This window comes from Granulicella sp. L46 (genome assembly GCF_009765785.1).
Classification (GTDB): Bacteria; Acidobacteriota; Terriglobia; order Terriglobales; family Acidobacteriaceae; genus Granulicella.
In genome coordinates this window covers 505077-562747 of the sequence record NZ_LMUT01000009.1, presented here as the reverse complement: position 1 = coordinate 562747, position 57671 = coordinate 505077, and the positions used below count along the sequence as shown (strand labels likewise).

Genomic DNA, 57671 nt, shown 5'->3' with positions numbered 1-57671 from the left:
CGCTCGGTGACTTCAACGGCGATAGCAAACCAGACATCGGTGGCTTTCTCGCGGTTTATCAACCAACCAACGTCAACCAGAACGTCTACGCCCTCATCAACAACGGCGATGGCACCTTCGCGTCCGTCACCGCCAGCGACAGTCAGATTCCCACGAATGGAGTCGCCGGCGATTTCAACGGTGACGGCCTCTCCGATCTTGCAGTCGCCGGAGAGTACGGCGGCGTCTCGATCTACCTCACGACCGTGACCGGCCTTCCCGCCACCACCACTACCCTCACCTGCAATCCCACCACCCTATCCGTCGACACCAACTCGCTCTTCACCGCCACAGTGTCCTCGGCCAGCGGCACCCCCACCGGCTCCATCCTCTTCACCGACAATGGCACCGCACTCAGTCAGCCGACCCTCTCCAGCGGCATCGCGTCCTACACCTTAACCGCTCGGCAGAGCGGTACCCGTACGATCGTCGCGACCTATGTCCCCACCGGCTCCTTCGCCGCCAGCTCAGCCTCCTGCGTGCTGACGGTGAGCGGCTTCACGACCATTGCCACGCTCTCCGTTGCTCCCACCGTCGCGAGCCAGGGAGACCCCGTCACTCTTACCGCGAATGTTTCGGGAGGCCCTCCCGGCTTCCGCGGCAGCCCCGCCGGCACATTCACCTTCTACAACGGCTCCACAGTTATTGATGCCGGCGCTCATATCACTTCGGGCACCGCCAGCTTCACCACTACCACCCTTCCTCCTGGCACCGACTATCTCACCTGCACCTATGCCGGCAATGCCACCTTTGCGCCTAGTACCTGCAACACCGTGCCCGTCACCATTACGCAAACCTCGTCCGTCATCACCCTCACCTCGAGCCTCAATCCCGCGCTTGCTCTTACTCCCATCACCTTCACCGCACAGGTCGCTCCCGGTTCCAGCGGCACAATCATCTTCAACGTCAACGGACAAAACATCACCACCACGCCCAACGCCGCGGGCACATCCACCTACACCACCAGCTCCCTCACCCGAGGTTCGTACCTCATCACCGCCTCCTATTTCGCCACGGCCAATTCGCTCACCGGTCAGGCATCGCTGATCCAGGACGTCAACGTCCCTGTCAACCCTCCCGACTTTTCGCTCACCGGCACCGACATCACCGTTCAGATCAATCACGCGGGAACCGGCAAACTCTTGCTGGCCTCTGTGGGCAGCTTCTCAGGCTCCGTTGCGCTCACCTGCAACCCGCCTTATCCGCCGGGCTACACCTGTAAACTCCAGACCTCCAACGTCTCTCTACCGAATGGTTTCAGCACCTACGTTACCTACACCCTCTCACCTGACTATTCCGCGAGCAGCCAACCCATCGCTCGCTCCACACGCCTCGCCCTTGCCGCATTGTTTCCCCTCAGCTTCTTCGGCCTCATGGGTCTCGCACGCAAAAGCCGCACAACGGTTCGCACTCTTCTTTGCCTGGTCGTACTCACCACACTAGCTAGCATGACCACCGCCTGTGGCCCCGACCACTTCATCCCCATCACCACTGGCACCTACCCCATCACCTTCACAGGAGTGGGCACCAGCCAGGGCACCTCCACCGCCATCACTCACGCCGTCACCATCAACGCCACCATCACGCCCTAATTAGAACGTGAATCGCGCCGCCAGCTGCATCAGTCGCGGGCTCGACGAGCTCTGCACCTGCCCAAAGTTCGTGCTCGAAATATTTCCGCTCACCGCCGCAGGCCCAAAGAACTGTCCGTGGTTGAACACATTGAACGCCTCCGCGCGCAAATCTAGCGACATGCCCTTGCGCAGCTGAGTCGTCTTCTCCAGCGCGAGGTCGGTGTTCTCCGCGCCCGGGCCATAGAAGAACCGCCGTCGCGCATTGCCCAGCGTCCCCAGTGCCGGCAGCGAAAACAAATTCGTATTGAACGCGTACCCGCCGGTCCCCGGCCGATGATTTACTTGCATATCACCCACCGCAACCTCCGGCTCATCGATGCCATTGTTGTTGATGCCGTTCGGCTGCGTCCCCAGCAACGACGTGTCATTGTTATTCAGCAGCGTCACCGGAAATCCCGTGCTGAACCGCGTCAGCCCCGACACATTCCAACCCTCCGTCAACCGAGCATGCCCCTTCCACATGCTCCCCAGCGGCAGCGTGTACCGATACGTCGCCACAAAGTTCTGCGTCAGATCAAACGCCGAAAGCGCGCGACTCATCCCCGCATTGCTCAGTCCAGGCACATTCGGGTACACCGCCTCCGCCAAACTCGACGACTGATCAATCGACTTGCTCCACGTATATCCCACCTGCAAAAACAGCGTGCGCGTCGAGTGCTTCACACTTACCTCCAGCGCATTGTCGTGCGAGTTCGCAATCGTTCGCTGCAGATTTACGCTGCCGAACGCCGGCCCGAAATCCGTGCGCGTCCCCTGTACCACCTTCCCCGCCGCCGTCGTATACGTGCTGCTCTCGCCGAACGGCCCGCACGTAGCCGACCCCGACGCCACGCTGGCCGGCGTACTCAGCGCCAAACACGCCGCCGGATCACCCGGGTTCACTTCTTGAATAACTAAAAGATGATGCGCCTGCGTCCCCACATACCCCGCGCTGACCACCGTATGCGCGCCGACCTCGCGCTCCACCGACACGCTGTAGTTCTCCGCATACGGCGTCACGTTGTTCATCGCAAACGCGGGAATGCCGTCGAGCGGCTCGAAGTTCGCCCAGTTCACGCTCGTGTTTGGATGCGTCTGCGAGGCTCCATACGCCACGGTCTGCAACGGAAACCGCTGCCCCACACTGACGCCCGTCGCCGCCGTCACAAACGGCTCGTTGAACAGCGTCGGCGCCGCACTCGTGTCGGTGAAACCATACGGCGGATTGCCGCTCATGATGCCAGCCGACAAACCTTCGAACGCGCTGTAGTACACCCCATAGCCTGCCTTCACCAGCGTAGCTCCCGGAGCTCCCAGCATCCATGCAAGCGCACCCGGCCTCGCCTTCGGTGCCCACGAAGCTGCGACCCGCGGCGCGACATTTCCGTATCGCGTTGGCGAGAGAGTGGTCGGCACTCCCGGATCACCCGGAAACAAAATCCCCTTCGGCGCATTCGGAAACACCAGCGACTGCTCGTCCGGATTCAGCGTCTGCAATTGGTTGAATTTCTCCGACCATGGCGGCAGCACATCCCAGCGCAGCCCATAGTTCAGCGTCAACTGCGGACTCACCCTCCAGCTATCCTGCCCATACAAGCCAAGGTAGTGATTCCGGTTATAAAACTTTTGCCCTTGACCCTGCGTGTAACTTGAATCGATCCCCAGCAGAAAGTCCGCGAAATCCGAACCCGTCTCGCTCCCCGTAAACGAAAAGCTTCCGTTGTCATAGACCGTCGGATGCGTGTTGATCTGGTCGGCATGAAAGTCAGCGCCAAATGAAATCACATGCTGACCTATAGTTCGGCTCATGTCGTCGCCAACCTCAAACGTGTTCTCCGCCTGGTACAAACTCGTGACATCCACACCCATCGTGTAGCCGTTGAAGATCACATTCGCCACGCCCTCAATATCCGGCAGCAGCGGCACAATCCCCGACGTGCCCTCGCCCGTAACAAATCCCTGTGACGCCAGCGACACACCCACACCGCCGCGCGGCTGTCCCGCCGCCGCAGCGTTCCGCATATAACTCACATGCGCCAGATTGGTTCCCGTCGCACCCATCACGGTTTGGAGATTCACCGCCACCAACTGCGCACGCCCATTCGTCTGCGCATTAAATCCCGGCACCGTCGCTCCCCCCTGTCCGGTCGGATACGGATTCAGCAGCGAGTAATCGTCGAGAAAGTAGTACCCCATCAACGCACCCCACCGCGTCTCCCGATCGACCCGCACCGAGCCCTTATCGTCCCGCACCGTCTGCGCATACGTAGACGTCGAGAACGTTCCACTTCCCGCATTCGGCTGCGGAATGTACTGCAGCAAATGCTGCGCCGGTGCTGAAAACACACTCTGCGGAATCACCCCGCCCGGAAACACGCACTGCGCATTTGCCGCCGTACAACTCGCCGAGTAATACGGCTCACCCTGCGCAACCGCATACCCCAGCTTGCTACTCAGCAACTGCGCAAAGTAAGGCCCGCTGACCGACCCAGTCAGCGCCGCGCTCTGGTCGGACAAATTCCCCGCGCGGTCCGCCACCGTCGGCACCGCAATCAACCCGGTATCCACGCCCTGCGTCTGCCGAGTCCCCTGGTAGTCGCCAAAGAAAAACAGGTTCTTCGCCCGCGGCACCGGCCCTCCAATCGTCCCACCAAACATCTGCTGATGAAATGGCGCACGCGTCAGCGAAAAGTAATTCCGCGCATCCAGCGCCGTGTTCCGAAAATAGTCATACACACTCCCATGCAGGCGGTCGCCCCCACTGCGCGTCGTCACCGAAATCTGTCCACCACTCTGGTTTCCCAGCTTCGCGTCGAACTCGCTCGTCAGCACCTCCAAATCAGAAATCGAGTCCAGCGTCGGCACCACTGCCACGCCCATGTTCTCGTCTTCCTGCACATTCGCGGCGTTCACCCGAAACGCATTCTGCGTCTCGCGCTGCCCACTCACGCTCAGCGCGCCAATATCCAAATCACCCGACGGCGGCGTGCTCGCCACGCCACTCATCACCACCGCGTTCGGTTGCGTCGAGCTCTGCGGAACCACCCCCGGCGTCAGCGCCAGCAAATCCGTAAAGCTTCGCCCATTCAGCGGCACGCTCGCCATCTGCTGCCGGTTCAGCACCGACCCCAGTTGCGTCTCGTTCGGCTCAACATCCCCACCCGCCGCGTCGCCCTCCACCTCCACTTGCTCCGACGCTCTCGCCACCCCCAACTGAATCGTCAGTGCCCGCCCCTCCGCTCCGCAGGCTACCGGCGTGGTGCTGGGCTCAAATCCCGCCGCCGTCACCACCAGCGAACACGCTCCCTCCGCGCCCGACGCGATCCCCTCCGGCAGCGGCACCTCGAACCGCCCCGCCGCACTCGCCTTGGCCTCCGCAACCTCCGCGCCCCCACGCTCCAACACCAACTCCGACTGCCCAATGCCCGCACCCGAAGCGTCCACCACCACACCCGACACCCACACCCGGTCCGGCTTTGCAATCTCAGTTACCTCGACATTCTGCCCACGAATTCCCACAACCGAACACAATCCCAAAATCAACCCAACACTCTTCGCGACCCTGCACATTGCTCTAAAACCTTCCTCACCAATCGGTCAGCGTTTGGTGCCGCAACCCGCTAAACAAGCGCCATTGCGATATACGACCACCGTAGTCCCATATAACTCAGACCGTATGTGTCGGATATCACAGCGCCGTTCGGCGATTAACGCCCAACGCTCAAATTCCCCACCCACGCCCGCAAGCATCCCCAAACGCAAAAAGGACGCAGCCGAAGCCGCGCCCTTGGGTCTTTCCCTATCCTCTACACTCTATCCCCTATCCCCTGCCTTACACCCACTCCGCTCCCACGCTCATCTCCCGCTCCAGCCTGTTTACCCCCGGGAACGCGAGGCTGAGCGGAGCAGAAAGCCCGCGCACCCCACCCAGTCGCACCACCTGGATTGCTCCGCGGAGCAACCGCGGCGCGTGCCCTCGGGGCCACAGCTCCGAAAACGACCGCATCACGCCATCCTTATCCGGATGAAACGCACGCTCATCCCACCGCTGCCAGCCCGGCATGAACTCAGGAAAGTCGGTGACCGCATTCAGCGTCGAGCGGAAGATTCTCTGCTCCCAACGCTCCTGATACTGCGGCATGAAGTGCACATGGCTCACGCGATCCACCCGAATCTCTTCCACGAACTCCGTAAAGCTCGCAGCCGACGTGAGGTTGATATTCGCGTTCGGCTCCAGCCCATGCCGGTCGCCGCCCGAGATCACCAGGTGTCCCGTCTCCTTCGCCAGTTGCGCCGCATCGCGATTCTCGCGCACATGCCGCAGCCCGTTCAGTTCGATCGCATGAATCGTCCGCCCCGCCTCGCGCAGAAACCGCAGCACCTCGGCCTGATGCATCGGCCCAACCTTGTGCAGATCCCACAGCGGATGGTTGAACACGATCAGCACCTGCGGACTCTCGTGCAACTCGCGCAGCATGCTCAACAGCCGCGCATCCATCTCGGCCGTTCCCTGCTGCGGGGTGGCCAGCCGTGCCTCAGCAGCGGCCGTGTACTCCTCGAACCGCCGCATCCACTCCATGCCATCGCGGCTCGGGATGTTATGAATCCCCAGGTGAAAGATTGTCCGGCCAAACGGCGCCGACCATTCCACGCTCACCGGAATATGCCGCGACGATGGCACCGTCCGCAGCAGCATCGGCGCTTCGATCGTGTCATGGTCCGTGATCGACACAAGCGAGTTCATCCCCAGCCGCTGAATCTGCTTCGACTCGAGGTCATACGCCATCTTGGGTTGCAGTGGCGGCCGCCAGTTGGCACGCGCATAATCCAGCGTCACGCCATACCGCGCGCTACGGTCCGCGTAGAAGTCAAAAACCCGCTTCAACCCGGGCATCACCACAAACATTGCGTGGATGAACCCGAGCGTCTCTTCCGACACGCTCGTGTGGCTGTGCAGCGAGACCCCGGTCGTAAACTCTTGGGTCGCGAGTGGCTGCTTCCATTGGCTCGTAACCTTCGATTGCATTTGCATGCGTTCCCCCGCAGATGTCCTAACCTGCCTAAAGCATGCTCGTGCAACGCAAATGCACAATAACCGCTACAACAATAGAAGCTGAATTTTTTCCACCGGGTTCCTCAGGCGATACGTCCCCACACTGGCCCTCGACCTGCTCGATGCAGCCCCATCAGCCTGCGTGATACGGAGAAAGATAGCGCGACTCAAACAGATTCCCCGGCAGCGGTTTGCTCAGATAAAACCCCTGCATCTCGTTGCAACCCAGCATCTTCAACAGCCGCGCCTGCTCCGCCGTCTCCACTCCTTCAGCCACCACCTTCAGGTTTAGCGAGTGCGCCAAATTAATGATCGTGGACACCTGCGCCAACCCCTCCGGCGCCTCCGTCAGGTCCGACACAAACGTGCGATCAATCTTCAGCGTATCCAGCGGCAGCTTCGAAAGATAACTGAGCGAGCTAAATCCCGTGCCGAAGTCATCAATCGCAATGCTCACACCCATCGCGCGGATCGCACGCAGCGTCGCGATGCTATAGTCCACGTCCTCCATGATGAGGCCTTCGGTGATCTCGAGCTCCAGGCTGGCCGCCGCATCGCGATCACTGCCAATCGCCCGTTCGATGTCCCCGATGAAGTGACGATTGCGCAACTGTAGCGGCGAAACATTCACCGCGATGCGCACCGCCGGCAGCCCGGACCGCCGCCAGCGCAGGTAATCCTCGATCGCCTGTCCCAGCGCCCAGCGCCCCACCTCGTAGATCAGCCCAGTCTCTTCCAGCATCGGCGTAAAGCGGCCCGGCGGCACCAACCCTGTGCGCGGATCGTTCCACCGAATCAACGCCTCCGCGCCCGTCAGCTTACCGCTCGCCATGTTCATCTTGGGCTGATAGTGCAGCATGAACTCGTGCTTATCCAACGCCTGGCGCAGCTGATTCTCCAGCACAAACTTGCCCGCCATCATCTCCGTCATCTTCGGCGTGTGGAACAGGTATCGATTGCGGCTGGCCTTCGCCTGCTTCAGCGCTACCTCCGCGTGCTTGAATAGCGTATCCGCGTTCGACCCATCCTCCGGATACATCGAAATCCCGACCTTCCCGCTGATCCGGAACGTCGCCGTCTTCACCCCAAACGGATGATCGCGCAGCGCCTTCATCCATCCCTCCACCAGCAGCGCCACGTCATCTTCCTGCCCAATCTCAGGAATCACCACCGCAAAGTGATCGGCATCCAGCCGCGCCAGCAGATTCGCGTCGCCTACTTCGCGCGTCAGCCACTTGGCTACCTGCCTGAGCAATTTATCGCCTGCCAACTGCCCAAGGCTGTCGTTAATATTCTTGAACCGATCAAGATCAATCAGGAACACGGCAAGCTTCTTGCGTCCGCTCACCGCGCTGCGCAGGTAATGCGTCACGCGATTAAGAAACAGCGTGCGATTCGCCAGCCCGGTCAGCACATCGTAGTAGGCCAGGTAGTTGAGCTTGCGCTCCTTCTCGATATGGTCGATCGCGAACGAAAGATTCGCCGCCAGCTCCATCAGCTGCCGCTCTTCCTCTTCGTCGAATGCGCCAATCTCGCCCGCATACAGTACCAGCGCGCCGATCGGCACACCCGCTCGATGCAGGGGCAACGTTGCCATCGAACTCCAGCCAAAACCCTTCCCATGTCGGTGCCATGGGGTGTCGAGTTCTTGGTCCTCCGGGTTTTGTATCCACACCGGCCGGTTCTCGGTGATTGCAGTCCCTGCAGGCCCTGCCGAAAGCGGTACCTCGGCCTCAATATCTGTCAGGTACTCCTTCGCGCGCGCGCCATGACTCGCAACCACCTGTATCTGCGAAGTCTCTGGATCCACCAGCCCGATCCAGGCCATGGTGAACGCGCCCGCCTCCACCGCAATGCGGCACGCCTCACGAAACAGCTCTTCGCGGTCATGCACACGCACAATCAACGCATGCATCCGGCTCTGCATCGCCAGGATCCGGTTCAGATGGCGAATCCTGATCTCCGTCGCCCTGCGCTCCTTGATCGCCCGCACCGACGCCAGCGTGTAGACCGCGTCCTTCTCCCCGTACGGATTCAAACTCACTTCCACCGGAAATTCAGATCCATCTTTGTGGAGCCCGGTCAGCTCCATCCCAATCCCCATCTCACGCACGTGCGGTGCCTGAAAATACGTCGTCAGCAACTTCAGATGCGATTCCCGAAAGCGTTCCGGAATGAGATCCGCTACCGCCTTCCCCGTCAGCGCGCCCTCGTCATACCCAAACAGATTGCACACGCGCTCATTCGCAAGCACCACGATGCCTTGCGTGTTTACCAGGACCATCGGATTCGGTACGACAGAAAAAAAGTTAGCTATTCCATCCATCTTGAGCTTGCCTTAAGAATCCGCATCACTCAATCAAGCTGGCTGGGAAGTCCCATACCTGTTGAGGTCGTATTTTTCGGTCGGCCCTTGCACTCAGGCGGCACCCTCTACCGTGATGCCTCTCCTGTTCTGCTTGAACGAATCCCCGGTATCAATAACAACGAACTTCCGCTACCCGCAGCGTCCAGGGATACATCATTGTCCGTGTTTGGTTATACCAGAGCCGATCTGCCATGGTCTCAATCGCCGTCAAGCGTTTGAAAACAGCAGCTTTGGGTGTCTATTGATTCACTAGACTGTACGTCATTTCATACAAAATAGTTCATTCGCACATTCAGAAAGGCGCTCATCGGATCCCAGTTTGCAAACGCCCTCTGCATCCCTCAAGCTTCCAATCCTCCCCACCGTACACACCTTGGGGGGTTTGCTAGCTCGCCTCTGGCTTCTTGAAGTCCAGCACCGTCGTCTTCTCCCCTGAATACGCTGCCCGATTTCTGCCCGCACGCTTGGCCCGATACATCGCCTCATCCGACAGCCGGCGCAACGTCGTCGAATCGACCGCGTCGTCCGGATACACCGCCACACCCACACTCACCGTCACACCCAGCGCCCCAAACGGCAACTCCACCGGCGCCTCAAACACCCGCATCAGGCTCGCCGCCACCTTCTCCGCATCCGAGGCCTTATTCAACCCGCTCACCACGGCCGTAAACTCCTCGCCCCCCGTCCGCGCAATCGTGTCCACCTTGCGAATCTTGCTCTTCAACCGCGCCGCCACTTCCTTCAGGCATTCGTCGCCCACCAAATGTCCATAGGTGTCGTTGATCAGCTTGAAGTGGTCCACGTCAATCGTCAGCACTGCGGCCCGCCGCTCTTCCACACGGCAGGATTGCAGGCACTGCTCCAAACGCTCCTCCAGCAGTTGCCGGTTGGGCAGTCCCGTCAGAACATCATGCTGCGCGCGGAAAGAGAGTTCGCGATCCAGCTTCAACCGCTCCGTAATATTGCGCGCAATCACCAGCCGCGCCTCCTGCCCCAGGTACACGATCTCCCGCTCCACCATGTTCACCCACACCACGCGGCCGTCCTTGTGCTGATGCCGCACACGCACGCCCTCGGCCGGCTCGCCCAGCACGCTGTCCACCTCTTCGGCCTCCGGGTCGTGAGGCAGTTCCAGCTCGGACATCGTCATCCCCTGAAACTCCGCGATGCTGTACCCATACTCCTTGGTGGCCGCCTCATTCGCCGTCAGAAACCGTCCTCTCGACTCATTGCAGATCCACATCGGATGCGGATGCGTGTCATACAACAGCCGGAAGTCCTCATACAGATCGCGGAACGTCTCCGCCATCCGCGCCTTGTCGTCAGCGGTCTCTTCAAACACCTTGAGGATCATCGAGAAGCCGACAAAGTACTTCGGAAAATTCCAGAACTCGGCCAGCCCGATCTTCAGCCACGCCGGATTCCCCGGATGCATCTTCAGCAGGTAGAATCCTGCCCACGCCGCAAACCCCACTGTCCCTGCCCACCCCGAAACACCACGCCTGCCCGCCGAACCCGCATACATCACCGCCGCGCACAGCAGCACCTCCACCACCACGCATTGATCAAGGTTCGTCGCGGGCGTCAGCCACGCATACGCCGTCAACGCCGATCCATACACCACGCAGATCGCCAGAACCCCGTAGCGCCTGCGCGGCCACCGCTTGGGGATCAGCATGAACGCGATAGAAAACCCGATAACCTCGGCCAGCAGAACTCCAGATGCCAGCACCAGCGGCGGAATCGCCATGAACTCTCGCGTATCGACAATCACCATCGAGGCCGCGGCCAGGGCCAACCCGCACAGGATAATCTTGCGCGTCCCATGCTCCTTCGCCAGCAGCGACATCAGGAACGTCAGCACGCCCAGCAACAGAAAGTCGAAGCACTCCGCATTCTGCAGCGGCTGGAAGTTCGTTTCCCTCGCCTGTATAAACCATGCCACGTAGCTCAAGAAGACAAAGATCCAGCCCACAAACCAGAACCGAAAGTAGACCTGCGGACGACGCCGCTGCTGCAATCCGAAGAACAGGATCAGCAGCAACAACAGTACGAGATCGACGATCGGACCCTGCATCGTGCCTTACCTCAACTCAAAAGCGCCTACTCAGCCTTAATTGCTGCTGCACGTTGAATGCCGTTCTAGCTCTCCTGCTGTCCTTTCCGCAGATAAATCCAGACAGCGTCTCAATCGGCGCCTTCGTTTGCTGCCACTGCATCCATCCATTGCATTTGTCCCGATGCGGTGCGGCCTACATGCCTCGCGAAAACCCCATCGAAATCCCGGGCCCGTTTCCCAAGCCCGTATTCGTACCGCAAAGCACTCCGCGATAAACCACACGCGTGACATCGCACATTTCCTGACGCCCCCTTTTGGCTGGAGGTGCTTCGTCTGCGCTATGTCATCTGCTTCGGATGCTTTGTTTCCTTCTGGAGCGCCCGTTCCATCCACTCTTCCGGATGACCGATCCACTCAGCCCACGCTCACTCTTGCCGTAGACACCCGCTCAGTACTTCAGAACAGGCGCACGGTCCGACGTCAGTACCGAGCGCCCGAAAACGTCCAATCTCGCTTCGGCCGACGTCCAACATACCAGCGTCATGCAAGTTCAATTAACCGAATCTTACCTGAAGCTTTTGGCTGCTATCCCTCAAGCTTTCCACAGTTTGCGCGCATTCGTAATACCACACAGGTAACCCGTTACCTACCCAAAGGTCGTAGCGGAAGCCCCTGTCCCTAGAAGCTGTATCGCACCCCTGCCTCGATACGCCGCCCATTATCCGCCGCATACGGCACCCCAAAATCCGGCGACCCCAACACCCCTCCCACCTGCGTCACGTTCGTGTGATTCAACACGTTCGACGACCGCACATTCACCAGCAGCGCCTGCGGATGATTTGCCTTCGTATTTTTCGTCAATGAGAAATTCCGTTCCACATTTGCGTCCAGATAAATGCTCCACGGCAACGCACCCTTGTTGCGCGGAAATACCCCTGTCCCTCCCGAAGCCACCAACTCCCCCCACGGCGTCGCGTACGAGCACGGCGATGCGTTCGGCTCGGCCGCGCAGCTCGGCGTTCCCGGCAACGCATACACTGGCCGATCGTTGAAGTTGCCATCCCCGTTGTTGTCGTAGCCCGTCGTGATGTTGTAGTGGCTCCCTCCATGCGCGTTGAAATCTGTACTCACGACAATCTTCGCCGGCAGCTTCAACGTTCCATTGCCAAACACATTCCACACCGGCTGCCCCGTCCGATGCGCAAATTCACCCGCATTCGTCTGCGAGCTCTGCGGCGTAAACAACTCGCTATCATCCGTGTCGTCGATCAGGTTCACCCGCACGCCGCCAACAAAAAACTGCACGCGCTTGAACTTGTGGTTCTCCACTCCGGCGAAGACCACGTCCACCCGACCCTGCCCGCTGTTCTGCATCTGCAGAATGTTCAAATTCGCTGGACCCGGCCGCGGCCCCGTCGGCTCATCATTCAGCGGTGAGTTGATATTGTTCGACCGCGTATAGTTCCAGATCCGCCCCACGTAATAGTCCAGCGACAAATTGAACCCCGCCGGCAGCACCCGCGTGCCGCCAACGTTCTCCGCCGCCCACGTCAGGTTGGTGATACCCGGCGCATACGCACGCATGCTGTGGATCGGCGTCGCCTGTGTAAACGGATTGCACGTCGCCGGATTAAACGCAGTGCCCGTCCCTCCGCACACCGGGCTGTAGATCGTGCTGGTCACCCGCTGCGTTCCGTCTTCGCGCTGAACTTCCGCATTCGTCGACTCCCCAAAGCGTCCCGAGAACATGCCCGCGTGCGCATGCAGCGTCCACGTCCCCTTTTTATTTGGCGACCACAAGATCCCCAACCGCGGCACGGCGCTGTCCAAAATCGTCGGATCGGTTTGCACGAAATACCGCACGCCATACGCCACGTGCAGCCCATGCCCAGCCTCCCAGTCATCCTGGAAGAACAATGCATTCTGCACCATGTTGAAGTTCACCACCGGCGTCCCCGCGACATTGCTAAATGCCGTCGCACTCCCGCCCGCGAGCCCCAGCACCGCTCTCTGATACTGCTGCACCCCAGTGATCGTCGTCGTCTCTCCCGGGATCGGCTGGTTATTCGCATCCAGCACTGGAGCCGGGCCGCCGCCAAACGTGTACGTCCCATTGAAGTTCGTGGTCAGCTGCTGACGCTCGTCATACAGCATGAACTGCGTACCGAACTTCATCGTGTGATGCTTGGTGGTCAACACCGCATCATCGTCCGCCTCCAGGTTGAACTCGCGCAGCCGCTGCTGCCCAATCGTCGCGCCGCCACCCACAAACGCACCTGCCACATTCACCTGCGCAGCCGTCGAGTTCGGCACATCCGTCTCGCCATCAAACCGAAAGCTCACACGCGCCTCATGCATCAAGTGTGTCGACACCGTCGTCACGTCACTCACCCGAAACATATGCTCATACGTCCCACTGTTGTACCCCGTCTCCGCCAGCGACTCCCCACCCACGCCAACATTCTGCAGAGAATTTACATTCGCGCTATAGCTAGCGATGAATGTGTTCTTCGCGCCCAGCTGCCAATCCAGTCGCGCCGTCCCCAGCCACAACTGCTGCGGCGCCGCGACATTCGCGTTCGTCGCCACCAGGTTGCCCGAAGCGTCCACTGTAATCGCATTCACCACCGCATAGTTCTCAATGCTGCGATGCTCCAACGCCAAAGAAAAATCGCTGCCCGTCTTCCGCACCGGCCCCGTCAACTCAAACCCATACCGCTGTTTCCCAATCGGCGCCGAACTCACCGAGAACGGATCGCGCGCGTTCTCCCACGGACTTCCATTCGTCGCAAACACCGCCCCGTGATACGTCTTCTGCCCCGGCTTCGTATAGATCTCAACCCGCGCACCATCGAACGGCGGCTCACGATACTGAGCCGAAAATTGGTCGGGATTCACCTCGATATACGCAATCGAACTCTTCGGCGGCAGCGCACTCGCGCCCTGGAACCCATCCACCGAAATCGTCGTGTTCGCAGGACTTCCGCCACCCACGGCCGCCAACTGCTGCAACTCGCGCTTCAGATCATCCGGATCATCCGCCAGCGTCTGCAGCCTATCTCCCGCAATCGTCTGCGTCGGCCCGGACGCCGATGCATTCGTAGCCACCCCACTCGCGCCCGACACATCCACCTGCGTCTGCACATCCTGCAGCTTCAGCACCAGCCGGATCTCGCTCGCATGCGGCGCCACCACCGCTTCTTCCAGCGGCGCAAACCCCAGCTCGCTCGCTCGCAGCCGATGCTTCCCATCACCTACGCACGCAAATTGAAATCCGCCATCCGATCGGCTCACCACCTGCCGCCGCCCATCCAGCATCACTGTCGCTCCCGGCACCAACGCTTGCGTCGTGTCACGCACCGTTCCGCCTAACGTCGATCCCGTGCAAGCCGTCTGCGCCGACGCATAGGGGAGCGCAAGCGCCGCAACCGCTGCGGCGGCAATAAAAAATTCCTTCATGAACCCTCACCTCTGCGGAAGCCACGTGCACGCCTCCCAAGCGCCTCACCATGCCGTCTTGCGAGCACAGCGTGCCAGGAGAGATTCCGCAAAGTTCTCTCTTCATCCCATACGCACGCCCCAGCATCGAGGTTCCGTCGTTCCACGAAACCGGACCTTTGCTCTTGCCTTTGCCCTACCCTCGCACGCTCTCGCTCTCGCCTTTGTTTTGCCTTTGCTTTTGCTTTTGCCTTTGCCTTTGCCTTTGCCTTTGCCTTTCTGTCTGTCATTCCGACCCTGAGCGAAGCCGAAGGGGAGGAACCTGCTTCACGCTTGCGAAGCAAGCGCCCGTTCTTGCTTCGCGAAATCGAAAGAGATTCCCCACCCTCAACGTCGCTACACTAGCGAGAGAAAATTATGCGCCACCGCCTGAATATTCTCCTCTTCCTCGCGCTCGCCTCACCCGCCTTCGCCCAAACAGACGCGCCCTACCGCCTCAACGTCTCCGTCGACGAAGTCATCCTCACCTTCCACGCAGCCGACGCGCACGGCCTCCCGGTCAACGACCTCAAGCTCTCCGACCTCACCCTCCTCGATAACGGCATCCCTCCCGCAAAAATCCTCGACTTCCAACTCCAGCAAAACTTTCCCATTCGCGCCGGCATCCTCATCGACACCAGCACCTCGATGTCATCGCATCGTTTTCGCGACCAATCCATCGCCACGCAATACGCGCAGCAACTCCTGCGCCAGCAGACCGATCAGGCCTTCGTCACCCACTTCGATCGCACATCGCACGCCATCCAATCGTGGACGAACAGCCCCACCGCGCTCACCGCCGCCATCCACACCACCACCCACGGAGACCCCATCGGCGGCACCGCGCTCTTCGACACCCTCTACGCCGCCTGCCGCTATCAGTTCGGCGAAATCGATCACCGCAGCAGCGGCAACTTCATCCTTCTCTTCTCCGACGGCGAAGACAACGCCAGCTTTCTCGATCTCGAAACAGCCGTCGACATGTGCCAGCGCACCAACACCGCCATCTACGCCTTCAGCCCCGACCCCAGCTCACCCGGCATCCCCACCCTCGCGCAACTCGCCGCGCAAACCGGCGGCGCGCTCTTCCACGACGACGCATCCGCAGCCGACATCTTCACCGACCTGCGCACCATCGAATCCAACCTGCGTAACCAGTACCGACTAGTCTTCCGTCCCGCCGCCCTCGCGCACGACGGCGCCTTCCACCCCATCGTCCTCGCCACCCCCGACCGCGTAGCCACCCTCACCATCCGCGCCGGCTACTACGCCCCAAAACCCAAACGACCCACTAAGCCCGCGCCGCCTTCACCCGATCGCTGATCATCTGCACCGCCCGCAGCGAGCTCAACGCCGCGCCCTCCTGCCATCCCACAAGGTGGCTCACATGATCGCCCACAAAATAAACTGGCCCATCCGCCTCGATCAACAACTCGTATCCTGGCTTCGGCCCGTTCGACACCTGCAACCCACGCCGTGCGATCTGATCCGGCCCATACGCTTCAATCCACGCGCCCTCGTTCCACGGAATCATCCCCCACCCGATATACAGCGGCTTCTCCAGTTCCTTGCCGTGCCCCGGGTGCAGCCGCTCCACCGACGCGCGCGACGCCTCAAACTTGCCCTTCATATCGAGCGCAGCAAACTCCGGCCGCATTCTCCACTCGTACCCACTGACCAGCACGCCGCGCTCCGAAAACATTCCCGCCGACGGTAGCCACACCGGACTGCATCCCTGCTTCACAAACTCCAGCCCGCCATAAATGTTGTAGTCCTGCTCCCAGAACCGTCGACTCTCCCAAGCAATCTTGAAGGTCGGCGAGTACGTGCACTGCTCGATCACCTGCTGGTAGGGCGCACTCAAATCATTCGGCATCTTCTTCATCATGGTCAGCGGCAGCGCGCACACACAATAGTCCGCCTCGATCATCTTGTGCTGCTCCGCATGCGTATACCCCACGCGCACGCCCTTCGCCGTCTTGCGAAGCTCCGTCACCGGCGCGTTATAAATCACCGTCTCACCCAACGCCTTCGCAAACGCATACGCAATCCTGTCCATCCCGCCCACCGGCTGAAACATCGTTGCCTGCATATCAAACGCTTCCTCAAACAAAATCCCATCCCAGAAGTCCGCATTGAGCAGCGTATGCATGTCGACCGGCTGACTCAACACGCCAGCATCGTCACCAGCGCCCGGCGTCGACGAGTACCCCGCCGAATCCGATCCCGCATACTTACCCGCGTCATCCAGTGACCCGTACCTGCGCAAAAACGTCAGCATCCGATCGCGATCGTCCTTCGACATCTCCTGATCCAGCCCACCCTGGCTCACGCACTTCGCCAACAGCTCACTCACATGCCCACGCGTATCGGCCTCGACCTCCCGCTGCACCAGCGCCTTGCCGCCATTCACCGCATCGTTCTGCAGCAGGCTGCTCCGGCTGGTGTTCACCTCCACCTGCATCTCAATCCCGAACTTACGGCAGTACCCCAGCATCGTCTTATGGATCGAGGGCAACCGAGCCGGCCCCACATTCTGATAGTTCCCTGCATCCCACGTGCACTGTTGCTTCGTGCCATCCGTAAACGCGACCGTATCCCCTCCGCGCACCGTCCAGTTCCGACCGCCGGGACGCTCGCGCGCCTCCAGCACCGTACACTCGTACCCCAGCGCCTTCATCTCGAACGCCGCCACCAGCCCGGCGACTCCGCCGCCCAACACCACCACCTTCACACCCTTGCCCGTCCCAGGAGCCACGCTCAACGGCACCGCGGCCTCTGCCATCACCGGCGCCAAACCCATCGACTGCATGGCAACAAACGCAGCGCTATATCCCCCCACCTGCCCCACCCGCATCAAAAAATCACGCCGTGAAAATCCCATCGAAGAAATACCTCGCTACCAAAATGACGAACCGTTTTGCAGCCAGCAATAAAGTATTCTCCCCAGGATCGGGGAACTTCACCGACACACGAGAAGAAGAAAGAGTGGGAGTTTTCAGTGTATCCGTGACCCCGCCCGCGCGCCAACGGAATGTGCCAACGCCCCCTCCCGCTCCATAGAAGGAACCTCTTCATAAGCGCTGTCCGAAAGAACCACTTCACCAGCATTCGAACGAAAGAATCTCTTCACAAGCATTGGTTCGAAGGGGCACGACTTCAGTCGTGCCAAAAAAGGCCAAGAACCATCTGGGCTTTAGCCCTTGAGGGGATGCCAGGCACCGGTCTCTGGCTTCCTAGGCTTGTGAAGTCACCGCCGCCGCAGCCCCCGCAGACCGCAGCGCCGCCAGCGCCGAGTTCGGCTCCACCGCAAATTGATTTCGGTGGTCCGCCAAATATCGATGCACATCCGAGATCACCACCGAGCCTTCACCCACCGCCGACGCAACCCGTTTCACCGAGTTCGACCGCACATCCCCCACCGCAAACATCCCCGGCACGCTCGTAGCGTACGGCGTACTCTCAAACCCCTCCTCGCCGCCCGTAAGAATGAAGCCCTTCTTATCCAGCTTCACCGTGCCGAACAGCCACCCCGAATTCGGCTCCGCGCCAATCATCACGAACACGCTGCCAATCGGCTTATCCGTCCGCTCGCCCGTCGCGCGATCCACCCACGCCACGCGCTCCAACGCCGTCGCCCCCTCCAACATCTCAATCTCCGAGTTCGGATACAGCGTGATGTGCGAAGAGTTCTCAATCCGCGAGATCAAATACTGCGACATGCTGCTCGCGAGCGACGGACCGCGCACAATGTGGTGCACATGCTTCGCAACCCCCGACAGAAACACCGCCGCCTGTCCCGCCGAATTCCCGCCCCCCACCACAATCACCTCATTCTCGCGACACAGCAACGACTCCATCGCAGTCGCCGCATAATAAATTCCGCGGTTCTCATACTGCGCGTAGTTCTCCACCGACAGCTTGCGATACTGCGCACCCGACGCCACCACCACCGCCCGCGCGCACAGCGTAATTCCACCCGCAAGCGTCAGCTTATGAATCCCATCCACCTGCTCCGCCGTAATCGTCTCGCGCGAAATCGCGAAGCGCACGCCAAACTTTAGCGCCTGCAACTGCGCTCGACTCGCGAGCCGCTGCCCTGAAATCCCCGTCGGAAACCCAAGATAATTTTCGATCTTCGAGCTCGTCCCGGCCTGCCCCCCGGGAGCCGTTCCCTCAATCACAATCGTGCACAGTCCCTCCGACGCCGCATACACCGCAGCCGCCAGCCCCGACGGCCCCGCACCCACCACCGCCACGTCATAAATGATCGATGGGTCTGGCAGCTCCGTAATCCCAAGCTCATCCGCAAGCTCCGTGATCGTCGGTCGATGCAGTACACGCCCATCCGAAAGAGTCACTGCCGGCAGAGCCGATTCATTCTCCGCCAAAGGATCATCCGTCGCACCTGCCTCTTCCGCCGCCGCCTCCACCATCCGATGCGGATAGCTGTTGCGCAGCAGGAACCGGTGTACCTCCATCGTCTCCGCATCGCCCGCGTGCCCCATCACCACCACACCGCCTGTCTCATCGCCGATGATCCCGATCCGCCGCCAGATCGTTGCCGACGTAATCACGTTCGCGATATCTCCCTGCGCGCGCATCAGTCGCTGCAACCCATCGCGCGGTATGCGCAGCACCAGGGTCTCCTCCACCGTCCGCGCCTCCACCAGCGATCCCTGCGAGTTCAGCAAGTTCAACTCGCCCGTGAAATCAAACCGCCGATGATTTGCAATGACCTTGCACCCGCCGTTCTCCGTTGGGATCGAGATCTCAATCTCCCCCAACAGCACGACGTACATATCCACCTGCCGGTCCCCCTGCTTGAACAGTTTCACGTCCGCCGCAAACGTCTCCTCCCGCCCATACCCGCGCAGCCGCTCGACCATGTCGTCGGTAAGTTTCGGGAACGCAAGGTCCGGCCGAAATTCCGGCGTGTTCCATCCATTGCTATTGTTCGCTGTCTCGTCGCTCATGGGAGTTGAGCCTCCTGCCCGCAAAACTCCATTCTAGGGCCCCAAAAGAAATTATCGTTTATCAATAAATTTCTCTTGACGCCGCACACATCCTTATTTATTGTTTATCGATAAGGAGCAGCCATGCTACCCACCGCCCACTTAACCAACAAAGACCGCCTCATCAAAGGTTCACGCCTATTCGTTCGCATCGCCCTCATCGTCAACCGGGCCTTCTTCTTCGGCGTCATTGCCATGCTCGTCGTCTCCATCATCCTCTCGACCCGCTTCGTCCCGCTGCTCATCCCAACCACCTCGGCCGCAGATCTGCCCTCTGCCCTCACCGGCCTCCGCCTCCTAATGCTCGTCGGTCTCGCCATGGCCGTCGCCACCGAAATCGTTCTCCGAACCCTCGCGCAGATCATCACCAGCGCCGGCGCCGGCGATCCCTTCATCGCCGCCAACGCGCGCCGACTACAAACCATCGGCTGGGCGCTGCTCGGCCTCCAACTGCTCGCCATCCCCTGCGCGCTCCTCGACAAATTCTGTCCCGCCCTCGGTTCCGCCGCGCCCGGTGCTTCCTTCTCTCCCGGCGGCTGGCTCGCCGTCCTCATGGTCTTCGTCCTCAGCCGCGTCTTCGCCGCCGGCTCCACCATGCGCGACGAGCTGGAAGGAACCGTGTAGCCCATGCCCATCGCCATCAAGCTCGACGAAGTCCTCGACCGCCGCCGCATGTCCCTCACCGAACTCTCCGAAGCCGTCGACATCACGCTAGCCAACCTCTCCATCCTCAAGACCGGAAAAGCCCGCGCCATCCGCTTCTCCACCCTCGAAGCCATCTGCACCACACTCCATTGCCAACCCGGCGACATCCTCGTCCTTGCCGAAGAAGTCGAAGACTAGCGCTCCGTTGTTGCCGTCGCCTTTCTTCGACAATTTCTAAAAGAAATTGTCATTCCGAGCGCAGCGAGGAACCTGCTTTCTCCGGTTCTTACTCTTGCCCGTCTCGCTCTTGATTTTCTTTCTGTCATTACCTCAGGGACTCTGCCTCTCGGCTACCCAGGCCACGGATTCCTGTTTTTTGTTTTCGCTTCAGATGCACCCATCCAACGCCCACCGCGACACAGGCCCCATGCGCCCATAGGAGACTCACATGCCCATCGACCCTCTATACCCGTTCCGCCCCTCCACCAAGTACGAAGGCGTCCGCCCCATCAACATCTACCTTCTCCGCCTCCTCTACATCCTGATGTTCTTCGTCCTCGGCCAGATGACGTGGACGCACATCCTCACGCACAAAGGCCCATGGGATCCAACCAACGCCGTAGCCTGGTGCGTCTGGACAGCCTTCGCCACCCTAGCCGGCCTCGGCATTCTCCACCCCCTGAAGTTCCTCCCCATCATTCTCCTGGAGATCTTCTACAAGGTGCTGTGGCTCGTAGTCGTCGCCTATCCCCTCTGGTCTCGCGGAACGTTAGCAGCCTCGCCCGCCGCAGACATCACCGCGCAATTTCTCTGGGTAATTCTCCCGATCGTCGCCATGCCATGGGGATACGCGTTCGTAACCTACGTCTACAATCCGAAGCGCGGCACTCGCCCACAACCCCAACAACACAGCATCGCCGCGAGCTAAACGAACTGCGGGCGGCCAGCAAATTCCTGGCCGCCCGCAACCCTCTCACGCTCTTACCCCTTGAGAAACTTCAGCAACGCCGCATTGACCGTGTCCGCATGCGTCGTCGGCATGCCATGCGGAAAGTCCTTATACGTAATCAGCGTTCCATTCTTCAGCAGCTTCGCGGCCAGTGGACCCGCCGCCTGGTACGGAACAATCTGGTCATCCTCGCTATGCATCACCAGCACCGGCACGTCGATCCTTTTCAAATCGTCGCTAAGGTCAGTCTGCGAGAACGCGACAATCCCGTCGTAGTGCGCCTTCGTTCCGCCCATCATGCCTTGCCGCCACCAGTTCTGAACCACCGGCGTCAGCGTCTTCACGCCCGGCCGATTGAACCCATAGAACGGCCCAGCCGGCAGGTCCCAATAGAACTGCGCGCGGCTGGCAAACAACTGCGCCTGCAAATCATCGAACACAGACTTCGGCAGGCCCAGCGGATTCGAATCAGTCTTCAGCATGAACGGCGTGATCGCGCTGATCAGCGCAGCCTTCGCGACGCGACCCTGGCCATACCGCGCCACGTAAGCCGTCACCTCGCCACCGCCCGTTGAGTGGCCAATATGAATCGCATCCTTCAAACCCAGATGGTCGACCAACGCCGACAGGTCCGATGCATAATGCTCGATGTCATGCCCATCGCTCACCTGCGCCGATCGCCCATGCCCGCGCCGGTCATGCGCAATCACACGATACCCCTGCTGCAGAAAAAACAGCATCTGGTTATCCCAGTCGTCGGCCGAGAGCGGCCACCCATGGCTGAACACAATTGGCTGGCCCGTTCCCCAGTCCTTGTAAAAAATCTCAACGCCATCTTTCGTTTTAATCGTCGGCATAAGAAGCTCCTTTGTTGGCAGGTGGTTCAAAGAAGCCCTCATTACACCACATCTGTATGAACGCTCACTGCTTCAAACAGATCTCTTTAGAAACGAAGCAGATAGCTCGCCTTGATAAAAAACTGCCGCCCATCATTCAGATATCCCGGCCCGCGCGGAAGAATCGGCTGCATCGGATCACAGGTACCCTCCGCCGGCTCCACGGTGCAGAGGTGGTGATTGTAGTTCTGTGTATCGCCGTTATATCCGATATACAGCACCGTCCCCGGATGCGGCAGCCACGTCAACAGCGCCTGCGTCTGGATCTGCTTGGTCCGCGCCAGCGACGTCTCCAGCGGATTCGCCAGCGTCGTGTCATACTCCACAATCACCCGCGCCGAGATCGCCCTCGTGAACTGATAGTTCAGCTTCGTCCGAAACGTCTGCGTCTCGTACACCAACTGCCCGCCGTGCGCCGCGTGGTCGCGATCCAGCAGGTACGTATTGTCGTCCGTCAGATGTCTTATCGGGTTAATCGAGATCAACGCCTGCACCGTCTCCTGGTGCAGCAGGAACGGCACCTGCCCCGTCGGCGGGTTGTAGTTCACATTGCCGCTCTTCAGAGCCTGAATGTTAAAGCTCAACTGCGAAAACGGCTGCCCGCGCGCCACAAACCCACCAAAATTCTCCGTAAAATTCACACTCGACGGCATCGGATACCCATCCTGCGGCCCCACCGTATCCGAATTCTGCCCAACCAGCGGCGCCAGCACAATGTTGTTCGGCAATAGCACAAACGGATCGAACGTGGTGTAGTGATACACGCGGTTATGCGCGTGATCGAACGCTATATTCTGATTCGTCTCCACTCCGTAGCTTTGAACCTTCTTGTGCTTTGGAAACCACTGGTACGTCGCATGCAAATGATCGCTGCGAATATTCGACGTCTGCAAAAATCCCACCAGCGTCGTGAAGCCGCTGCTGATGTCCTGGTACTCATCGAACATGTTGAACGAGTGCCCGCTGCGCTGCACCTGCACATCTGCCGCCGGACCCGCGTGGTATCCCGCCGGAAACACCGCCGCCGTGCTCTGCGGATTGCTTTGCATCGTCGAGCTCTCCACCATCTGCCCCAGCGTCGTCCAGTGACTATTCATCCTCCAGGTAAAATCCGCGCCGCCAATGCGATTCCACCCGCCGCCGAACTCCTCGTCCGTATACATCAGCCCAACATTCGAACCCTTGCCCAGATCCTGCGACACGCGCCCCACAAAAAACCCTGCCTTGTGTCCATACAGCGGATCGTTCGGCAGCACGGTCTGGCCCGGCTCGCGATCATTGATCGCCAGAACTCCAATATTCGTATGCCCAATCTTTCCCGTAACGCGCCCGCCAATCTCCGGCCGAATAATATTGCGCGTATAGAGCAGCGTCAGCGGCGTAGCAAAGTAGCTCGCATTCTCCAGAAAGAACGGCCGCAGCTCCGGAAAATAAACCGGATACCGCTGGTTCACCGTGAACTGCGGCTGGTCGCTCTCCACATCCGAGAAGTCCGGATTCACCGTCGCGTCCAGCACAATCGAATCCTTCAGCACGGCCTTGACCTCGCCGCCCGCCGTCGCCTCCGCATTGCGCGTCGAAAAATATGGGTCGGTAGGATCCAGCGTCTCCAGCGTGTGCTCATTCTGTCCCAGCACATACGGGACAATCTGAATATTGTGCGACCCGGCAGTTCCCGTTAGACCATCCAGATGAAGCGTCCCCTCCTGGCTGAGCTCCCCCGTCACATTCGCCGAAACCCGCGGCCAGAAATCATTCTCACTGTTGCGCGGAAAGTTTCTCCAGAACACCGCGCCCCAAACCGTACTCTTCGGCGGAAACCGTATGCTCCGAAACGGAATCGCGATCAACGCCATCCATCCCTTGTTCGTAATCTTTGCGTCCGAATCCCACACCTGGTCGTAGCTGTAATCCGCGCCCCCCGTCTCCGTCCACGAAGCATCCGCCTGCACACCCGCCGGGTTCACCTGGAACTGCACGCCGCGCTGCCGATCCTGAAATGGATCCAGATTCACCGTCACATAGTCATCGTTCAGAATGTTCTCTCGCCGCGCCAGGTGCGAGCGAATCAAATCAGGGTGCCCATCGAAACACAGGAAGACAATATAAAGTGTCGTCTTGGTTCGCCCCAGGTACACCTCCGTGCGCTCCGTCGCCGCCGCTCCATCCACCGGCGTGTTCTGGATGAACTGAGTCGCGTACCCAAGCTGTTCCTTCAGCCCCGCCCTCGGCTCCATGTCCGGAAAGTCTCTCAGTGATATCGGCCCCGCCAGCAACGGCACCTTCGCATCCGGCAGCGGCTGCGACTTCGGCTTGGCCTCGCTCGAAACCGTCGGCTTTCCAGTAGTCCCCTGGTTCACCTGCGCCTGCGCGCCCCCCGCATGCAATAATCCAACCGCCGCAACGCCCAACAAGAATCCGATCTTCCTGGCCCGATACCTCACCAGCCCCACTCCCTACGCCGTCCTCGCCCAAAACCACTCACAGAAATAGTCATCCTTCCCAATACGCTCAATCAGATACGCTCAATGCGACCGAGTAGTTCCCTACGCTGGAACGCACAGCAACTTGCCCTATTAATTAAGGTGATCTCCTATAAGACGTTCGGCCCTCGAAACAGAGAGCCGCGCCGCGCACCGATCGGCACCCACCACGCCCCCCCGTCGCCGAGACGCTAACCCAGCGCTTCACCCCTGAAGACATCCGCAGAGTCGACGGCGGAAACGTCTGCCGCGTCTTCGCCCACGCCACCGCCCCACCGCGCCTGACGCCCGCACCCCTGCGGCAGAAGACCAGCCGCAAGGGTGTTTCTCACATTCCAAGCTAAAGCCGCCACCAACTCAGTTCGATGGCCGAGCAGCAGGTCTGGGCCTCGGTGCCGGCCTGGGAGCGGGACGCGGCTGTCCTCCCGGACGCGGCGCAGGACGAGTACTCGGTTGATTTCCTCCGCCAGGCGGTCTCGTACCCGTCCCCGGCCGCACCGGCAACGTGCCCGGCCGGTTTCCGTTTGCAGGCGGACGATTGCCGTTGCCAGGCGGACGATTGCCCGCATTGGGAGGCCGCGTGCTCCCCGGTGGGCGATATCCCGGGGTTCCGTTCGAAGGCGGACGATAATTTGGCGGACGATAAGCCGGCGGCCTGCCCGGATACGGTGGCCGGTAATGCGGCGGATGATATCCCCAGTTCCCGCCATACCCCGGATAGCCCCGATAATACGGCGGCCGCGGATGATACCAATACACCGGCGGCCGATACCCACCCACCCAAATGCCGCCCCACGGTCCGCGGTTGTAATAAATCACGCCGCCGCGTCCCCAACCCCATCCCCAGCCAGCCCAACCCCATGGTTGATTGCTATAGACCAGCGCCGAAATCCCGATCCCGATCCCAAATGTGATCAGCGCAGTAGTCGTACTCGGCGCCGCAACGTACACCACCGTGGGGTTATAGACCGGCACATACGCCACCAACGGATTGGCGGGCTGAATCACATAAATCGGCTGGCTCGACGCCTGCTGCACCTCAACCTTCTGCTGTTCATTGCTGCGCAGACTTCCAGCCTCATACGCCTGTGCCCGCAGACGTTGGATCGAAGCCGATACATCCGCCTGGTTTGCCTTCACAGCTAGCCCGATCGCGGCATAGTCATCAATATGGTCAGCCATCATCTGCAGTACTTTCGGAAACGTGACCAGGGCAAGAAACGCCGGGTCGTATCCCTGCTTCTCCGCGGCCGCCGTCAGCGCAGGTCCGCTCAGGCTGGGATTCTTCGCTAGCCAATTCGTAACGTCGAGAATCTCCTGAGGATTGGTCGAGGCCGTCGTCATCTGCGCCAGCAGCGCATCCGGATACAGCGCAATCGGCGCCATCAGCTGATCCAATTCCTGTGCCGTCGGAGGAGGAGGGCTCTTCTGCTCAGTGGCGGGAGCTGGAGCCTGCGCCTCTAGAAGAGGAGCCGCGCTTGAAAAGACAAACAATCCAATGAGAACGGATGACACGAAAGACATACAGGGCGTGCGTCGCATTATCGAACCTCGTCAATCAAGCTTGCGTCCGTAGGCCCCAACCGGCGGAGCGCTTTGCAATCATCGTCTTTTCGACCAACGGAAACAACTAATATTTTTACTGGCCTCAGCCATTGAGGACGGTAGGGACAACCCTCCTCGCGTAGAATGCGACCAGCCTGCCTCCAGTCATTTTGATCCTCAAGGGAATCGCAATCGACGAGCCAACAGGCGACCGAATGATTTTTCATCCGGTCAATCATCCAGGGTCCCCGTATTCGTCGCACGACAAGGACTGCCGCGCAAGACTGCTCCAGCCTCAGACAGCGAATCTCGTGCCGTGCTAAAGTTGGCGGTAAGTTGCTCACAGCATGATCGAACCGTTGTCTAGGGAGAACTATGCTGGACCCATCCTTGCCTCGAAAACTTGGACGCCGGTTCTATTCGGAGTTGGCTGTAGGAGTAGCTCTTCTGGCGGCCCAGGCGATCCTGACGCTCACGCTTAGGCAAGGTCCGGCCCTGGTCGCCTACTGCGAAATCAGCTATCTCGTTTTGCTCCTCCTGGCGAGTGGAGTTGCCATCCGCAATGCCGTACGGAGCAGCCAATCGGCCCGGTTATTCTGGTCGCTCCTTGCTGCGGCGCTTGGGGTGTGGGCGCTCGTTCCTTTCAGTTGGTTCAACAGCGTGGTCCTGCACGGCAGGATTCCCGCATTCCTCTTCGACAATCCTCCACTATTTCTGCACATCGTCCTGATGATCGCAGCGGTGGCTTCCCGTCCTCACTTGAAGTTGCCGAGCCGGAGACCCTATCGAGCGACGGTCAACTTTCTCATCCTGCTGTTTGTCTGGGTTTTCGCCTATGCCTTCTACCTTTTCCCGTATCAATACGGAACCGAGGGAACGGCAATGATCTTGCGTTTTGAAACGATCTACTTTATCGAGAATGCCGTTCTTCTTGCCATTCTCGGCAGGTTGATTTTCCGGGCGCAATCTCCGTGGAAGCGTATCTACCAGCACATGTTTGGCGCCTCGGCCCTGTATACCTGTGGCTCCCTGGCCACGAACGTTCTTTGGGCCTTGAAGGACCCTTCCGGCGATCTGACCGGCCCGAATTATGCGGTCGTAAGAGGTCTTACCGGGATGATGTTCACTGCCTCCATCTATTGGTTTTTCTGGATCGGACTTGAAGGAAGCAGGCTGCAATCAAAACTTAAACACGCCGTGCTATTGGACACCACAGATCCCAAGTACAGTTCTGCCTTGGCGACGCTCGCCGTACTCGCTGTCCCCGTCGTTGGCGTGTGGGAACTGTTCCGAACGGGCGAACCCATCGGAACCCATGAAATGCGTCTCATCATGGTCATGGTGGCAGGACTGATTCTCGCTGTCGGCGCCTCTGCCGAGAATTATCTTGCCAATCGCGAGTTCACTTCTGATGTCGCCGTCGCCCACGACAGGCTTCGCCTGGCCATGAAATCGGGTAAATCCATGGGATGGGACCAGGACCTTGCTAACGGACAGAGCATCTGGTTTGGTGACCTGGAGCCGACGTTTGGGATTCGCGGGGATCCTTACCTCGCCCGCGAGCACGAATTCATGGAGCGCCTTCACCCGGACGACCGCGAGCGGGTCGCGAACGTATTCACCGATGCACTGCAAGGTCGAAGTGAGTATGAAGCGGAATATCGCGTCGTCCGTACCGATGGCGTCATACGATGGCTTTCTGATAGCGGGAAATTCTATTTTCCAGCCAATAGCGATCTGCCCCGTGCTCTCGGGATTGCGGTGGACATCACTGAACGCAAACAAGCGGAGTTTGCCCTGCGAGAAAGCGAGGAACGCTTCCGCTTAATGTCGAACACGACGCCGGTGCTGATCTGGATGGCTGGCACCGACAAGCTCTGCACCTATTTCAATAAGACTTGGCTCGACTTCACTGGACGGCCACTATCGGCCGAACTTGGAAACGGCTGGGCGGACGGTGTGCACCCGGAAGACTTGCACCAGTGTGTCGAAACCTATTGCCGGGCATTTGATCAGCGGAAGCCATTCAGAATGGAGTATCGGCTCAGGGCGAGCACTGGAGAATATCGTTGGCTTCTCGATATAGGGGCGCCCAGATTTAATCCCGACGACTCATTCGCCGGTTACATCGGATCTTGCATCGATGTGACGGAGCGCAAGCTTGCAGACGAGGCGCTTTACAGCGTTAGCAGAAGATTGATTGAGGCGCAGGAGCAGGAGCGCACCCGCATTGCCCGGGAGCTTCACGACGACTTCAGTCAACGAATGGCATTACTCGCCATCGAACTCGACCTGCTCAAGAAGGACCTTCCCACCTTGAACGGCGATGCCCTCCACCGCGTGGACAGACTGCGCGAGCAGGCCCGGGAGATGGGCTCCGATATCCAGGCTTTGTCTCACGAGCTTCATTCTGCGGCGTTGGATCATCTGGGCATTGTCGTGGCCATGAGAGGCTTCTGCCATGAGTTCGGAGAAAAACAGAAATTCAAAATTGAGTTTCATTGCGGAGACTTGCCGAACCCCGTATCGCCCGACGTTGCCCTCTGCCTGTACCGCGTCTTGCAGGAAGCACTGCACAATGCAGCGAAACATAGTCGAGCTTCGCAGGTCAACGTAGACTTCCTGGAAATGCCCGGAGAGATTCGACTCACCGTTAGCGATGACGGGGTCGGTTTCGATGTCGAATCGGTCAACAAGGGACGGGGGCTCGGTCTCATCAGCATGCGCGAGCGAGCCAAGCTGGTGAACGGAACATTCTCGATTTTCTCGAGATTGAATGGTGGCACTGAGATCAACGTTCGCATTCCAATGAGCGCAACGCCGCATGTCGGTTGAACCATCGTTCTCTCGTCGAAGATGAAAGTGTGACAAGCGAGATTGCCGCACAACCCAAGCACGCGTTACTGCACCGTCTTCCTTCTTTTCTCAAACGCAGTGACCGCATCGCGAAGGTTGAAGAACATGCGATCAGTCCCCAGAGCCTCGCCCAGCGATGAGCGCTTGACCACGTTGAGCGCCTCCGGGTTCAGTGTCGTCAGCCATAACTCAACCCCACTCTCCCGAAGCCTCTCTTCTGCCTCGATAAGCGCTTGCAGTGCCGTGTACTCGAAGTCTGGAATAGCGCTGCATTCCAGGATCACCACCTCAGGGTGAGCCTCCGTCACCAGCGCCCGAAGCCGCTGCCGCACCCCCGGTGCGTTCGCAAAGGTCATTCGTCCTTCCGTGCGCACGATCAGAAGACCTGGAATCGTCTCATCCTCCGGATGATTCCCGGACTCCGGTCGAAACACATCAGTCCCCGGCTTCCGCCCAACAGAGTAAACCTCCGGATTGCTGGCCTGGTAGATCAGCGTCAGGACCGAGATGGCGACCGCGACCAGGATGCCACGCAAAGTCCCAAGGACTGCAACGCCTGCGCAGGCCGCCACTGCCCACAGGAATTCCGTGCGCCGCACCTCAAGGATCGAACGAAATCCCTTCAGACTCAAAAGCGGAATCGTAGTCACCACAACGATGGCGGCCAGCGTAGCCTGTGGCAGCAGGCTGATCAGTGGCGATAGAAACAGAAGCGTTGCCAGCACCACTCCCACCGTCACCAACTCCGCTACTTGGGTGCGTGCACCGGCGCGTGCGTTCACCGCCGTCTGCGAAGTTCCTCCACCCGCCGGAAAGCATTGGAAGAAACTCCCCGCAATATTCGCTGCCCCCAGCGCAATCAACTCCCGGCCCGGCGCCACAGGAGGATCGTTGTGTGCGGCAAAGCTACGGCCGGCGGCGATGGACTCCGTAAAGGACATCAGCGCGATTCCCAACGCACCCGGCCACAGCTTCATCACCAGCGACAGGTTCGGAATCGAGGGAGTTGGAATCCCCGCCGGAATAGGACCAGTCAGCGCAATACCGAAATTACCCAACCCAAAAAATCGAGCGGCAGCCACCCCCAGCAACACAGCCACAATGGGAGCCGGAATCTTTGGAAAGAATCGCTCCATGCCAAACAAAATCGCAAGCATTGCCGCAGCCAGTATCAGTGTCGCGCGGTTCGCCTCCGGCACATGCTGCAGCGTGGAAATCACATTGTGGAAGAAATTGCCGCTTTCAAAATGTACCCCCAGCAGTTTGGGCACCTGGTCCACCACGATCACCAGCCCGATTCCAGCTTTGAACCCGGTAAGGATCGGATCCGAGATGAAGTTAGCAATAGCCCCCAGGCGCAGCACGCCCGCCAGGATCAGCATCCCACCCACCAGCAGTGCCAGCGTGGACGCCGCCGCCATCAGTTGATCTGGGTTTCCGCCAGGCACAGCAATCGCCAACTCGGTTGCCGTCAGGATCGCGATAGTGCTGGTGCTGCTTACACTCAGCGGACGCGACGTCCCCAGCAAGGCGTAGACAAACATCGGCACGAGCGCCACATAAAGGCCCGCCTCCACCGGCAAACCAGCGATGCTCGCAAAGGCCATTGACTTCGGAATTACGACTGCCGCAGTTGTCAGCCCCGCGACCACATCAAACCGGAGCCACTCCTTTTGATAGTTCAACAGTCGGCCTGCCATGGCGAATCCTCACTGTCTCGTTTATCTACGGCTCAAGCGTCTACCCTGAGTCTACGGACTTGCGGCTGCTCTGTGCGTTCCGTCACTCGCCAATAAATTGCATGTCTTCATTTCGCAATGTCGACCCAAATCCAAGTCCGACAGGCGCCCCAGCGTCTGGATCACGGCAATCTGGAAGTCGCTGTCGGTTGACGATAACAGCCCAAGCGCATTTCGAGAATCAACGTCTTCGAAATAGACCTCAGCGCTGGGGCTCAGATGATCCTGTGAAGCCGGGCCAATGAACCCAGGCATCGTGATTTACTATTGGCGCTAACAGGAAAGAGCCGATTTCCTAAACTCCGCTTCTCGATCTGGGGTCCAATGTATTCGAGGAAATTGCTTGTATCGCTGATTTTGATCTGCTTCCACGGCGGTGGATCGAGTAAGCTTTGGTTTCCTTCGACTGGCCTTTTCCTGCCGAATGCATCTGCGGACGCCGCTGCTTCCTCCGCAATCGCGGCTGAATTGCGTGGGATGGCAGCGAAAGGACAGTTGGGAAATAACCTTAGCTCGGCCGGATATCTGGAGCAAATCAAGAGACTTTACGAAGCCGTGAACTTTGCGCCACTGTGGATTAAAGACGATCAGCCGACACCGCAAGCGACCTATTTGATTGAGGCTCTGCGCGCAAGCCGCCTAAAAGGACTGAACCCCAGCGACTATGGGGCGGAAGGCCTGGCAACGCAATCGAGGTCGCTCAAAAATGCGTCAGCTGCCGCTCAGGCTTCGTTCGATGCATCTCTCACGTTAGCGACGATGCGTTACATCTCGGATCTGCGGATTGGTCGAATTAATCCCGAACATTTAAAGTTCGGCATCGACGTGAAGTCAAAAAAATATAATCTTCCAGAATTTATTGCGCAACAGGTTGTGAACGCGGGAAACGTTCAATCCGTTCTTGATCAGATTGAACCCCCGTATGCCGGCTATCGTCGTATTGAAGCTACCTTGAAGCAATACGTCGATCTGGCCGCCAAAGGCGACGGCGCACAAGTGCCAGCGGGGACCAAAACTGTCGCTCCCGGCGATAGCTATACCGGAACCGCTCAGCTGGCAGCGCGATTGCGGTTGCTTGGAGACCTTCCACAGAGTGGAAGTTTCGATTCCTATAGCGGAGGCCTTGTAGAAGGGGTCAAACATTTTCAGGCAAGACATGGCCTCGCGACGGACGGCAAATTAGATGCGGCGACTTTACGAGAGTTGAACACTCCGCTCAGCGTGCGCGTTCAGCAAATCGATGACGCCATAGAACGGTGGCGATGGATGCCGACCGAGTTTCAGCAGCCTCCCGTTCTGGTCAACCTCCCCGAGTTTCGTCTAAGGGCCTACTCAGACGATCATCAACTCGCACTCAGCATGAATGTCGTTGTGGGCAAGGCCGCGCCGACCCAGACACCGGTTTTTACCGACGACATCCGTTACATCGTGTTTCGGCCTTATTGGAATGTTCCCCCTGGAATTCTGCGTCGGACAGTCATTCCCGGCATCATGAAGAGCAGCGGATATCTTGCTCGTGAGAAATTCGAGGTAACCGACTCCCGCGGCAAAGTAGTGTCTCCGAACGGCGATCTAGTCGCCGGGCTACGCTCGGGCAAATACTTCATACGTCAGAAACCCGGTCCAAACAATTCGCTTGGGCTGATCAAGTTTATGTTTCCCAACTCGCATTCCGTCTACCTCCACAGCACTCCATCGACCGAGTTGTTTGCCAAGTCGCGGCGTGACTTCAGCTCAGGTTGTATTCGAGTGGAGAAGCCAGCCGAGTTAGCTGCCTTTTTGCTACGCAATCAAACGGATGGACAGCAACCCTGGACTGTAGCGCGGGCACAGACAGCGATGGACTCCGGCAAAGACAATCGGCAGGTAAACCTGACAGTGAAGGTTCCGGTCCTTATTCTCTACGTGACCGCGGTCGCGGAGGAAGACGGTACAGTGCACTTCTTCGCCGACATCTACGGGCACGATAAGCGTCTTACCGCCCTACTGACCAAGGGGCCTCCTTATCCATAGTTAGTGGAACAACTTCCGAACCATAGTTTCCGAACGCCGTTTTCATGCTGCTGGCCGTTTGGCGTTGTAGACCGCACGCGGTGCAAACATCGGCGCCGACGCCAGCACCTAAATTAGCCCCACAATTACACTGGGAACATAACGATTTCTGGAGGCGCCCGTGCGAAAGATCTATCTGGTTCTGATGTTGTTGTTTCTCAGCGGCGTGGCCGTGGCCGATGCCGGCGCGCCCATCTACAAGTTCAAACTGAGCACCATCGATGGCGACCCCACCACGTTGGGTGCATACAAGGGCAAGGTGCTGCTGGTGGTCAACGTCGCCAGCGCCTGCGGATTTACGCCGCAGTACACCGCGCTCGAGGCCGTCTACGAAAAGTACAAGGACAAGGGCCTGGTGATCGTCGGCGTGCCGGCCAACAACTTCGCCAACCAGGAGTCCGGCACCAATGCAACGATCAAGGAGTTCTGCAGCTCCAAGTTCCACGTCAAGTTTCCGATGATGGCGAAGGTCTCCGTAAAGGGCGACGATAAAACGCCGCTCTACCAGTACCTCACTGCTGCGCCCAACGTGAGCGGCGAGATTAAGTGGAACTTCACCAAGTTCCTCATCGCGCGCAACGGACAGCCAATCGCTCGTTTTGAGCCGGCCGTGACGCCGGATTCGCCAGAGGTCATCGCGGCAATCGAGTCTGCGCTGAAGCAGTAGTTCGCTGCCCTGTCTGCAACAACGTTCCCGAAACGTCGGATTTTCGGCGACTTCGGGTTGGCAACCGTTGAGTTCAACCCCTGATGGAAACTCTCTCGGTGTCATTCTCAGAACTATTTCCAGGGTTTGGCATTTGCCCATAGCGATTGCAGGTTTGGAGTCAATCCGACGCAGTGATAGATGGGAAGGTTTTCATCCGGACGGACGTATGGATTGTCAGGGCGCGCAACCAGTTTTAAGGATTTGCAATGCCCTTCGTACTTTTCCGGAGAACCCTCGTCCATCAAAATCAGGCTTTCGCCGGTATACTCGCGCGGTCCCCAGATCCGATAATTACTGGCGGTACTGATTGCCTTTGGCAGACCGTACTTCGATCCAAAGAGATCCACTGCCCCGGCATCGCCGTAATTAGAAGCTCCGATGGCTGTTATTTTTTGTTCATCCGGCGGCAGGGAGTGCACGTAGTCCGCCACAATTTTCACTCGCTCCTCCCAGCCGACCATGTCGGCAAAAATCTGAGGGAGTTGGCTCTGCGGCTGGTTCTCGAATTTCTGCTGCTGGATTCCCAGCTTCTTTGTATAGGCGATGTATTCCTCTATCGAGAGCAGAGGAATCGCCGTAGGCGCCACCAGCGCGCCCACCAACAGCATTGTCAGCGCATAAACGGGGCGGAACCACTTCAGCGCCGATCCCGCAGTCAGGCGTTCCAGGCAGACCGCTCCCGGCGCGAAGACGATCGGATAAATCGGTGCGACGTAGTAGAACTTGCCCTTCAATATGAGCATGCAGCCCAGCACGCTGATAAAGCCCCAAAACAAAAATGCGTACCGCCTGCCCTGCGGAGAGATAAAGAACCACAGAGCCAGGATGACCAGAAGCGATGACACAAATCCGATCATCTCTGCTTGCTGGGCCAGATACGGCAGAGGCGCCAGCATGACATCGCGTCCATTCTTTCGAACGGTGTTTACCAATACAACGAAGGGAAAATTCCGGTGAAGCTGCCAAAGAAAATTCGGCAGCGAAATCAGAGTGGCAAGGACGCATCCTGTCCAAAACCAGGGCCGAACAAAACTGCGGCGTAGCTGCGAAAACGCGGCGCCGGCGATAAGGCCGGGAAGAAGAAACAGCACACCATATTTATTCAGCAGCGTAAGACCGGTTAAGACTCCGATCCATAGCCAGTTTCTTTCCTTGCCGGTTTGGACAAGATCGACAAGAAGCCATGCAATCCATATCCACAGGAGCGGATCGAACGCATTCATGGTGAATAGCTGGGAAAGCGTCAGGGAGATCGGTGCTACGAGCACGGCAAGCGACGACAGCAGCATTGCCCAGAAACCGCCACCCAGCTTGCGGGCCAGCAGAGCGGTCATTACGATGCAGCCCACGTCCGCCAGCATCGGTAGGAGCCGCATCGCGTAAAGCGAAACTCCAATCGTATGCTCCAACAGCCAGGCCATCCACGCAATCATAGGAGGCTGGTCTATATACCCCCACGCTGGATGCTCACCACAAGCGAGGTAATACAGCTCATCCCGGAAATATCCGTAGTTCGGAGCAGCCACGAGGTAGATCACAACACGAGCAAGCACAATGCAACTGACAGCGGCCATACTCGGTGTCAGGCGACGCAAGAACGGATTAGAGTGCGAGATTGCCGCGTCTTTGATCTGTGGCCTCCCGACTACAACTATTTGGATTGCTCTCCATGCTTTGATTGAAACGAATCGTGCGAGGTTTGCAATCTCGGGAGATCAACAATCTCCGAGCCGTTCTCAATCTGGGTACGCAAGTTGAATGTAAGTTGTTCTGCGGAATAGAGAAATTTCGAAATCCCAGCCTCCAAGGCACCAGCAAGGGATCTCGCTCACTGCTTGACGCTAAATCCCCACCGCGCTCATCGAGCTTCACACAAGCTCAACACTTTCAAGTCACGCCCAAGCGTCAAGAAACTCGGAAGCTCCGAAGTGCCGCTAAAGTCGGGTTATCGGCAACTTCGATTCTCAGTCCACCAAAGCAATTCCCACTGAAAACTGACAACTGAGAACTGACAACCAACACCCTCACCCAAAATCAAAGAATCCCCAACAAATACGCACCTCCCAAGGCCCTCCCCCCACCCTGTTTTTCGCCCCTTTTAGAGGCTATAATGGAGGGTAGACATGGCTGACGAAACCCTCTTCCCCGACGACAAGAATCCTCCCTCTCCCCAGGATGCCAATTCCAATAATCCGCCGCCTACCGGCGAACCCGGAGCCCCCGGCGCGCCCGGTGCCCCCACCGGCCCCGGCGCCCTCTCCATGCTCTCCATCAATATTGAAGAGGAGATGCGGCGCAGCTATCTCGACTACTCCATGTCGGTCATCATCGGCCGCGCCCTCCCCGACGTCCGCGACGGCCTCAAGCCCGTCCACCGCCGCATCCTCTACGGCATGCAGGAGATGGGCCTCCAGTTCAACAAAAAGTACACCAAGTCCGCCAAGGTCGTCGGCCACGTCATGGGTAACTACCATCCCCACGGCGACAGTGCCATCTACGACACCATGGTCCGCCTCGCCCAGCCCTTCAGCCTGCGCTATCCCCTCATCGACGGCCAGGGTAACTTCGGCTCCGTCGACGGCGATCCACCCGCCGCCATGCGTTACACCGAGTCGCGCCTCACCCGCATCGCCTCCGAGATGCTCGCCGACATCGACAACGACACCGTAGACTTCGTTCCCAACTACGACGAGTCCACCTCCGAGCCCTCCGTCCTCCCCGCCCGCATCCCCAACCTCATCATTAACGGCGGCACCGGCATCGCGGTAGGCATGGCCACCAACATCCCGCCACACAACCTCACCGAAACCCTCAACGCCACCATCGCCATCCTGCAAAAGGACAAGGCCGAAACCCGCTCCGACCTCGAAATGGTCCTCGAGCACGTCAAGGGTCCCGACTTCCCCACCGGCGGCTTCATCTACGGTCGCGCCAACATCGCGCAAACCTACAAGACCGGCCGCGGCCGCTTCATGATGCGCGCCAAGTGCGGCCTCGAGCAGATCACCGGCGGACGTCAGGCCATCATCGTCACCGAGATCCCCTACCAGGTCAACAAATCCAACCTCATCAAGCGCATCGCCGAGCTAGTCAACGAAAAGGTAATCGACGACATCTCCGACGTCCGCGATGAGTCCGACCGCGACGGCATGCGCATCGTCATCGAACTCAAGCGCGGCGCGCAAAACGAAATCGTCCTCAACCAGCTCTACAAGCACACCCAGATGCAGGAAAGCTTCTCCATGATCTTCCTGGCCGTCCACAACGGCCAGCCCAAGGAGCTTCCCCTCGACAAGGCCATCCACGCCTTCATCGACCACCGCATCGACGTAGTCCGCCGCCGCACCGCCTTCCTCCTCAACAAGGCTCGCGAGCGCGAACACGTCTTGCTCGGCTACCAGATCGCCCTCGACCACCTGGACACGGTCATCAAGATCATTCGCCAGTCGGCCTCCCGCGTAGCCGCCCGCGAAAACCTCTTCAACTACTTCAGCAACCGCCGCATCAACCTCAACGGCACCGAGCTAGCCGGCGTCACCCTCGACCCCACCAAGTACAACATCGACCTCCTAGGTGGCAGCGTCTCCGCGCAGCTAGCCAACAACTCTGCCGGCACGCTGATCCTAAGCTACCGCCAGATCGACGCCATCCTCGAACTCCAGCTCTACCGCCTCACCCAGCTCTCCATCGACGAGCTCCTCAACGAACTCCGCACGATCCGCGACAACATCGCCGAGTACGAGTCGATCCTAGCGTCGGAAAAGAAGCTCCGCAAAGTCATCATCAAGGAGCTAGAAGACATCCGCGACAAGTACGGTGACGCCCGCCGCACAGTCATCCTCGACGAGTCCACCGAGCTAACCCTCGAAGACCTAATCGCCGACGAGCAAGTAGCCGTCACCGTCTCCAACACCGGCTACCTCAAGCGCACGCCCATCACCATCTACCGCCAGCAGAAGCGCGGAGGCACGGGCCGCCTCGGCATGAAGACGCGCGAGGAAGACTTCGTCTCGCAACTCATCATTGATTCAACCCACGCGTACCTCCTCTGCTTCACGAACTCCGGCCGCATCTACTGGCTCAAGGTCTACGAAATCCCCGACGTCGGCGCCGCCGGCAAGGGCAAAGCCATGGCCTCGCTCGTCGACCTCCAGCCCGGCGAAAAAGTCGTCACCATCCTCCCCGTCCGCGACCTCAACGAAGACAGCAAGTACGTCCTCTTCGCCACCCGCAACGGCACCGTCAAGAAGACCGCCCTCAAGGACTTCTCCAACGTCATGGCTCGCGGCATCATCGCCATCGGCATCGACAAGGACGACGAGCTCATCACCGCCAAGATCACCGACGGCGAGCAAGTCATCTTCCTCGCCACCCACGACGGCATGGCCATCCGCTTCAACGAGCAGGATCTCCGCCCCATGGGTCGCCCCGCCTTCGGCAACCGCGGCATCTCCCTCAAGAAGGACGACTACGTCATCGGCGCCGCCGTCACTCCCTCCAACGAAGCCCGCAACAAGCAGCGCCTCGAACTAGCCGCCGCCAAGGGCCTCAAGGATCAGGTAGAAAAAGTCCTCGACGAAGCCACCGACTCCGCCGCCACCCAACCCCTCGAGCTCGCCGAGCCAGGCGAACTAGCCGCCCCCGAGCTCTCCCCCGAAGCCGCCGCCAAGCTCCAGAAGCTCGACGAAAAACTCGGCCTCACCCCCTGCCTCATCCTCTCCGTCTCCGACAACGGCTACGGCAAGCGCACCGACGTCGACGCCTACCGCCTCCAGTCCCGCGGCGGCAAAGGCGTCATCAACATGAAGACGACCTCCAAGATCGGCAAAGTCACCGCCATCAACCTGGTCGACGACACCACCGAGATGATGGTCATCAGCCAATTCGGCAAGATCATCCGCATCGACACCAAGAGCGTCCGCGCCGCCGGCCGCAGCACCTCCGGCGTCAAGCTCCTCGACCTCGACACCGACGACAAGGTAGCCAGCGCGACGGTCATCCCCCCCGAAGACCCCAAAGTCAACGGCGGAGACGGCACCCTCCTGCAATAGCCAACCGTCTTCCCAACAACACAAAGGGCGCCGACTAACCTCGGCGCCCTTTTCTATTCCCCCACTACACTCGTCATCCTTTCCCGTCTCCCCACAAAACTCGTCATCCTAGAGCGAAGCGAAGGACCCCTGTATTTGCCCTTGCCGTTGCTCTTGCATTTCTTTCTGTCATTCCCTTTGGGAATCTGCTTCACGCCCTTGCCGTTGCCCCTGCTTTATTGGTTGTCATCCCGCAGGGATCTACTTCTGGCCCTTGCCCTTGCACCTGAGATAGGTCCGGGATTTATCCCGGACAATCAACCCCACCAATAAATAAACAAACGGCGCGGACCGTAAGTCCGCGGCGCTGTCATCATTCGATGACCTTCAGATATAAGTAGGGAACTCCCAGTTATACACGAGGTCCCAGCGATCGAACGCTTCCTCCATATCATTCGCGACTTCCGATACCCAGGCCTCCTCTGCCCAATCAACCGCACGCTTCAAATGTTCGGCGATCTCCTTTCGCTGCGTTTCGGTGGCACACGGATCAAGCCACATTTCGTCGTTTGGGAACCTTGGATCGCGCACACGTGTTACACCGTTCTGTAACAGCAATCGCATAACTCTCGGAATATCCAATTGATAGACGATTGCCTTCTCTGCCGAGGCATATGCAGCGGTAACGATTTCGAGATAGAACGACTTCAACGGCACATTCTTGTAATACTTCCAAGCTTTCAAAAGGCGAATCAACAGCTTAGCCTTACCGCTGAATTTGTCATCGACCGCGGAGACATAGGCGTTATGAGATTCAGGAGCACTGAACTTCCAACCGCCCTTTCCGTCAGGCATATCAAACTGCCTAAAGCCCAGCTTTGTGAATCCAGTGTGATGAACTGGAACAATTTCGGTGGCCTCCGCTCCGTCTAACCCAAATGGAACCTTCACCGCAGGACCATTGATCCGGATATCAGTAAACGGGAATCGATCGCGGAGAGCCGTTGCGACTTCATCGAGAGTTATAGCGGAGTCGGCCTTCAAATTCTCCACGGGAATTACGGCGAAATAATCGACGTCGCTATATCCTGCTACATTAGTTCCGTTCCCAAACGAACCCGTCCTAAACAAAGCCGTCGATCCAAATACGCTTCTGAGCTTCGCATCGATACTCGCGCGATGACCTGCAGCAGATTCAACCTCGCCTTGCTTCGCACGAATTGTCTCAATGAGTTCGCCGAATCCCGCGTCAACTGAAAGGGCCACCGCTGCCTCCTAAGTTATATGATCAATTCATTTGCAAGCCGGTTCGTAGCTATCCGATCGCTTCCACGTATCGTTCAACCAATCCGCATAATGGGCGTAGACTCCCGGCGGAAAGAGCGGTGCCCCTTCAACAGCGGAGTTGTAATCTCCAAGGATCATCAACAGATCGTGTTGGGGATACCCGTTTGCCTTTGCTAGCCTTAACCTCTGGATAACGTTCCTGACTGTCTCCGCAGCCGAGGCGTATGCGATCGAAGCTCCCAGCAGATCGGTCGATACCAGCAGGGTCGCGAAGCAGCAAACGAAGCGGACACTGATAACCAAGGCTCCCCTATCGAGCACAGTCAAAGCCACGAGAATTGTTCCAACGCAGACTACGAAAGTAACAAAGCAGACTGAAGCGTAAATCCAAGCACTTCTTGCAAGCAGGTAGGCGGAAAAAAATGATGACTCACAAAGCATACCGGCGAGCTTTTCAGCGCCTGGAGGCAAACCCTGCGCTGCGTAATAGGTGGGATCGTGATAGCCCTGAATCTGGGATTCCGTGGCGCCCGAAGCCAACATTAAATCGCAAAACTCTTCCCTGCTAAGGACGATGCCGAGACCTCCGGAAACCAAGGTGGCTCTGCGAAGTCGCTCGGCGAGATCTCGTTTTTTCCTGCAATTTATGAAGAGAATTAGCCAACTGATTACCAGCGACGCGCCTAAAATACTGGCTGAATAGTCGATCATTTGGCCGGTCACGAACACGACCGCAGCGCCAAGGACGGCTATCGCAATCTGCACATATAGGATCGCGTATTGGAGATTCGCCGCCTGCTGGAAATGAAGCCGCTGCATGGCAGTTAGGGCATTGAATTGATTCTTCTCCATAGCACCTCAAACGTGACAAAGGAAACTCAACAATACGGTTCGCATAAGGGCCTGTGAGCATTTCAAAATTTGACGAGAACGGTGCGCCAAGTCTATCTCACCTTTCCCCTGGTGCGAAGTTATTTGTCGAGCCGCAACACGTTGATTCCCACTTGGTCTATATTTCAAGCAATCACTCAGAGGCAAAACTATGGAGTTGAAATCAGGCCTCAGAATTCTTGCTGCCGTTTGCATAATCGCCACGACCTTCGCGACCAGCCAAGTCGCTCCAGTGGAAGCTGCCAGCTCGAAAGGAATTGTGACCCATAGAATTAGCGGCTGCGACTACTACATCGTTGCAATCAAGACACCCAGCAACGTCGACTATTCCGTGCTCGAATGGTTCGGAGGCCACGATCCTGACGAGGACGACATCATGGTCGGAAATATGACAACCTACGGCATGCATACGATTCTGGATGACACGGCCGATGAGTCTACTGATGTTTGGGTCGAAGATTACGCGCTCTCAAAAAGCGGCGCGGCGCAGATGCTACTAGATAAATGCAAGTAAGCTTCATCTGCACGAGCTTATTCCATTTCCTCGAGGTCGGCGTAAGACGGGCGTTGTGCAATCATTTCATCTCGTCCTCATGCCAATGAAACACACCCAGCCCTAGCATCTCCCACACCGGACAATCCGGTCACAGGAGATACCCCATGGCACACGAAGCTCACAAGACCGCAGCCCATCATCACGAAGAAGCCGCCAAAGCCCACCACGCCGCAGCCGAGCACCACGAAGCCGGCAACCACGAAGAAGCAGCCCAGCACTCCGCCAAGGCTCACGAGCACTCCGCCAGTGCCCACAAGCACTCCACCCACGCCCACGAAGCCTCCGAGGATGTCGCCCAGGTTGCAACCGACCTGTAACCCTCGCCCTACGCACCGCCATCGCCGCGCGCGCAGCACCCGGGTCCCCATTCATGACGCATCCTTTGCGTCATGGGTGGGATACCGCTCTGCCGAAGGCCCGAGTGCACCCGCACGCGCAACGACCGAATTGTCTTCCTCTGCATCACTCACACCCTCCACTCCACCACCCCATACCTCGTCGCCCCACGCGAAGCCGGGAGCCCCATCCATGACGCGCGTCTGCGGCATGGTGGGATACCACGCTGCCGCAGGCCCGAGTGAAGCCGCAGTCGAAACGAGTGAATTGCTTTCCTCTCTCGCACCCCAACTCTCCCTGCCCGCCACGGGAAGCCTCTCGCCGTCCGCGCAGGACATCCCCACACGCCGCACGCACATCCTTCTAAGCAGTACACGAGGCACCCCGATGTCCGAGCACCACGACGCACCCAAAGCCCACGAGCCCCACGCCCCCCACGAAGAACAAACCGCAGGCCCCCACGACCCCAAAGAGATCAACCCCAAGATGTCCTCCGACATCGCCTACTGGTCCAAAGAGTTCCACGTCACCAGCCAGGTCCTCCACGAGGCCATCCGCGTCCACGGCACCCACGTCGACAAGGTCCGCGCCGCCCTCCACCCCCACTAACCCCCCGCCGTCCGCGAAGGATCCCACCCTCCCACGACTTCCCGCAAACGTGCGTCCCGAAAATGGGCTAAACACGTCGCTGCGTAACCCGAAACAGGGCTAAGTCGACACCAAATTCACCGCCGCAAACTGGTTGATTCGCCCGCTAATCGTCGCGAACCTGCAAAACCGCAACGTTTAGGCATAAAATCTCGTCTACTACGACAGAGGTTCAGCATATGTCCAAGTTCACCACCCTTCTCCTCGCTCTGACCCTGACAACGTTCACATCTGCCGCTTTTGCGCAGGATAATGACCCCCAGAGCGGCCAAATGAGTACTCCCCCCATGCAATCCCAGGCCGCCCCGATCGAGCGCTCCCAGGAAGCCCCTCCAGCTAACCCTAATGATTACAACGCCGCCCCGACCAAGCTAGCCCCCGGCCAGCTCCTCACGGTAGGCCGCGGCTCCGCCAGCGCCGTAGTCGCCCCCGGCGTCTTCCTCCGCGTAGGCCGCGGCAGCGCCGTCCGCGCAGTCACGTTAAGCAATGAAAATACAGTACTTAAAGTTGAACGCGGCGTAGCCAACATCAGCATCCACAGCGCCATCAAGCACGCCCAGATCCTGATCATCCTCCCCGGCGGCGAGACAAATTTGATCAAAGACGGCTTCTACACCTTCAACGCCAACACCAACACCGCCCGTACTTTGAAAGGTGAAGCCTGGGCCTATCCCGGCACCAACACCCAAGTCAAACCGATCAAAATAAAGGAGAACCACGCAGTCATCTTCAACGGCCCGGACATCCGCTCTTTCGAATTTGACCCCTTTGAAGCGCGCGCCGACCTCATCCCCTATGGCTATAACCAGGGCATGGGCGCCCCAGGCCCCGGTCCCGGCTACTACGGGCCGTATGCCGGCTATCCTTACTACGATTACGGGTACCCCTACTACTTCGGCTATCCCTACTACTTTGGCTTCGGCTGGGGCTACTACGGTGGTGGTTGGGGTCGTGGCTACTACGGCGGCGGTTGGGGAGGAGGCTGGCACGGCGGCGGTGGCTGGGGCGGTGGTGGCGGCGGTTGGGGCGGAGGCGGGGGCCACGGAGGTGGCGGCGGAGGCCACCACTAACCCATTTGGCTGCAATACTTACGGGCGTCCGGAGATATCTCCGGCCGCCCGGCTCTTTTTGCCTATTCACTCTCGTTGTCGCAACCCGGTTATTCTGCCTTCGCGCAGAATAACCAGCGCCCTGTGCCACGGCCTAACTCAGACTCAACGCTCAGTTATGCGCCTGCTCTAGAGGGACGAAGCGAGGGTCGCTGCTCACTTAACGGAGTGCGTCGTGGCGAGTGAATAGCCGCCATGCCGGATACAATCAGCCATCATGCGAATTGGCTTCTTTGGCGGCAGCTTCGACCCACCCCACTTGGGCCATTTCGGGATTGGGCACGCCGCTGCTGAGGCTTTGTCGCTTGATCGCATCCTCTTCGCGCCAACTGGCCGGCAACCACTCAAAACAAAGGGGGCCTCCGCTTCATTTGCCGATCGCCTATCCATGGTTTCATTGCTCTGCGAGTTGCAGCCCCCAAGCGCTCATGCGGACTTTGAACCGTCTTCAGTCGATGCCCCACACGCAGATGGCTCACCGAACTACACGGTAGATACTTTGATCAAGCTACACGTCAACACCTCTCCGGATGACAGCCTTTTTGTTATCGTCGGCGCTGACGCATTTCTGGATCTGCGTCGCTGGAGGTCTCCGGACAGCCTGCTCCAACTTGCCGAATGGATTGTTGTAAACCGCCCGGGCGTCTCGTTGCAGCAGTTACAGAGTCTCAAACTAACGCCTGAGCAGCTATCCCGGGTGCACGTGCTTGAGGGTGTGCATGAACCTGCGAGCGCCACCGACATCCGCGAGCTTCTGAGGGTCGGATCGGATTGCTCTGGCCTGCTGCCTGGCTCCATTCTGAACTACATCCGTGCCCATCGTCTCTACGGAACCTGAGGCGATCGTCCTTCGCTTCGGGTCTTCCTGCGCTACCATTGAGGTTGCATTAGGAGGCCCATGGCAAGCACCAAGAAAACACAGGTTCAACAGCTTCTAGCTGTCGCGGCAGCCGCTTGCGAGGACAAGAAGGCAGAGGACATTCGCATTCTCGCGCTCGACCCATCCGAGAGCGGCCTGACAGACTACTTTCTCATCTGCACAGGTCTCAGTGATCGTCAGAATGTAGCGATCACCGATGAAATTGAGATTCGTCTTAAGCGCGACTTTGGCACCTATCCCAATTCGGTCGAAGGCCGCCGCCAAGGCGAGTGGATCCTAATGGATTATGTCGATTTCATCGTCCATGTCTTCTCGGCGGAAAAGCGCGCATTTTATGGGCTGGAGCGTTTGCGCAAGTCAGCGACCGTGCTCAGCATCGATGATCTCAATGTTGCGATCAAGACAGCCATCGCTGCAGGCCGCACCAGGCAGTCGGCGAAGGCATCCACGACGGACAAGAAAACTCTTCCGAAGAAGAAGGCAGTCTCGCCTGCGCCGAAGAAGGTTTCTGCAAAGAAGACTGCCGCTGCAAAGAGGGCTCCGGCGAAAGTGGCACCCAAGAAGAAGGCGCTCGCGAAGCCGGCAAAGAAGACAGCTAAATCGACGAAACGCTAGTTGAGCTTGGCAGGTCTTCTACACCTTGCTGATCTCGAATTAAATAGCGGAGGGCGGAGAGTCTTCTCTCCGCCCTTCGTTGTTAAGAACTGCGTTTAGAACTTGATCATCAGCTGGAACTCCGTGCTGCGCGGACCGCCCTGATCGAACGTACCCGAGTTCCGGTTGATGCGGAGCCTGTTCAACGCCCCCTCTGTGTTGGTGGTGTTCACATAGCCTGTCGGAGCACCCGGATCCGGAGGATACGGAGCTGCGTCTGCTGCGTTCAACAGCGTTCCCAACTGATTGCCAAAGTTGCTCATATTGAAAACGTTGTACATGGCAACTCCAGGGTTGATGCTGAGCCCACCCAGGAACTTCAATTTGATCGGATAGGTAGCGTTGAAGTCAAAGCTGCGGAACGCCGGGTTGCTGATCGGATTGTTCTGCGGCTGTGGAGCGATCGCCTGTTGTACACCACCAAGGGCGGTCAACTGTGCCTGCGTCATAATTCCCGCGGCGATGAGCGCCTGGCCTGCTGGCGTGGGCGCACCTGCATTCACGGAATTGTATTGATTGATCAGGGAATTCAGGCTCTTACCCTTGACGGCATGCATGAAAGCGCCGGGGTTCGTGGCCGGGACCAGATCGCCGCCAACTCCATCACCGTTTACGTCGGTGATAAAGATTTGGCCTGTGTTTCCAGACGTGTTGTCCAGCGTGAGCGACGATGGGGGCGCCGAGAAGAAGTGCCCAATCAACCCAACCTGCAGACCATACTTGATACCGATGCTGCCGCCGAAGCTGAGCTCGTTAGTGTGATCCAACGCGCTGCGCCCCATGTACTGGTTCGGGTTGTCGTTGTCCCACGGACGAGCTCCACCGAAGAACTGATCGGTAGAGTTCGCGTTATTCAGAGTGGAAGTTGAGGTAACGATGCGCGATAAGGTGTACGAGATCTGCAGGTTACTATCCACGATGCCAGGCATAGGGTGCGCCTTCTGCTCTTGCAGAACGACCTGCAAGGCATCGTAGCCGGAACGGCCCTGGGGAAGGATGAAGAGTCCTTCACCAACATTCGGGTTCGTACCGGGGAAGGCAGCGCCAGTAGCCGGTGTCAAACCGCCATACGACGCCGCGGTCCCGCCCAAAAAGTTAGTGCCGCTATCAAGACCTTGTGACGCGAAGCTCCCGATCGTGGCGCCGTTGGCGATGGCGCAATTGATGGAAGCAGCCGAGTAACCCTGCGGGCACATCGGGTAGCCCGCATAACCCGCAGCGGCGTTAGGAGCAAGCGTATTAGCAATGGCATTCTGTGCCGCTGCAGTATTCAGTGTGCGCGCGGCTCCGTCGTGGTTCACATCAACAGAGATCGGAACCTTGATCGTCGCGTTGTGTACATAATCCGCGCTCAGGAGAAGGCCTGGCTTGATTTCATGCTGAACGCCACCATTGAACTGGATGGAATACGGTGCAAGATACGGGCCGCCGTAGATGCTGTTCGCAAAGAGACCGCCGCCTGTTCCAATGTAGCTGCTGTTTGGCGTCAGGGCATTCTTGACGACGGCCTGATAGGCAGCCTTGATATCATTCAGCTCCGGTGCGGCATTTGCGATGGACTCGCTAAGGATGGTTGAAACCGGCGTACCATCGGGAGCTTGGGTGATAACAGGGACACCAGGAACCGTGATGCTGGATGCGCCCGCGTTCGCCACGCCGAGGGCAAAATAGGGACCATTCGCCTGGATGGAGGGCGTACGAGCATTGCCCGAGTTATTGAAGACGTTGCTCTCGTAGTAGATGCCGATGCCGCCACGAAGTGAGGTTTTGTGGGTACCGGGGCTAAAAACGAAGCCTAACTGGGGACCGAAGTCGCCGTAAGGCTGATGGGTGCGGACTCCCAAACCTGCCTGGTATTGGTCAAAGAGTGGGGTATCGCCTGTGCAACCAGCGAATTGCATTGAAGGATCCACGGAAGAGCACAGAGGCGTTGGCAGATCCTGGTTGGCGCGATCTGTATCTACGCTCCAACGAACACCCGCGGTCACCGTAAGGTACTGGGTCGCCTTCCAGGTGTCCCCAACATAGGCCGCAAAGCGCCAGCTGAACTGGCCGCCGCCCGGGAGGTTGAATCCTGGGCGCTCAGAGAAATAACCATTACCGTTACCGATCACGTATTGGGGCGAGATGTAGCCTTCGGTCGGATTGTTCGGGCAGGGGCCTTGGGCGGGATCATCGTCGCAATGGGGGTCTAGATTGCCGGCCACTACGAGTTCCGTGTACAGTGACGGGCCATAGAAGTCCGCAAACCCACCGCCCAGAATCCGGTTCATCTCGAAGCCATACTTGATGTTGTGATTGCTGATCGTGTAGCTGCCGTCGTAGCGGAACTGCTTATCCGACTGGAACGTTCCCTGCGGTGCAAGGAAGTTGGGACCGGCGTTCAAATCGCCCGCAAGGGTGATCTGGTTGTCTGGGCCCGTCGACGGGTTGTAGATAGAGCTTCCGAGTGCTGCAGTACCGTCAACCAACAGGTTGTGGAACTTTTCGTAACCGAAACGGAAGGAGTTGTTGAAGTGGCCCGTAGCCACATCCACGCCGCCCACGATGGCCGGCACGTTGTCGCGGTTCTGATAGACCTGGTAGGGACCGTATCCGAAAGTAGCATCGTCCGCGTTCACGCTGTAGGCGCCACGCACGAACATGTGGATGTTATGCGGCGCGTTGTAATCCAGGCGGCCCATGCTGAAGGTGTCATGGAACGGTGCCGGAACGTAAGGGTACTCGTCCAAGATATTCTGAAACACTGGGTTCGCGCCGCTGGCTACATCTAGTTCCGTCTGCTGGATGCGCTCGCCGCCACCGAAGAAGAACAACTTGTCCTTGATGATGTAGCCGCCTACATATCCACCATATTGGTTACGCTGAAACGGCGCCGCGAGGCCATTCACGTCCGCGAAACCTGCGTTGTTGTCCTGGAAGTTGTAAAACGCATTGCCATGGAAGCCGTTCGTACCAGAACGCGTCGACATCAACAGCTGGCCCGTGGAGGTTACCGAACCAGCAATGTCCTGCGTGGAGCGATTCAGTTGGACCTCGCCAACCGCGCCGCTGGGAATGTTGAAGATGGTGGTTCCGACCGTCTCATCCGTGACGTCCTGGCCATCGAGGAGAATTCGAGTTGTACGGCCGCCGACACCACTCACCGACAGCGCCGAATAGCCGGCCTTGGTCGGATCGAAAGTGATACCCGACTGCAGAATGACGCCAGGCTGAATCTGTGCAACGTCGAGAATGTTGCGGCCATTGACCGGCAGCGTATCAATCTGCTCCTGCGTCACGATGCCGGCAACACCAATCTGATCGGTGTTGACCTGCAGTGCGCCGGCAGTGACTGTGATCTGTTGGGTCGCTGCACCAAGCGTGAGCTTTTCGTTGCCACTCGTCACCGTACCGGTATGGACAACTTTGGTGTCGGACAGGCCCTCGAAGGCTGGGGCGCTGATGGTAATAGTGTAGCTACCAGGCACTAGTGGGCCGACGCTGTAATAGCCGGCGCTATCGGTCTTGATTGTATGTGTATACCCAGTTGCCGGTTCGGCGATGACAACGGTTGCTCCCGGAATGGATGCTCCAGTCGGATCGGTAATCGTTCCCTCGATGGCTCCGCCGTTTGTCGAAACCGCCTGTCCCAGTGCGAGCGAAAAGGGCATCAACAACATGGTAAGGAACACAAACATCTTCTTAAAGATCACGCATCTCTCCAGTGCCTCACCTTGAGCGGTTGAGAACACACACGCACACAATAGTTCATGTGCTTGCTATAGCCGATAGCAAGTACCGTGCCAAAAGTGAAGTGGTTATTGGAATGTGCCAGTTAGTGGTTTGCGGGGTGCCGAAGAATCACTCTAAAGATGCTGATCGGAGTATATAAATATGAAATATGGAAGAACTCTTTAGGAAAATCTGATGAACACGCTATGAAAATTCTGCTTTCCACTATCTCATCACGCCGCTCTGGTCTTTCGGGACCTTCTGCTGAGTTGTTTGAGCTCTACCTTGGGAGATCTTCCAGATTCACCCCTTGTGCCCACCGCAATTTCGGTTCCGAAAAGGAACTGCTGGGTTATTCCGATGAACTCTCTGCGCGTACCCGGCCTGTGCTTTTGTTAACCGACAGCCTGGGACAGCAGCTCAATTCTCTCGAAATCGCCAGTTTTCTCGGTTCTCTACAGGACAATGGGATACAACAGTTGATCTTCGCGGTTGGGTCGGCTGATGGCTGGTCCGCAGCGGCCCTTTCCCGAGCGGACAAAACGATTGCTTTCGGCCGAATCACATTGCCCCATGAGTTGGCTGCCGTGGTCGCCGCCGAGCAGCTTTATCGCGCGCTTACAATCCGAGCGGGGCATCCATACCATAGTGGCCACTAGGGATTTTCTGTTCAACCTGGGACGGCGCTCAGGTAGTCTAGGCGCATGACATCGATGCAGGATTCGGCCGGGGATTCGCGGCGCGGGCTTATTCTTATTAATACTGGCGCTGGGAAGGGAAAAACGACTGCGGCGCTGGGAACGGCGTTTCGGGCGGCTGGGAATGGGATGCGGGTGCTGGTTTTGCAGTTCCTTAAGGGGTCCTGGCACTATGGGGAGATGGAGTCTGCAGAGGCGATAAATGCTTTAGATGGTTTTACTTACGTGATGCGTAAGCTGGGTCGCGGGTTCGTTAAGGTGGGAGGGGCGGAGGCCGATCCGGAGGATCTTCGGATGGTGGAGGAGGGTTGGCTGGAGGCTGAAACGGCGATCCTTTCGGGGGATTGGGACTTGGTGGTGCTGGATGAGATCAACTATGTGATCGGGTACAAGATGCTTGATCCTGAACGAGTTGCGGACGTTTTGCGGCGGAAGCCGGAGATGTTGCACGTAATTTTGACGGGCAGAAACGCGCATCCGCTGCTGGTGGAGCTGGCGGACACGGTTACGGAGATGCGTGAGGTAAAGCACGCATATCAAAGGGGTATTCTCGCGCAGCGCGGGATCGAATTCTAGGAAAATGGGCAGACTTAGCCCGGTTTCGGGTTACAAATCGACTGCTTTAGCCCAGTTTCGGGACGCAAACGACAAAACCGATACCAACGTCCGCATTTCTTGCGGGGTTGGTATCGGTTTGAGGTTGAGAGCACCGCGGCGGAAGCCGCGGTGCCGGTCAGGTTAGAACTCCAGACGGAGAGAGAACTGGCCGACACGAATGTCGCCGACTTGTCCGGACGGGCTGATGGTTGAGGTGATCTGGCCAAATGGCGAGACGTTGTTGACGATGTCCGGCACGCTGCCGCTGGGGTTGGCGAAGTTCGGGTGGTTGAAGATATTGAAGAAATCCGCACGGAAGGTCAGGTTCACGCCCTTCGACGGGATGATGCCGAAGATCTTGGCGAGGCCCAGATCGAGGTTGCCTGCGCTTGGTCCGTGGATCAGGTTGCGTGAACCGTACTCCAGACCCAGCGGGCCGCGCCAGAAGCTGAGGGCCTTCGACGCACCCGTTGAACCGCCAGGGAAATTGTAGACCGTTCCCTGAACGTTGTTGGGCTTGGACCTCTCGAATCCGAGGTCACCGTGAGTGCCGGTAAAGATTGCCGGATCTTCCGCCGCGAACGAGGAGATGAAGGCATCGGAGAGAACGTTAATCGGAAGCCCTGTGCGCCACGACGGGATACCGGATATGCTCCATCCGCCGATCAGTTCATTCGTAAAGGTCCCGGCACCGGCGAAGTACTTCCTGTTCCTGCCGAAGGGAAGATCGTACTGGATGTCCGCCGTGATGATCTGGCGCACGTCGAAGTCCGAGTTGCCGCGGCAGGCGCGAGGTTGGGTCACGTCGCAGATGATGCCCGTGGAGTTGAACAGAGCGTTATTGTTTGCAGTCTGCGAGTTGTTATCGATGGAATGCGAGAACGTGTAGTTGAAGTCAAACTGCAGACCTTGCGTCAGATTCTTGCTCAGCGTGACCAGAAGGGCGTTGTAGCTCGAGAAGCCCTTGTTGGTGAGGAAGCCGTTCGCACCGAACTGTGAAGGCATAGCTACGTTGTTAGGCAACAAGCCGAACGTGGCCAGGCCGAAGGGAATACCGTCGCCGAGGTCACCGCGCGGCCCGTACTGACCGAAGGTCGCGGCCACCAGCTCGGTGCAGTTAGCAAACGGAGGGGCGGTGGTACCAGGCCCGTAGAGCACGCTAGGCCAATACGGAGAGTTGCAGGGGCCACCGGCGCTATTGGGATTATTGGCTGCAGAGTAGCCAACCACATTTTCAATCCAAGGCTGCGGCGTGAGGGGGCCACCGGCTCGTAACTGACCAGTGAGGCCGGCGAACGCCTGAGAAAGGGTTTGCCCAGAGGTAGTATCCGGGAAGTTCAGAATCTGGGATGCATCGGCATCGGCAAGCAGCCGGCGACCGAGGCGACCAACGTAGTTGATCTTCAGAATCGTGTGCCAGGGAAGCTCCTGCTGGACGCCCGCATTCAGGGAGATCGAGTAGGGATCCTTCAGGCCCGGATCGATATCAAAGCCTTCCTGTCCATCCAACAGGCCATACGGTCCGAAGGATGGGTCGACATAGGGAATGAAGCCCGAGGGAGGGGCGGACCCAGTGGGGGCAAGGCTCGGATCGTACGACAGGTTCGCACCGAGCCGTTGGTCCGGGTTGCTCAGATCACCGAGCTGGTTGGTGGCCGAGTTCTCGAAGAGGAACGACAGCTGACTCTGAAGGTTATTGATCGCGTTGATAACGGTGCGATCATACACGAGGGCTGCACTGCCGTTGAAGACGGTCTTGGGCGAGAAGGATGGGTTGTACGCGAAGGCGAAGCGAGGCGCAAAGTCTGTATAGGTCTGCGCGTAGGAAGGCGGAGCATTGTTGGCCTTGCCACCCAGGACGGCCTGGAAGTAAGGCAGTGTCTGGTTGAGGCTGCCGGTAGAATTCAACTGCTGGCGAATGCCGAAATACCGGTTGAAAGTCGATTGGGGATAGGAGAGACCTTGCAGCTGGTAGCCGGATTGCAATCCGTGAACTTCATAGGGAACAGAGTTGGTCTGCCAACGGAGGCCATAGCTGAGAGTGAGCTGCTTACCCACCTTCCAGCTGTCGCCGACGTAAAGCTCCGTCTGGTAGTAACGATACGCGTAAGGGTTGCCCGCCCCGTTTGGCTGTTGATTGCCTGACTTGCCATAATCGAAGTTCGTGGCGATCTCGCCGATGGCACCGAGTGTGGTCGTAAAGATCTGGTCGTAGTCATTCAATGCGACTTGGGAGTTCTGGTTGATGTCCCCGGGGCGCAAGAGTGGAGAAAGACCTCCGCCTAACTTCGAGCCAATTGCGCCTACAGAAACGAAGTTATAGTTCGTGATGTTGTTGCTATTGGTCTTAATGAACTTGAACAGGCCGCCCATGGTAAGGCTGTGATTGCCAACCTGCCAGTTGAAATCATCACGCACAACCGGAATCGGTATGCGGCGCGACTGCGTGTTGGAGGTTCCGTACGGGTTCGCCAGGCCAGTGAAGGTATACACATTCGGTGAGGTGGTGAAATCCCCAGCGAGGAAAGTCAGCTTGGAGATGTTGTCGCCGTAGTAGAACTGGTTGACCTTGTTGTTGCCGATGCTCCAGATGTCGCTGACAACATAACCGTAGCTGCGGTCGACTTCGGTCAAGCTGGCCGGATCGCCAGGGAACTGGGGAGCTCCCTCGCTGGTGGGGTAGACCTCATTGGTGCGATTGATGGTGAAGCGGCCGTAAATCTTGTTCTTCTGGGTCAGGTTGTAGTCGACGCGACCGACGTACGTGGTCTCGAAGTCAGGTTGCGGATAGGTGAAGCGCAAGCCTTCGGTATTGACACCATCGCCCTGGGTCGGGTCATTGGGTGCGGGGTACCGCTTGGCGAGGAACGCCAGGACATTCGGGTTGAAGCCGATGTGGGCCGGATCTAAAGCGACGGCCTGTGCAGCATCGATGCTGCTAATGCAATTAGGGGCGTTGTTGAGACGGCTGGTGTCGCCGCAGCCTTCGTTATTGTTGATGTAGTTCAAGGTCGGATTAGCGGAGTACAGCGCCGGGATGGGCACGATGGGTTCAGCCGCGTTGGACTGAATGATGCGCGAGTCGGCGAAATCGAAGAAGAAGAACAGCTTGTTGCGGATGATGGGGCCACCGATGTTGCCGCCGAACTGGTTGCGGATAAGGGGAGTACGTCCCAGACCAACATTGTTATTGAAGTAGGTATTGGAGGCCGTCGACGTATCGCGGTGGTATTCATTGACGTTGCCATGGAATTGATTGGTACCGTGCTTGGTGACCAGCTGGAACTGACCGCCGCTGCCGGTGCCAAGGCCTGAGGTGAGACCGCCAACCGTGCCGGTAAACTGTTCAACAGAATCGACGGGAGCGGTTGCAATGATCCCGAAGGTCGTACCGGCCGCGATATCGTTCACGTCAAGGCCGTCCACCGTGACGCTGGTCTGGTCAGTGCGCGCTCCGGTTACAGAACCAGATTGCATCGAATTCGTGCTGTCGAGCTGGGTGTCGACCACGCCGGCCTGGAGGTTGAACAGCGTGGTGATACCGCTGGTTCTATCCTGGACGGGCAAATGGTTGAGAGACGCTACGTCGACGTTCGAGCCAATGGAAGCGTCGGTCGTATTAAGGGTGACCTCGGCGGTTGAGGTGACGTTGACTACCGAACTTTCGCCAGCCTGCAGCTTCGCGTTTTGCGTGCGGACGTCGCCAACTGCCAGATAGATATCGTTGACTTCCACCACTGAGAAGCCTGGGTGGGTGAAGGTCTCCTGATATCCGGCTCCGGGGGGCACGTTCAGAAAGTGGTATGTACCAGACGAATTCGTGGTCTCGGTGTACTTCTGGCCGGTCGCTTTGTTGATCAGCGTGACCACAGCACCCGGGACTGCAGCATCAGTAGCGTCCGTGACGACGCCGGTCATGGACGACGAATCCTGTGCCTTGACGGCGGAGGGCGCCACAAACAAACCTGCTACGAGCGCGAGAACCAAAACTACATACAGCCTGGACAAACGAAAGGATCGCATCAAACTTTCTCCAATTCAGACATGTAAAGCGAGTGCGCGAAGGTTGAGAGAGATGACCTTGTTTCGAAGGATTTCTCTCAACATTAACTTTGCTGCGGGGAGACGCGAAGAAACTGAATGCAAATGGCATGCCAAACAGCGAAAACCGCCATCTAACTGATTTCGTTCGGCGTACGAGACTTTCAGGACTGGCTTATGTATGGCGGGGCGAATCTATCTATGATTAATAGAAGATGACCAGCTGGAATTCGTAAAAGAGGAGGATGGTTAAGGACCGCTTTCCGGAGGGGCGAGGAGCGGGTGGCGGGATTGTTTCGTGTCATTGTTTAAGGATGGCCGTGGACGAATCGGGAGTTGAGACGATTGTGGCGATCTCGACGCCGCCGGGGCGGGGCGGGATTGGGATTGTGCGGCTGTCGGGGCCGGCGGCGTTGGAGATTGCGGGGCGGCTGGTGACGGTGGAGCGGCCGCTGGAGCATGCTCGGGCGCGGCGGGTGAGGGTGGTGGATATAGATGGGGATATAGATATAGAGGATAGGGGGGAGACGGGTGGGCGCGCCGGAACGATCGATGATGCGGTGGTGACGGCGTTTCTCGGGCCACGGTCGTATACCGGGGAGACGGTGGTGGAGATTGCCGCGCATGGGTCGCCGGTGGTGCTGGAGGCGATGGTGCGGGGGGCGCTGGCGGAGGGTGCTCGGATGGGGCTGGCGGTTAGGCTGGCAAGGCCGGGGGAGTTTACGCAGCGGGCGTTTCTGGCGGGGCGGATTGATCTGACGCAGGCGGAGGCGGTGGGGGATTTGATTGCCGCGCAGACGCTGGAGCAGGCGAGGGTGGCGGCGCAGCAGATGGGTGGGGCGATTGCGCGGAGGGTGACTCCGGCAAAGGACGGGCTGCTGCACTTGATTGCGCTGCTGGAGGCGGGGATGGATTTTGCGTCGGGGGAGCTGGACGACGTGGAGATCGTGCCGCCGGCGGTGATTGCCGGGGCGATTGAGAGCGTGGAGAGGCCGCTGGCTGAGTTGGCGGCTAGCTTTCGGCGAGGGCAGTTGATGCGCAATGGGGCGGCGATTGCGCTGATTGGGCCGCCGAATGCCGGGAAGAGCTCTCTATTTAATAGGCTGCTGGAGCGGGAGCGGGCGATTGTGACTCCGCTGCCCGGGACGACGCGGGATACGGTGGAGGAGTCGCTGGCGTTGGGCGGGATTCCGCTGCGGCTGATCGATACGGCGGGGCTGCGCGGGGATTCGGACGACGAGATTGATGCGGCAGAAATGCAGGGGATTGCGCGGTCGCACGAGGCGCTGGCGGATGCGGACCTGGTGCTGCTGATCCATGATGCGACGCTGGATGTGACGGTGGGGGAGTTGAGGCTCGAGGCTTCGGTGGGGGGGCGGCCGCATTTGGTTGTCTATAACAAGGTGGACTTGTTGGGCGATGAGAGGGAGCGGATGGATGAGGTGGAGCTCAGCGGCGGCTCGGCGATTCGGACGAGTGCGCTGACGGGTGAAGGGTTGGAGGCGTTGCGGGATGCGATTCTTGCGCAGCTGGGGGCGGCGGGATCGTTGGCAGAGAGTGGGGCGCTGAACAATTTTCGCCAGCAGGAGGCTGTGGGTTCGACGCTGGCGGCGCTGGCGGCGGCGGTGGCCGCGAATGACTCGAGGTTGCCGCACGAGTTGATTTTGATGGACCTGCATCATGCGTTGCAGGCGCTGGACTCGCTGACAGGGGTCACGACGCCGGATGACATCCTCGCGCGGATCTTTGCTACCTTCTGCATCGGAAAATGACTGATAAAGGTTTATTATCAACAATATACATGCAAACAATGCTGGCTCCTTCGAGCAGCTTTGAGCGCATTTCCCGAGACATCTAAACTACGTGCGACCACTCGCTAAGGGGCCGAACCGATAGCGGAAGTGTTCAGCTTGTATCAAGCTCAACGTTAGTGTGCCCTTTCTGCTTGGGTGATTTAGCCATATTCTTCAACCCATCAGCATCTTAAGTTTGTGAGGGTACCGGAGCGATCCGTCACGGTCTGTGTTGCGGAAGCAAGAACTCGAAGCAAGCGCGTAGAGGCGTGTCGGTCAGTGCGTCTGCCAAGTGTAGGTGACGGTTTGACGGAGATTGGAATCGACAAGGCGCTCGACGACGCGCTCGGATTCGAGGTCGGCGAAGGTGTTGGAGAGCGAGCCGAGGTTCTGGGAGAAGAAGGCGGGGGCGGTGGGGGCTTCTCCGGTGGTTGCATCGGGTGCTGTCGAGGCAGGTTTAAGGACGGTAGGAGCGGAATGATTTGTGCCGTCGATGAGGGAGGTGAGCCGCAGGTAGGGAGTGCGCTGGGTGGAGTGATTGAAGACGGCGATCGAGGTTGCGGTAAGGGGGGTGATTCTTGGCGAGTTGATGGCGAGATTGTGCAGGAGATCAGAGAGGAGTGATTCATCGTCCGCGAGGAGGATGAGGTTTCCCGTTGCTGGGGTACTTGAGATTGCAAAGAAGAGGTGACGCGGACCGGTGAGGGCGCTGATGGGAACGCCGGAGATTGTGCTGGACTGGAAGTTGACGCCGATGCTGGCGGCAGTTAATTGGCCGCGAAGAATTTGCTCTAGCGCGGATGCCAGGGCTTGCTGATTTGCGGGGTTGGCGGTGTGGAGGACGACGGCGGAATGAATTGGGATCCAAAGGCCTTGCGGGTCGGAGGGATTTTGCGCCGAGGAGAGAGTGAGAACGGCGTCGAGGCCAATGGTCTGGAAGAGGTTCTTCAGGCCGTCGGTAGAGGACGTTGGAGAGACGGGCGGTAGGGCGTCGATGCGGGTCTCGAGATCGGTGGCAGAGCCGGACTGCGGAGCGTCGGTGGTGGGGTTCGGAGCGCTCTCGGGGTTGGAGGTTGGGGTGTTGGACGTGCCGACAAGCTTCTCGTGAATCGCGGTAACCGCGACGCTGGGATCCTGGGTGGCCACGACGCGATAGACGCCGGTGGAGGGTGGCGGCAGCGTTGCGAGCGGCGCGAGGTTAAGCGTAGCGGGTTCTGCTGCGGTGGGCTTTGGCAGGAGAACTCGCTCTTCCCGGAAACCTTTGGATTCAATGTAGAGGTCGGAGGCAGCGGCGCGGAACTGCTGGGTCCAGGTGACGTTGCCCTGGATCCAGTAGGAACGGAAGTGAGGGTCGACGGCGATGCGGTCGAGATTGAGCACCATGTGGAGCGCCGGTGCAGACTTCTCGGCGGGGAGGGCGGCGGAGACATCGCGGAACCAGGGCTCCTGCTCGACGGAGTTTGCCGGTGAGGAGGCGGCGATGAGCGTGAGCGCGTTTGCCATGAGGTCTTCGCGGGTGGCGAGGAGGATGAGGTCGCCGGTGGGACTGGGGACGCGCGCGAAGGCTACGGTGCTGTAGTCCGTGCCGGAGGTGCGGATGTAGAAGTCCGTGTTACCGGCATGTCGGCGTTGGAAGCTGGCGCGCGCCTGGAACAGTGCCGTCTGGTCGGCCTGGCCGGCTGGCAGGCGCGTGATGTAGAGGAATTCAAGCTTGCCGATGTCGTACCAGGCGAAGACAGACTGCTTGCCCGCGATCTCGTGCAGTAAGTCGACGCCAACGGGAATTCCAGCGGCGGTCGCGAAGTTGGTTTGCGCGTCGCTGAGACGACCGAAGAGGCGTGAGTTCTGAAAGACAGAATTGTTGTCGGAGGCGAGCCAGGACTTGCACTCGACAGAGTTCGTCCACTGCTGAAGGAGGGCGGCGAAGTCTGGCGACTCG

36 protein-coding genes (2 of these 36 cut by a window edge) are annotated in these 57671 nt (G+C 58.7%); 18 read left to right on the top strand and 18 right to left on the bottom strand.

Annotated features, from left to right (window positions below; translation table 11 throughout):
• Positions 1-1631: the 3' portion of an FG-GAP-like repeat-containing protein gene (locus GSQ80_RS09060; RefSeq protein WP_158787301.1), read on the top strand. 1405 nt of this gene lie to the left of the window's left edge; the window shows 1631 of its 3036 coding nt (coding positions 1406-3036); its start codon lies off the left edge, out of view; the stop codon is at positions 1629-1631.
• On the opposite strand, the gene GSQ80_RS09055 is transcribed toward GSQ80_RS09060, so the two are convergent.
• The 5 genes from GSQ80_RS09055 to GSQ80_RS09035 form a co-directional block, all read right to left on the bottom strand.
• Positions 1632-5222, bottom strand: coding sequence for a carboxypeptidase-like regulatory domain-containing protein (locus GSQ80_RS09055; RefSeq protein WP_158787300.1), 3591 nt, complete (start codon positions 5220-5222; stop codon positions 1632-1634).
• A gap of 262 nt (positions 5223-5484) precedes the next feature.
• Positions 5485-6678 carry a PHP domain-containing protein gene (locus GSQ80_RS09050; RefSeq protein ID WP_254059533.1) on the bottom strand — a complete coding sequence of 398 codons (1194 nt, stop codon included), beginning with the start codon at positions 6676-6678 and terminating at the stop codon, positions 5485-5487.
• Between the two features lie 160 nt (positions 6679-6838).
• On the bottom strand, positions 6839-9031 hold the full coding sequence (locus GSQ80_RS09045) for an EAL domain-containing protein (RefSeq protein WP_158787298.1): 2193 nt from the start codon (positions 9029-9031) through the stop codon (positions 6839-6841).
• Between the two features lie 427 nt (positions 9032-9458).
• On the bottom strand, positions 9459-11150 hold the full coding sequence (locus GSQ80_RS09040) for a sensor domain-containing diguanylate cyclase (protein ID WP_158787297.1): 1692 nt from the start codon (positions 11148-11150) through the stop codon (positions 9459-9461).
• A gap of 660 nt (positions 11151-11810) precedes the next feature.
• Entirely contained in the window at positions 11811-14591 is a 2781-nt protein-coding gene (locus tag GSQ80_RS09035) for a carboxypeptidase-like regulatory domain-containing protein (protein ID WP_158787296.1), read from the bottom strand.
• A 396-nt stretch (positions 14592-14987) separates the two neighbouring features.
• On the opposite strand from GSQ80_RS09035, the gene GSQ80_RS09030 reads away from it, so the two are divergent.
• Positions 14988-15932 (top strand): VWA domain-containing protein, encoded by a 945-nt coding sequence (locus tag GSQ80_RS09030; protein ID WP_158787295.1) that lies wholly within the window; start codon positions 14988-14990, stop codon positions 15930-15932.
• Here the strand turns inward: GSQ80_RS09030 and GSQ80_RS09025 are convergent.
• A complete protein-coding gene (locus GSQ80_RS09025; protein ID WP_158787294.1) occupies positions 15901-17493 on the bottom strand; it encodes an FAD-dependent oxidoreductase in 1593 nt (530 codons plus the stop codon). The two genes, GSQ80_RS09030 and GSQ80_RS09025, sit on opposite strands and share 32 nt — an antisense overlap.
• Before the next feature lie 352 nt (positions 17494-17845).
• Positions 17846-19585: a cyclic nucleotide-binding domain-containing thioredoxin-disulfide reductase gene (locus tag GSQ80_RS09020; protein WP_158787293.1), complete on the bottom strand. Its 1740-nt coding sequence runs from the start codon at positions 19583-19585 to the stop codon at positions 17846-17848.
• A 123-nt stretch (positions 19586-19708) separates the two neighbouring features.
• Here GSQ80_RS09020 and GSQ80_RS09015 point away from each other — a divergent pair, with 123 nt between their 5' ends.
• From GSQ80_RS09015 to GSQ80_RS09005, 3 genes are all read left to right on the top strand, one after another.
• Positions 19709-20248: a DUF2975 domain-containing protein gene (locus GSQ80_RS09015; protein WP_158787292.1), complete on the top strand. Its 540-nt coding sequence runs from the start codon at positions 19709-19711 to the stop codon at positions 20246-20248.
• 3 nt (positions 20249-20251) lie between these two features.
• Entirely contained in the window at positions 20252-20467 is a 216-nt protein-coding gene (locus GSQ80_RS09010; protein ID WP_158787291.1) for a helix-turn-helix transcriptional regulator, read from the top strand.
• A gap of 250 nt (positions 20468-20717) precedes the next feature.
• Entirely contained in the window at positions 20718-21197 is a 480-nt protein-coding gene (locus tag GSQ80_RS09005) for a hypothetical protein (protein ID WP_158787290.1), read from the top strand.
• A gap of 53 nt (positions 21198-21250) precedes the next feature.
• Here GSQ80_RS09005 and GSQ80_RS09000 read toward each other — a convergent pair whose 3' ends face one another.
• The 3 genes from GSQ80_RS09000 to GSQ80_RS08990 all read right to left on the bottom strand — a co-directional run bounded on the left by GSQ80_RS09000 (position 21251) and on the right by GSQ80_RS08990 (position 26112).
• Positions 21251-22075 (bottom strand): alpha/beta fold hydrolase, encoded by an 825-nt coding sequence (locus GSQ80_RS09000; RefSeq protein WP_158787289.1) that lies wholly within the window; start codon positions 22073-22075, stop codon positions 21251-21253.
• Positions 22076-22161: 86 nt separating this feature from the next.
• A complete protein-coding gene (locus GSQ80_RS08995; protein ID WP_158787288.1) occupies positions 22162-24528 on the bottom strand; it encodes a carbohydrate binding family 9 domain-containing protein in 2367 nt (788 codons plus the stop codon).
• 426 nt (positions 24529-24954) lie between these two features.
• On the bottom strand, positions 24955-26112 hold the full coding sequence (locus GSQ80_RS08990) for a DUF3300 domain-containing protein (protein ID WP_158787287.1): 1158 nt from the start codon (positions 26110-26112) through the stop codon (positions 24955-24957).
• A gap of 405 nt (positions 26113-26517) precedes the next feature.
• Here GSQ80_RS08990 and GSQ80_RS08985 point away from each other — a divergent pair, with 405 nt between their 5' ends.
• A complete protein-coding gene (locus GSQ80_RS08985) occupies positions 26518-28977 on the top strand; it encodes a PAS domain-containing protein (RefSeq protein ID WP_158787286.1) in 2460 nt (819 codons plus the stop codon).
• A gap of 65 nt (positions 28978-29042) precedes the next feature.
• Here GSQ80_RS08985 and GSQ80_RS08980 read toward each other — a convergent pair whose 3' ends face one another.
• Complete coding sequence (locus tag GSQ80_RS08980; protein ID WP_158787285.1) at positions 29043-30698, bottom strand: SulP family inorganic anion transporter; 1656 nt, start codon at positions 30696-30698, stop codon at positions 29043-29045.
• Between the two features lie 363 nt (positions 30699-31061).
• Here GSQ80_RS08980 and GSQ80_RS08975 point away from each other — a divergent pair, with 363 nt between their 5' ends.
• Positions 31062-32750 (top strand): murein L,D-transpeptidase, encoded by a 1689-nt coding sequence (locus tag GSQ80_RS08975; RefSeq protein WP_158787284.1) that lies wholly within the window; start codon positions 31062-31064, stop codon positions 32748-32750.
• A gap of 184 nt (positions 32751-32934) precedes the next feature.
• Complete coding sequence (locus GSQ80_RS08970; RefSeq protein WP_371315700.1) at positions 32935-33456, top strand: glutathione peroxidase; 522 nt, start codon at positions 32935-32937, stop codon at positions 33454-33456.
• A gap of 113 nt (positions 33457-33569) precedes the next feature.
• Here GSQ80_RS08970 and GSQ80_RS08965 read toward each other — a convergent pair whose 3' ends face one another.
• The gene (locus GSQ80_RS08965; protein ID WP_256369886.1) at positions 33570-34931 is read right to left on the bottom strand and encodes a glycosyltransferase family 39 protein; all 1362 of its coding nucleotides are present in this window, start codon (positions 34929-34931) and stop codon (positions 33570-33572) included.
• Positions 34932-35621: 690 nt separating this feature from the next.
• Between GSQ80_RS08965 and gyrA the strand changes: the two genes are divergently transcribed.
• The gene (gyrA, locus tag GSQ80_RS08960) at positions 35622-38549 is read left to right on the top strand and encodes a DNA gyrase subunit A (RefSeq protein WP_158787281.1); all 2928 of its coding nucleotides are present in this window, start codon (positions 35622-35624) and stop codon (positions 38547-38549) included.
• A gap of 366 nt (positions 38550-38915) precedes the next feature.
• Here gyrA and GSQ80_RS08955 read toward each other — a convergent pair whose 3' ends face one another.
• The gene (locus GSQ80_RS08955; protein WP_158787280.1) at positions 38916-39794 is read right to left on the bottom strand and encodes a nucleotidyltransferase; all 879 of its coding nucleotides are present in this window, start codon (positions 39792-39794) and stop codon (positions 38916-38918) included.
• A 27-nt stretch (positions 39795-39821) separates the two neighbouring features.
• Positions 39822-40667 carry a hypothetical protein gene (locus GSQ80_RS08950; protein ID WP_158787279.1) on the bottom strand — a complete coding sequence of 282 codons (846 nt, stop codon included), beginning with the start codon at positions 40665-40667 and terminating at the stop codon, positions 39822-39824.
• A 190-nt stretch (positions 40668-40857) separates the two neighbouring features.
• Between GSQ80_RS08950 and GSQ80_RS08945 the strand changes: the two genes are divergently transcribed.
• Together GSQ80_RS08945 and GSQ80_RS08940 are read left to right on the top strand one after the other, a co-directional pair.
• Positions 40858-41220, top strand: a complete 363-nt coding sequence (locus tag GSQ80_RS08945; RefSeq protein WP_158787278.1) for a hypothetical protein — start codon at positions 40858-40860, stop codon at positions 41218-41220.
• Positions 41221-41366: 146 nt separating this feature from the next.
• A complete protein-coding gene (locus GSQ80_RS08940; RefSeq protein WP_158787277.1) occupies positions 41367-41579 on the top strand; it encodes a hypothetical protein in 213 nt (70 codons plus the stop codon).
• Positions 41580-41630: 51 nt separating this feature from the next.
• On the opposite strand, the gene GSQ80_RS08935 is transcribed toward GSQ80_RS08940, so the two are convergent.
• Positions 41631-41810 (bottom strand): hypothetical protein, encoded by a 180-nt coding sequence (locus tag GSQ80_RS08935; protein WP_158787276.1) that lies wholly within the window; start codon positions 41808-41810, stop codon positions 41631-41633.
• Here GSQ80_RS08935 and GSQ80_RS23280 point away from each other — a divergent pair.
• The 4 genes from GSQ80_RS23280 (at position 41791) to rsfS (ending at position 44850) form a co-directional block, all read left to right on the top strand.
• Positions 41791-42207, top strand: coding sequence for a DUF3606 domain-containing protein (locus GSQ80_RS23280; protein WP_254059532.1), 417 nt, complete (start codon positions 41791-41793; stop codon positions 42205-42207). The two genes, GSQ80_RS08935 and GSQ80_RS23280, sit on opposite strands and share 20 nt — an antisense overlap.
• A 218-nt stretch (positions 42208-42425) precedes the next feature.
• Positions 42426-43316 carry a hypothetical protein gene (locus GSQ80_RS23005; RefSeq protein ID WP_216850219.1) on the top strand — a complete coding sequence of 297 codons (891 nt, stop codon included), beginning with the start codon at positions 42426-42428 and terminating at the stop codon, positions 43314-43316.
• A 256-nt stretch (positions 43317-43572) separates the two neighbouring features.
• Positions 43573-44193: a nicotinate (nicotinamide) nucleotide adenylyltransferase gene (nadD, locus tag GSQ80_RS08920; RefSeq protein ID WP_158787275.1), complete on the top strand. Its 621-nt coding sequence runs from the start codon at positions 43573-43575 to the stop codon at positions 44191-44193.
• A 60-nt stretch (positions 44194-44253) separates the two neighbouring features.
• Entirely contained in the window at positions 44254-44850 is a 597-nt protein-coding gene (gene rsfS, locus GSQ80_RS08915) for a ribosome silencing factor (RefSeq protein WP_158787274.1), read from the top strand.
• 95 nt (positions 44851-44945) lie between these two features.
• Here rsfS and GSQ80_RS08910 read toward each other — a convergent pair whose 3' ends face one another.
• On the bottom strand, positions 44946-48584 hold the full coding sequence (locus GSQ80_RS08910) for a TonB-dependent receptor (protein WP_254059531.1): 3639 nt from the start codon (positions 48582-48584) through the stop codon (positions 44946-44948).
• A gap of 159 nt (positions 48585-48743) precedes the next feature.
• Between GSQ80_RS08910 and GSQ80_RS08905 the strand changes: the two genes are divergently transcribed.
• Positions 48744-49262 carry a 23S rRNA (pseudouridine(1915)-N(3))-methyltransferase RlmH gene (locus tag GSQ80_RS08905; RefSeq protein WP_254059530.1) on the top strand — a complete coding sequence of 173 codons (519 nt, stop codon included), beginning with the start codon at positions 48744-48746 and terminating at the stop codon, positions 49260-49262.
• A gap of 45 nt (positions 49263-49307) precedes the next feature.
• On the top strand, positions 49308-49877 hold the full coding sequence (cobO, locus tag GSQ80_RS08900) for a cob(I)yrinic acid a,c-diamide adenosyltransferase (protein WP_254059529.1): 570 nt from the start codon (positions 49308-49310) through the stop codon (positions 49875-49877).
• A gap of 162 nt (positions 49878-50039) precedes the next feature.
• Here the strand turns inward: cobO and GSQ80_RS08895 are convergent, their stop codons facing one another.
• Positions 50040-53921 (bottom strand): TonB-dependent receptor, encoded by a 3882-nt coding sequence (locus GSQ80_RS08895; RefSeq protein ID WP_158787273.1) that lies wholly within the window; start codon positions 53919-53921, stop codon positions 50040-50042.
• A 332-nt stretch (positions 53922-54253) separates the two neighbouring features.
• On the opposite strand from GSQ80_RS08895, the gene mnmE reads away from it, so the two are divergent.
• The gene (gene mnmE / locus GSQ80_RS08890; RefSeq protein WP_158787377.1) at positions 54254-55711 is read left to right on the top strand and encodes a tRNA uridine-5-carboxymethylaminomethyl(34) synthesis GTPase MnmE; all 1458 of its coding nucleotides are present in this window, start codon (positions 54254-54256) and stop codon (positions 55709-55711) included.
• A 297-nt stretch (positions 55712-56008) separates the two neighbouring features.
• Here the strand turns inward: mnmE and GSQ80_RS08885 are convergent, their stop codons facing one another.
• A protein-coding gene (locus GSQ80_RS08885; protein ID WP_158787272.1) for a hypothetical protein crosses the window boundary here: on the bottom strand, positions 56009-57671 show its 3' portion. Its footprint extends 137 nt past the window's final position; only the last 1663 of its 1800 coding nucleotides appear in the window; its start codon lies beyond the right edge, outside the window; the stop codon is at positions 56009-56011.

Bases quoted from the DNA above. Each gene is read 5' to 3' on its own strand.
- GSQ80_RS09005 (WP_158787290.1), top strand. From the start codon at position 20,718: ATGCCCATCGACCCTCTATACCCGTTCCGCCCCTCCACCAAGTACGAA.
- GSQ80_RS09030 (WP_158787295.1), top strand. From the start codon at position 14,988: ATGCGCCACCGCCTGAATATTCTCCTCTTCCTCGCGCTCGCCTCACCC.
- GSQ80_RS08975 (WP_158787284.1), top strand. From the start codon at position 31,062: ATGTATTCGAGGAAATTGCTTGTATCGCTGATTTTGATCTGCTTCCAC.
- GSQ80_RS09010 (WP_158787291.1), top strand. From the start codon at position 20,252: ATGCCCATCGCCATCAAGCTCGACGAAGTCCTCGACCGCCGCCGCATG.
- GSQ80_RS08935 (WP_158787276.1), bottom strand. From the start codon at position 41,810: ATGCCGCAGACGCGCGTCATGGATGGGGCTCCCGGCTTCGCGTGGGGC.
- cobO (WP_254059529.1), top strand. From the start codon at position 49,308: ATGACATCGATGCAGGATTCGGCCGGGGATTCGCGGCGCGGGCTTATT.
- GSQ80_RS09020 (WP_158787293.1), bottom strand. From the start codon at position 19,585: ATGAGCGACGAGACAGCGAACAATAGCAATGGATGGAACACGCCGGAA.
- GSQ80_RS08945 (WP_158787278.1), top strand. From the start codon at position 40,858: ATGGAGTTGAAATCAGGCCTCAGAATTCTTGCTGCCGTTTGCATAATC.
- GSQ80_RS08970 (WP_371315700.1), top strand. From the start codon at position 32,935: ATGTTGTTGTTTCTCAGCGGCGTGGCCGTGGCCGATGCCGGCGCGCCC.
- GSQ80_RS09000 (WP_158787289.1), bottom strand. From the start codon at position 22,075: ATGCCGACGATTAAAACGAAAGATGGCGTTGAGATTTTTTACAAGGAC.
- GSQ80_RS08940 (WP_158787277.1), top strand. From the start codon at position 41,367: ATGGCACACGAAGCTCACAAGACCGCAGCCCATCATCACGAAGAAGCC.
- GSQ80_RS08985 (WP_158787286.1), top strand. From the start codon at position 26,518: ATGCTGGACCCATCCTTGCCTCGAAAACTTGGACGCCGGTTCTATTCG.
- gyrA (WP_158787281.1), top strand. From the start codon at position 35,622: ATGGCTGACGAAACCCTCTTCCCCGACGACAAGAATCCTCCCTCTCCC.
- GSQ80_RS08980 (WP_158787285.1), bottom strand. From the start codon at position 30,698: ATGGCAGGCCGACTGTTGAACTATCAAAAGGAGTGGCTCCGGTTTGAT.
- GSQ80_RS09045 (WP_158787298.1), bottom strand. From the start codon at position 9,031: ATGGATGGAATAGCTAACTTTTTTTCTGTCGTACCGAATCCGATGGTC.
- GSQ80_RS09050 (WP_254059533.1), bottom strand. From the start codon at position 6,678: ATGCAATCGAAGGTTACGAGCCAATGGAAGCAGCCACTCGCGACCCAA.
- mnmE (WP_158787377.1), top strand. From the start codon at position 54,254: ATGGCCGTGGACGAATCGGGAGTTGAGACGATTGTGGCGATCTCGACG.
- GSQ80_RS09025 (WP_158787294.1), bottom strand. From the start codon at position 17,493: ATGGGATTTTCACGGCGTGATTTTTTGATGCGGGTGGGGCAGGTGGGG.
- GSQ80_RS23280 (WP_254059532.1), top strand. From the start codon at position 41,791: ATGACGCGCGTCTGCGGCATGGTGGGATACCACGCTGCCGCAGGCCCG.
- GSQ80_RS09035 (WP_158787296.1), bottom strand. From the start codon at position 14,591: ATGAAGGAATTTTTTATTGCCGCCGCAGCGGTTGCGGCGCTTGCGCTC.
- GSQ80_RS09015 (WP_158787292.1), top strand. From the start codon at position 19,709: ATGCTACCCACCGCCCACTTAACCAACAAAGACCGCCTCATCAAAGGT.
- GSQ80_RS23005 (WP_216850219.1), top strand. From the start codon at position 42,426: ATGTCCAAGTTCACCACCCTTCTCCTCGCTCTGACCCTGACAACGTTC.
- GSQ80_RS09055 (WP_158787300.1), bottom strand. From the start codon at position 5,222: ATGTGCAGGGTCGCGAAGAGTGTTGGGTTGATTTTGGGATTGTGTTCG.
- GSQ80_RS08950 (WP_158787279.1), bottom strand. From the start codon at position 40,667: ATGGAGAAGAATCAATTCAATGCCCTAACTGCCATGCAGCGGCTTCAT.
- GSQ80_RS08905 (WP_254059530.1), top strand. From the start codon at position 48,744: ATGCTGATCGGAGTATATAAATATGAAATATGGAAGAACTCTTTAGGA.
- nadD (WP_158787275.1), top strand. From the start codon at position 43,573: ATGCGAATTGGCTTCTTTGGCGGCAGCTTCGACCCACCCCACTTGGGC.
- GSQ80_RS08895 (WP_158787273.1), bottom strand. From the start codon at position 53,921: ATGCGATCCTTTCGTTTGTCCAGGCTGTATGTAGTTTTGGTTCTCGCG.
- GSQ80_RS09040 (WP_158787297.1), bottom strand. From the start codon at position 11,150: ATGCAGGGTCCGATCGTCGATCTCGTACTGTTGTTGCTGCTGATCCTG.
- rsfS (WP_158787274.1), top strand. From the start codon at position 44,254: ATGGCAAGCACCAAGAAAACACAGGTTCAACAGCTTCTAGCTGTCGCG.
- GSQ80_RS08965 (WP_256369886.1), bottom strand. From the start codon at position 34,931: ATGATTGCGTGGATGGCCTGGCTGTTGGAGCATACGATTGGAGTTTCG.